The 57,671-nt window shown below is 36.7% G+C and carries 47 protein-coding genes (1 of these 47 only partly in view); 27 read left to right on the top strand and 20 right to left on the bottom strand.

Going from position 1 to position 57,671, the window contains the following annotated elements; genetic code table 11:
• The 6 genes from NTX65_10955 to NTX65_10930 all read left to right on the top strand — a co-directional run.
• Positions 1-425: the final stretch of an amidase gene (locus NTX65_10955; GenBank protein ID MCX6169851.1), read on the top strand. It extends 1,240 nt beyond the left edge of the window; 425 of the gene's 1,665 nt are visible here — the last part of the coding sequence; its start codon lies beyond the left edge, outside the window; its stop codon occupies positions 423-425.
• Between the two features lie 169 nt (positions 426-594).
• On the top strand, positions 595-1,344 hold the full coding sequence (locus NTX65_10950; protein MCX6169850.1) for a cytidylate kinase-like family protein: 750 nt from the start codon (positions 595-597) through the stop codon (positions 1,342-1,344).
• Positions 1,345-1,447: 103 nt separating this feature from the next.
• Entirely contained in the window at positions 1,448-1,912 is a 465-nt protein-coding gene (locus NTX65_10945) for a YbhB/YbcL family Raf kinase inhibitor-like protein (GenBank protein ID MCX6169849.1), read from the top strand.
• Between the two features lie 108 nt (positions 1,913-2,020).
• Positions 2,021-3,520: a serine hydrolase gene (locus NTX65_10940; protein ID MCX6169848.1), complete on the top strand. Its 1,500-nt coding sequence runs from the start codon at positions 2,021-2,023 to the stop codon at positions 3,518-3,520.
• A gap of 119 nt (positions 3,521-3,639) precedes the next feature.
• Positions 3,640-5,418 (top strand): PDZ domain-containing protein, encoded by a 1,779-nt coding sequence (locus NTX65_10935; GenBank protein ID MCX6169847.1) that lies wholly within the window; start codon positions 3,640-3,642, stop codon positions 5,416-5,418.
• Positions 5,419-5,550: 132 nt separating this feature from the next.
• Entirely contained in the window at positions 5,551-6,633 is a 1,083-nt protein-coding gene (locus NTX65_10930) for a serine protease (GenBank protein ID MCX6169846.1), read from the top strand.
• Between the two features lie 17 nt (positions 6,634-6,650).
• Here the strand turns inward: NTX65_10930 and NTX65_10925 are convergent, their stop codons facing one another.
• Positions 6,651-7,961, bottom strand: a complete 1,311-nt coding sequence (locus NTX65_10925) for an aminotransferase class V-fold PLP-dependent enzyme (protein ID MCX6169845.1) — start codon at positions 7,959-7,961, stop codon at positions 6,651-6,653.
• 208 nt (positions 7,962-8,169) lie between these two features.
• Here NTX65_10925 and NTX65_10920 point away from each other — a divergent pair, with 208 nt between their 5' ends.
• From NTX65_10920 to NTX65_10910, 3 genes are read left to right on the top strand one after another with little or no spacing between them, the layout of a single operon-like run.
• Positions 8,170-8,643, top strand: a complete 474-nt coding sequence (locus NTX65_10920; protein MCX6169844.1) for a methylglyoxal synthase — start codon at positions 8,170-8,172, stop codon at positions 8,641-8,643.
• Complete coding sequence (locus tag NTX65_10915) at positions 8,640-9,152, top strand: DinB family protein (GenBank protein ID MCX6169843.1); 513 nt, start codon at positions 8,640-8,642, stop codon at positions 9,150-9,152. The genes NTX65_10920 and NTX65_10915 overlap by 4 nt, the downstream gene beginning before the upstream one ends.
• Position 9,153: 1 nt before the next feature.
• Positions 9,154-9,675: a 2'-5' RNA ligase family protein gene (locus NTX65_10910; GenBank protein MCX6169842.1), complete on the top strand. Its 522-nt coding sequence runs from the start codon at positions 9,154-9,156 to the stop codon at positions 9,673-9,675.
• 51 nt (positions 9,676-9,726) lie between these two features.
• Here the strand turns inward: NTX65_10910 and NTX65_10905 are convergent, their stop codons facing one another.
• From NTX65_10905 to NTX65_10895, 3 genes are all read right to left on the bottom strand, one after another.
• Entirely contained in the window at positions 9,727-10,137 is a 411-nt protein-coding gene (locus tag NTX65_10905) for a cytochrome c (GenBank protein ID MCX6169841.1), read from the bottom strand.
• A 79-nt stretch (positions 10,138-10,216) separates the two neighbouring features.
• Positions 10,217-11,821 (bottom strand): N-acetylmuramoyl-L-alanine amidase, encoded by a 1,605-nt coding sequence (locus tag NTX65_10900; protein ID MCX6169840.1) that lies wholly within the window; start codon positions 11,819-11,821, stop codon positions 10,217-10,219.
• A gap of 6 nt (positions 11,822-11,827) precedes the next feature.
• Positions 11,828-12,424, bottom strand: a complete 597-nt coding sequence (locus NTX65_10895; GenBank protein ID MCX6169839.1) for an isoprenylcysteine carboxylmethyltransferase family protein — start codon at positions 12,422-12,424, stop codon at positions 11,828-11,830.
• Positions 12,425-12,635: 211 nt separating this feature from the next.
• On the opposite strand from NTX65_10895, the gene NTX65_10890 reads away from it, so the two are divergent.
• The 3 genes from NTX65_10890 to NTX65_10880 are packed head-to-tail and all read left to right on the top strand — an operon-like array spanning position 12,636 to position 15,067.
• Positions 12,636-13,163, top strand: coding sequence for a hypothetical protein (locus NTX65_10890; GenBank protein ID MCX6169838.1), 528 nt, complete (start codon positions 12,636-12,638; stop codon positions 13,161-13,163).
• Positions 13,164-13,172: 9 nt separating this feature from the next.
• Positions 13,173-13,814: a hypothetical protein gene (locus tag NTX65_10885; GenBank protein MCX6169837.1), complete on the top strand. Its 642-nt coding sequence runs from the start codon at positions 13,173-13,175 to the stop codon at positions 13,812-13,814.
• Positions 13,815-13,825: 11 nt separating this feature from the next.
• Entirely contained in the window at positions 13,826-15,067 is a 1,242-nt protein-coding gene (locus tag NTX65_10880; GenBank protein MCX6169836.1) for a DUF4900 domain-containing protein, read from the top strand.
• Position 15,068: 1 nt separating this feature from the next.
• Here NTX65_10880 and NTX65_10875 read toward each other — a convergent pair whose 3' ends face one another.
• On the bottom strand, positions 15,069-15,980 hold the full coding sequence (locus tag NTX65_10875; GenBank protein MCX6169835.1) for a TIGR01777 family oxidoreductase: 912 nt from the start codon (positions 15,978-15,980) through the stop codon (positions 15,069-15,071).
• Between the two features lie 183 nt (positions 15,981-16,163).
• On the opposite strand from NTX65_10875, the gene NTX65_10870 reads away from it, so the two are divergent.
• Positions 16,164-18,602: a DUF5686 family protein gene (locus NTX65_10870; protein MCX6169834.1), complete on the top strand. Its 2,439-nt coding sequence runs from the start codon at positions 16,164-16,166 to the stop codon at positions 18,600-18,602.
• A 15-nt stretch (positions 18,603-18,617) separates the two neighbouring features.
• Entirely contained in the window at positions 18,618-20,453 is a 1,836-nt protein-coding gene (locus NTX65_10865; protein ID MCX6169833.1) for an alpha-amylase family glycosyl hydrolase, read from the top strand.
• Between the two features lie 54 nt (positions 20,454-20,507).
• On the opposite strand, the gene NTX65_10860 is transcribed toward NTX65_10865, so the two are convergent.
• The gene (locus tag NTX65_10860; protein ID MCX6169832.1) at positions 20,508-21,416 is read right to left on the bottom strand and encodes a DUF1684 domain-containing protein; all 909 of its coding nucleotides are present in this window, start codon (positions 21,414-21,416) and stop codon (positions 20,508-20,510) included.
• A gap of 110 nt (positions 21,417-21,526) precedes the next feature.
• Between NTX65_10860 and NTX65_10855 the strand changes: the two genes are divergently transcribed.
• From NTX65_10855 to NTX65_10810, 10 genes are all read left to right on the top strand, one after another.
• On the top strand, positions 21,527-22,966 hold the full coding sequence (locus NTX65_10855; protein MCX6169831.1) for an aminotransferase class I/II-fold pyridoxal phosphate-dependent enzyme: 1,440 nt from the start codon (positions 21,527-21,529) through the stop codon (positions 22,964-22,966).
• Between the two features lie 7 nt (positions 22,967-22,973).
• Positions 22,974-23,900: an ion channel gene (locus NTX65_10850; GenBank protein ID MCX6169830.1), complete on the top strand. Its 927-nt coding sequence runs from the start codon at positions 22,974-22,976 to the stop codon at positions 23,898-23,900.
• 133 nt (positions 23,901-24,033) lie between these two features.
• On the top strand, positions 24,034-26,484 hold the full coding sequence (locus NTX65_10845) for a PAS domain S-box protein (GenBank protein ID MCX6169829.1): 2,451 nt from the start codon (positions 24,034-24,036) through the stop codon (positions 26,482-26,484).
• 108 nt (positions 26,485-26,592) lie between these two features.
• Positions 26,593-29,022, top strand: coding sequence for a PAS domain S-box protein (locus tag NTX65_10840; protein ID MCX6169828.1), 2,430 nt, complete (start codon positions 26,593-26,595; stop codon positions 29,020-29,022).
• A gap of 142 nt (positions 29,023-29,164) precedes the next feature.
• Positions 29,165-29,797: a response regulator transcription factor gene (locus NTX65_10835; GenBank protein MCX6169827.1), complete on the top strand. Its 633-nt coding sequence runs from the start codon at positions 29,165-29,167 to the stop codon at positions 29,795-29,797.
• Between the two features lie 97 nt (positions 29,798-29,894).
• Complete coding sequence (locus NTX65_10830; protein MCX6169826.1) at positions 29,895-30,257, top strand: response regulator; 363 nt, start codon at positions 29,895-29,897, stop codon at positions 30,255-30,257.
• A 134-nt stretch (positions 30,258-30,391) separates the two neighbouring features.
• Positions 30,392-30,787, top strand: coding sequence for a hypothetical protein (locus NTX65_10825; GenBank protein ID MCX6169825.1), 396 nt, complete (start codon positions 30,392-30,394; stop codon positions 30,785-30,787).
• Between the two features lie 19 nt (positions 30,788-30,806).
• The gene (locus tag NTX65_10820) at positions 30,807-31,223 is read left to right on the top strand and encodes a response regulator transcription factor (GenBank protein ID MCX6169824.1); all 417 of its coding nucleotides are present in this window, start codon (positions 30,807-30,809) and stop codon (positions 31,221-31,223) included.
• A gap of 7 nt (positions 31,224-31,230) precedes the next feature.
• Complete coding sequence (locus NTX65_10815) at positions 31,231-33,096, top strand: PAS domain S-box protein (GenBank protein ID MCX6169823.1); 1,866 nt, start codon at positions 31,231-31,233, stop codon at positions 33,094-33,096.
• Between the two features lie 151 nt (positions 33,097-33,247).
• Entirely contained in the window at positions 33,248-36,379 is a 3,132-nt protein-coding gene (locus NTX65_10810) for a PAS domain S-box protein (protein ID MCX6169822.1), read from the top strand.
• A gap of 57 nt (positions 36,380-36,436) precedes the next feature.
• Here NTX65_10810 and NTX65_10805 read toward each other — a convergent pair whose 3' ends face one another.
• Both NTX65_10805 and NTX65_10800 read right to left on the bottom strand, forming a co-directional pair.
• Positions 36,437-38,125 (bottom strand): hypothetical protein, encoded by a 1,689-nt coding sequence (locus NTX65_10805; GenBank protein ID MCX6169821.1) that lies wholly within the window; start codon positions 38,123-38,125, stop codon positions 36,437-36,439.
• A gap of 8 nt (positions 38,126-38,133) precedes the next feature.
• Positions 38,134-39,438 (bottom strand): MFS transporter, encoded by a 1,305-nt coding sequence (locus NTX65_10800; GenBank protein ID MCX6169820.1) that lies wholly within the window; start codon positions 39,436-39,438, stop codon positions 38,134-38,136.
• A 441-nt stretch (positions 39,439-39,879) separates the two neighbouring features.
• On the opposite strand from NTX65_10800, the gene NTX65_10795 reads away from it, so the two are divergent.
• On the top strand, positions 39,880-41,490 hold the full coding sequence (locus tag NTX65_10795; protein MCX6169819.1) for a peptide chain release factor 3: 1,611 nt from the start codon (positions 39,880-39,882) through the stop codon (positions 41,488-41,490).
• Between the two features lie 47 nt (positions 41,491-41,537).
• Here the strand turns inward: NTX65_10795 and arsM are convergent, their stop codons facing one another.
• The 3 genes from arsM to NTX65_10780 all read right to left on the bottom strand — a co-directional run bounded on the left by arsM (position 41,538) and on the right by NTX65_10780 (position 44,492).
• Positions 41,538-42,416: an arsenite methyltransferase gene (gene arsM, locus NTX65_10790; GenBank protein ID MCX6169818.1), complete on the bottom strand. Its 879-nt coding sequence runs from the start codon at positions 42,414-42,416 to the stop codon at positions 41,538-41,540.
• Entirely contained in the window at positions 42,395-42,736 is a 342-nt protein-coding gene (locus NTX65_10785; protein MCX6169817.1) for a metalloregulator ArsR/SmtB family transcription factor, read from the bottom strand. Before NTX65_10785 ends, arsM begins: the two co-directional genes overlap by 22 nt.
• Positions 42,737-42,902: 166 nt before the next feature.
• Complete coding sequence (locus NTX65_10780) at positions 42,903-44,492, bottom strand: M20/M25/M40 family metallo-hydrolase (GenBank protein ID MCX6169816.1); 1,590 nt, start codon at positions 44,490-44,492, stop codon at positions 42,903-42,905.
• Between the two features lie 326 nt (positions 44,493-44,818).
• Between NTX65_10780 and NTX65_10775 the strand changes: the two genes are divergently transcribed.
• The gene (locus NTX65_10775) at positions 44,819-48,100 is read left to right on the top strand and encodes a PDZ domain-containing protein (GenBank protein MCX6169815.1); all 3,282 of its coding nucleotides are present in this window, start codon (positions 44,819-44,821) and stop codon (positions 48,098-48,100) included.
• A gap of 48 nt (positions 48,101-48,148) precedes the next feature.
• Here NTX65_10775 and NTX65_10770 read toward each other — a convergent pair whose 3' ends face one another.
• From NTX65_10770 to NTX65_10755, 4 genes are all read right to left on the bottom strand, one after another.
• On the bottom strand, positions 48,149-49,204 hold the full coding sequence (locus tag NTX65_10770; GenBank protein ID MCX6169814.1) for a hypothetical protein: 1,056 nt from the start codon (positions 49,202-49,204) through the stop codon (positions 48,149-48,151).
• Between the two features lie 89 nt (positions 49,205-49,293).
• Positions 49,294-49,731, bottom strand: coding sequence for a HEAT repeat domain-containing protein (locus NTX65_10765; protein MCX6169813.1), 438 nt, complete (start codon positions 49,729-49,731; stop codon positions 49,294-49,296).
• Positions 49,732-49,886: 155 nt separating this feature from the next.
• Positions 49,887-50,564, bottom strand: coding sequence for a response regulator transcription factor (locus NTX65_10760; GenBank protein ID MCX6169812.1), 678 nt, complete (start codon positions 50,562-50,564; stop codon positions 49,887-49,889).
• Between the two features lie 9 nt (positions 50,565-50,573).
• On the bottom strand, positions 50,574-52,121 hold the full coding sequence (locus NTX65_10755) for an ATP-binding protein (protein MCX6169811.1): 1,548 nt from the start codon (positions 52,119-52,121) through the stop codon (positions 50,574-50,576).
• 119 nt (positions 52,122-52,240) lie between these two features.
• Between NTX65_10755 and NTX65_10750 the strand changes: the two genes are divergently transcribed.
• The gene (locus tag NTX65_10750) at positions 52,241-55,543 is read left to right on the top strand and encodes a glycosyl hydrolase (protein ID MCX6169810.1); all 3,303 of its coding nucleotides are present in this window, start codon (positions 52,241-52,243) and stop codon (positions 55,541-55,543) included.
• Between the two features lie 69 nt (positions 55,544-55,612).
• Here the strand turns inward: NTX65_10750 and NTX65_10745 are convergent, their stop codons facing one another.
• The 5 genes from NTX65_10745 to NTX65_10725 form a co-directional block, all read right to left on the bottom strand.
• Positions 55,613-55,942, bottom strand: coding sequence for a thioredoxin family protein (locus tag NTX65_10745; GenBank protein ID MCX6169809.1), 330 nt, complete (start codon positions 55,940-55,942; stop codon positions 55,613-55,615).
• Entirely contained in the window at positions 55,932-56,462 is a 531-nt protein-coding gene (locus tag NTX65_10740) for a hypothetical protein (GenBank protein ID MCX6169808.1), read from the bottom strand. Before NTX65_10740 ends, NTX65_10745 begins: the two co-directional genes overlap by 11 nt.
• Positions 56,463-56,472: 10 nt before the next feature.
• Positions 56,473-56,667 carry a hypothetical protein gene (locus NTX65_10735; protein ID MCX6169807.1) on the bottom strand — a complete coding sequence of 65 codons (195 nt, stop codon included), beginning with the start codon at positions 56,665-56,667 and terminating at the stop codon, positions 56,473-56,475.
• A gap of 91 nt (positions 56,668-56,758) precedes the next feature.
• Positions 56,759-57,187: a nuclear transport factor 2 family protein gene (locus NTX65_10730; GenBank protein ID MCX6169806.1), complete on the bottom strand. Its 429-nt coding sequence runs from the start codon at positions 57,185-57,187 to the stop codon at positions 56,759-56,761.
• On the bottom strand, positions 57,184-57,642 hold the full coding sequence (locus NTX65_10725; protein ID MCX6169805.1) for a hypothetical protein: 459 nt from the start codon (positions 57,640-57,642) through the stop codon (positions 57,184-57,186). The genes NTX65_10730 and NTX65_10725 overlap by 4 nt, the downstream gene beginning before the upstream one ends.
• Positions 57,643-57,671: the final 29 nt, after the last annotated feature.

The raw sequence follows: 57,671 nt of genomic DNA, 5'->3' as shown, positions 1-57,671 counted from the left end.
TAGCAATAATTTTAACTGCGGAAGCCGGTGCCGCATTCGATGAACTGACACGAACTAATAAAGATGACATGCTCGCCCGTCAATTTAAAGGAGCGTGGCCTAATATTTTTCGCGCTTCACGCTTCATTCCCGCAGTAGAATACATTAACGCAAATAGAATTCGTTACATGCTCATTCAGGAAATGCAAAAAATGATGAAGAAAGTTGATCTCTATATTGCTCCTTCCTGGGAAGGAAATAATTTGCTGCTAACTAATCTGACAGGCAATCCTTGTGTAGTTGTTCCAACCGGATTTACCGACAAAGGAATATTAACCAGCATTACATTTATGGGAAGACTTTTTGATGAAGGTAAAATAATCGCATTCGCAAAAATGTTTCAAGACGCAACGGATTTTCATAAGAAACATCCTAAGATGGATTAAAAAATAATTTCAATTTTTTTGAGTTGTTTTTAACGTTTCGTCAAATTAGAGCGGAAGGATTAATTAGATCCTCCCGCTCTTTTAGTTTTATTCACACTTAGCCGAAATTTCATTAAATTTCTGGTGGAAATTTCCTCTCCTCCATTTATAACTTACCCGGAGGTGTAAAATGAAAGTCCTTGGTACTTACGAAAAAGCCCGCATCTACATTGACAGACACTATCAAGAAACAAGTGAAGCTAAAATTCACAAACGCAAGCTGAATCCCGGTCCGGTTATTACAATTTCCCGGGAAACCGGAATTGGCGCGGTGGTTATTTGCGAAAAACTGACAGAGTATTTTAATAGGTACGCGATTGATGATTACAACGACTGGACATTATTTGACCGCGCTCTTATCGAAAAAATTATGGAAGATCATCATCTTCCCGATCATTTCAGAAAATTTTTAGTTGAGGAAAAGCCGTCAAAGGTTGATTCATGGTTCGGAGAAATTCTCGGAATCTCTCCTTCAAAAATTTATCTGCTGCATAAAACCACACATACAATAATGAAGCTTGCAGAATTCGGTAATGCAATTATTGTCGGAAGAGCTGCAAATATCATTTTATCAAAAAAGGCGAACGCTTTTCATCTCCGGCTGGTTGCGCCGTTAAATTTCAGAATTGAAAACGCAATGCGGCTCTACAATGTTGATCACAAAGCAGCGAGCGAGTTTATTAAACGGGAAGACGAAGAGAGAAAAAATTATCATTGGAAATATTTCCATAAAGATATCGACGATCCTCTTCTCTACCATTCTGTTATAAACACTAATCTTCTGGAATCCGAAGATATTGCCGAGATGATTGGGCATTGTGTAATTAAAAAATTTCCGCAATTTTTTAAAGAATCCGTTAAAGAAGAAGTAAATGAGTGATTGAACGATAATGAGCGGGTTATCGTATTATTATTTTTTAATGGTTGTTCTTTTGCAGATTGCGAACATAAATCTCTTTCACAAAAATATGAATGAGGTTAAAATGGATTTTAAATTGTTCAGTCCTTCATTCAAGGATGGAGAGTTAATCCCCCCTAAATATACATGCGACGGTGCGAATATTTCTCCTCCGCTTTCATGGACAACCCCGCCTGAAAAAACCAAATCATTCGCTATCATAGTCGACGATCCCGACGCACCAGTTGGCGCTTGGGTTCATTGGATTCTTTTTAATATTCCCTCAGATGCAAGGGAGTTGATAGAAGAATCTTCCTCAAAACATAATCTACCTAAAGGCACGATTGAAGGAACAAATGATTTCCGCAAAAACAACTATGGCGGTCCGTGCCCTCCCTCCGGTACACACAGATACTTTTTCAAACTGTATGCCCTTGATCTTTTGCTTCCATTAAAAGAAAGTACAACCAAAAAACAATTGCTCGATGCTATGAAAGGGCATATTTTAGCCGAAGCAATTTTGATTGGAAAGTATAATCGGCAGAGATAAAATCTGACGATGAAGAATAAGATTAAGAACAAGATCATGAGCAGGAAGCGATACTTCTGCGGTTGATCTTAACTGCTATTTCTCAGAACATTCATCCGGAGCAAAAACATGAAATCAAAAAAACTTCTTTTCTATTCGTTTCTTTTACTCTTTGGATTCATCTTCACAAATTCCCCGGCACAGCAAGATAAAATTAAGAGGATTGATTCATTAATAACTAAGGCAATGACAGATTGGAAGATGCCAGGCTTTTCAGTTGCCATAGTAAAAAACGATTCGGTGATCTTTGCAAAAGGATACGGCGTTAAAGACATTGCAAAAAATGAACCTGTCGACGAGAACACTCTTTTTGTAATTGCATCTTGCAGCAAAGCATTCACAACGGCATCGCTTGCAACTTTGGTCGATGAAGGAAAATTAAAGTGGGATGACCCTGTGACAAAATACCTTCCGGATTTTCAAATGTACGATCCCTGGGTTACTAAGGAGATGGTGGTTCGAGATCTCATTACACATAGAAGCGGTCTTGCAACATTCAGCGGTGATTTTCTCTGGTTAAGTTCAATATATGACCGCAAAGAGGTTATCCGCCGTGCACGGTTTTTAAAACCAACATCAAGTTTCCGTAGCCGGTACGGATATCAAAACATTATGTTCATAACTGCGGCAGAAATTATCAAATCTGTAACTGATACCGCGTGGGCCGATTACGTTCGTGCCCATATATTAAATCCGCTGGGAATGAATCATACAAATACCAGTTATGCTTTGTTCAATAATGACGGCAATGCCGCAAAAGCTCATTATGAAAAAGACGGCTCGATGAAAATTTACAGCGACGTTCAGCAAGATAACGCACACGGCGCCCTCGGTCTGAATTCGAGCGCGATTGAAATGGCACAATGGATCCGGCTGCAATTAGGCAAAGGAACTTACAACAAACAAAAGATTTTCAGTGAACGTCAATCAATGGAAATGTGGTCTAACCAGACTGCAGTTGGAAGTGGAAATTACGGATTAGGGTGGGGAATAAATTATAGGAACGGCAAAAAAACTTTGAGCCACGGCGGAGGAATGCCGGGAATGGTCTCTCAGGTAACACTTGTACCAGAAGATAATTTTGGATTTGTACTGCTAAGCAATTTAGAAGTCGGGATGGTCGGCGCGGTTAGTAATTATATTTTAGATGTGATATCAAACGTTGAACCGAAAGATTATGAAAAAATGTCGCTTGACGGTTATGCAAGGCGCAAAGCTGCATTTGAGAAAGAGATTAACCGCCGTGAAGAGATTCGGGTAAAGGATTCCAAACCTTCTCTGCCATTAGAAAAATATTGCGGTACTTACGAAGATAAAATGTACGGCGATGCAACTGTTTCCATGAAAGACGGTAAATTATTTTTACAATTCGTTCCAACACCCACTTTCCGCGGAGAATTGAAACACTATCAATATGATATGTTCCAGATCGATTGGGAAGACGAATTTTTAACACGCGGCTACGTCAAATTCGATATGAACTTCAAAGGTGAGGCAAAGCAAATGACGTTTGAAGTACCAAACTCACCCGATTTTATTTTTACGGAATTGTTGTTTGAAAAAAAATAAATGTAATACATCAAATATTGCAAATCTTGGGGCGTATTTTTTACCGGGGTAAATGCAGAACTCTTTTGATAACAGACCGTCTCAATGGACAGTCATTTTAAATGAAAGGAACGGTTATAATGAAAAGTATATTTCGTCTCTCTGCATTTGTTCTTGTTATCCTTATTACACAATTCTATTCAGTTTTTGCACAGCAAAAATTCTTCATCAATCTAAACGACAGGGCTGACGATCTTTTCAAAGTAACATTGCTACCTGAAAAACTTTCGGAACAGAATAAAATTTATCAATTTGCGTCTACCGCACCCGGAACCTACCAGACAATGGATGTGGGAAGATATGTCCGTTCATTCAAAGCTTTTGATTCGAGCGGAGCGGAGCTCGGTGCTAAGCAAATTTCAACAAATCAGTGGGAATTAGAAGAGCCGTTAAAAACTGCAAAAGTAATCTACACTGTTGCAGATACTTGGGATCATCCGGTAAAAGAAAATTCGATTTATCCTATGTGCGGAACTACTATTGAAAAAGACAATGTATTAATCAATGGTCAATGCGTATTCGGATATTTTCACGGGATGCAAAGAACTCCGATAAAGATAAAATTAGAATATCCTAATGAATGGCTTGTTGGTACTGCAATGAATAAAGATAATGATGGCTTCTATAACGCTACCGATTATGATTACGTTGTTGATTCTCCTATCCTTCTCGGCAATCTAACAAAGACATCTACTAAAATTGAGAACACAACCGTTGATGTTTTTACATATTCAAAAACCGGGAAAATAAATTCCGATCAGATTTTACTTTTGTTAGAAGATCTGCTGAGCGCAACAAGCCAGTTTACAGATGGTTTGCCGGTTAACAAGTATACATTCCTTTTCCATTTTGAAAATTTTTCCGCCGGTGCATGGGAACACAATTTCAGTTCGGAATATATTTTTACAGAAAATGCGCTTGAAGGAAATTTTGCAAAAGAGATCCGTTCTACAGCCGCGCATGAATTTTATCATGTAATTACACCGCTCAATATTCACAGCGAACTTGTTGGCAATTTCAATTTTGAAAAGCCGACGATGTCCCAACACATTTGGCTATATGAAGGTGTTACAGAGTGGGCTGCCGATATTATTCAGTTGAGAGATTACCTAATGTCGTTGAACGAATATTTAGGTGAGATGACTCAAAAACTTTTGCAAAATGATAATTATGATCCCAATATTTCGCTTGTGGATTTGTCGCTCCATTCAACAGAACGCCAGGACCAGTATCCAAACATTTACATGAAAGGTGCTCTTGTAGGAACTCTATTGGATATACGAATTCTTGACCTTTCTCACGGAACAAAGGGATTACGAGAAGTTCTAAATCAACTTTACAAAGATTACGGAATGAATAAAGCATTCAGCGAAAAAGAATTTTTCACTGAATTTGTAAATAGAACTTATCCTGAAATTGCAGATTTTATTAATAAATACATTAAGGGGGCAGAGAAACTTCCGGTTGCAGAATACTTTGGCAAACTTGGAATTGAATACACTGAAATTGCCGGTGTGGATAGTTCAAAAATTTCTTTGGGTTTTGGAATAAGCGTGAAGGATAACAAGTTCATTATAACAAAAGTTGATAATCAAACAAGTGACGGAGTTGCGCCCGGCGATTTTATAGCTAAATTAAACGGCGAAGAAGTTACTCTTCAAAATGCTCAAACGAAATTCAGTTTTATGAGTAAGATGAAAGTTGGCGATACATTTGTGCTTACTGTTGATAGAAGCGGCAAACAACTTGATGTAAAAGTTGCTATGCAGCCAAGAGCATTGAAACACCAATTCAAAGTTTTGGAAGATGCTACCGACGAGCAGCTTTCGCTTCGGAGTGCTTGGATGAAAAATTTATAGTATTAGTTAACAAGCTATATTGATCTATAAAATTGATAAATCATTATTAGAAAGGAATAAACGTTTACCCCTTTCCTTATCGTTATTTTTCAATTAGATTTACTACAGACAAACAACCGCTAAGGTGATTATATGATCAAAAAGATCTGCTTCACAATATTATCTGCGGTTATATTTTTATTTACAACTCTTTCATGTTCATCATCGGCGCTATACGACAGCATTTATCCTACATTACGCGACGGTCAATACGATAGTGAATTTCCTTACAAAAATTCTTCCAAACAGCTTGAAGAAATCAGCGGTTCAATCCGGCTTGTCAACAGCATAGCGTTTTATACAAGCTATGTATTCAATGAGACAAGTAAATTTAGAGCGAGTGATGTAGGTCAAATAAATTTTAGTAAGGCGGCAATTGAACAGATTAATTTTAACCGAACGGCATCCGGAACCTCAACCGTAATTTTCGAAGATCAAGGAACAGTTGCGTTATTATCAGTCGCTCACATTATTTCCTTCCCGGATACCATTATTTCTCATTTTATAAATCCCGACGGATCATTTTCGCAATTCATACAAAGTGTTTCAATCAAAACAAAACAAACTATTTACATTCCAGACTTTCCTGATAACGGGGAAGTTGACATTATTCTAATCGACAAGGTTAAAGATGTTGCATTACTTGGAAGGCATTTTTCATTCGATAAAACAATTTCGATGCCGGTTTTTAAATATCCATGGGGAAAATCGAGTGAACTCGAATGGGGAAGTTTTGTTTATGTTTTCGGTTTTCCAATGAATTACAAAATGATTTCGAAAGCTATCGTCAGCAGTCCGGGAAAAGAAAATCATACGTTTTTAATAGACGCAGTCTTCAACCGTGGCTACAGCGGTGGAATTGTTCTCGCAATTCGAGATGGCGTTCCTAATTTTGAACTTGTCGGTTTAGTCCGTTCAGTTCCCTCCGAATATCAGTATACAATCCGCCCGTTGGCGAAGGAACAAGATTTTGATTTTAATCCAATGCTGCCGTTCAAAGGAGATGTTTATGTTGATCGGGAACAAGTATTGCGGACTGGAATTACAAAAGTAATAGGGATAGAAATTGTAAAAGATTTTATAGTGGCTCATAAAGAAGAATTAATTGAGAAAGGATATCTTTTAAAAGATCTGTTTAATGTGCCGGATAAACTGAAGCTTAAAATCAATAATTAGAAATAAAATACTACCAACTACTTCATCACCTCTTTCACTTCTCCCTTAACAACTTTTTCTAAAACATCGGCAAAAAGATCCATTTCGGAAACAAGAGTATAAACATTTGGCGTAACTCGTATTCCATTATACTCCTCAAATACAATTGCTACAGTAAAGATTCTATGGCTATTGAACAGATAGCTTGTAAGTTTCCCAACATCAACGCCTTCAATAGTAAAATTTACAATACCCGCCCAATTGGATTCATCATCAATATTAAGCATGAACTTTACATTATCATATTTTTGGAGTCGTTTAATCCAGCGCTTATGAAGATACCTAAGCCGTTCTGCTTTCCTTTCTATTCCGATAATCTCATTAAATGCCAGCGCCTCTGCAATTGCATTATGATTTGCAGCCGGATGGGTTCCAATTTCTTCAAACTTACGAATATTTTCATCCATCTCTTTTGGTGCTGCCATTAGCGGCCAAACTTCTTTGATGAGATTTTTTTTTACATATAACATCCCGGTCCCGACCGGCGCATAAGTCCATTTATGAAGAGATGTACCAAAGAAATCACATTCAAGATCGGAAAGTTTATACGGAAAATGATTGAATGAATGAGCGCCGTCAACAATTACTCGAATTCCCTTTTCATGTGCTATGCGGCATACATCGCGCACCGGAAGAATTTGACCGGTAAGAAAACAAACGTGACTGATTAAAATAATTTTTGTGCTTGATGTGATTCCATTTGCGAGCGCGTTAACGTAATCATTTTTATCTACTAGCGGTACCGGATATTTGACTTTTGTAACTTTTACACCAAACCTGCGTTCCAATTGGTTAAATGTTGTGAGCATACGGGGATAATCTTGAGTTGTAGTCAAAATTTCATCGCCTGGTTTGTAATTTAATCCTTGTTGAATATTTTGAAGCGACTCGCTGGCGTTTCGTGTTATCGCAATCTCTTCAATATCGCAACCGAAGACGAGTGAAAGTTTTTCGCGCACAGTTTCAATTTTAGGTTCAACATGCTGCCACATAAAATATGACGGCGCTTGATTTGAATAATCAAGATTGCGTTTCATAGCGTTCATTACATCTGTGGGTGAAGGTGATACGCCGCCGTTATTCAAATTGATAAGTGTGCGGTCAACATCAAAAGCAGATTGAATTCCAGCCCAGAAATTTTCATCCCCCGCAGCTGCGGATGAGCTTAATGACTTATCTAAATTTCCGACGGCTTGCGTTACTCTTGCCAGTGCATCTGTTTTCATAATAATAAAAGCACCGCCTGTTGAAACGATAAATCGATTTAAGAATTGACGACGTGAATACATAATTATTCCCGTTCTAATTTAGCTGCAATTTTTGCATTTCAATGGTCAAAAGCAACGAGAAACTTCCAAAGTAGAGTCTATCTTTTGTTGATAAATTTGGTTAGATAATCACATCTATCTTTCATAAATTTTACATAAACTAAATAATGGGATTGGTAATTTTGAGAGGTGAATGGCAAATTAGTCCTAAAAAAATCTGCGAATCAAAATGAAAAAATTTGTTAACATAGAGATGCAAAGCAAGAAACGAATTGCCCTGGTTGCTCACGACAACAAGAAACAAGATTTAATAGAGTGGGCAAAATATAACCGTGGAAATCTTGGCGATCATGAAATTTATGCAACTGGCACCACCGGCAAAATGCTCGAAAAAGATTTGGGATTAAAAGTAAATAAACTCAAGAGCGGTCCGCTTGGCGGAGATCAGCAAGTCGGTGCAAAAATTTCTGAAAATGAAATTGATATATTAATTTTCTTCTGGGATCCGCTGGAACCGCAGCCGCACGATCCGGATGTAAAAGCATTATTGCGCATTGCCGTTGTATGGAATATTCCAATAGCATGTAACCGTGCATCTGCCGATTTTATTTTTTCATCTCACCTTATGAAAGAAGAATATCTGCGCATTATTTTAGATTATAATGATTATCAAAACAGAGACATATCAAAAGGAGAATTATGAAACGGCCGAACAAAGACGAGTACGCGGCATATTATCATACTTACGTTGATAAAGTGCCCGAAGGAGAAGTCATTAAAATATTGAAGAAGCAAACCGGTTCAATTCAAAAAATTTTAAAGAATGTTTCTAAGAAAAAATCTCTCTTCCGCTACGAACCGGATAAATGGAGCGTGAGAGAACTGGTAGGACACATAATTGATACAGAGCGGGTGTTTGCATACAGGACTTTACGATTTGCGAGAAACGATAAAAACGATCTTCCAGGGTTTGATGAAAACGAGTATATACGGCAATCAAACTATAACGATGTCAAACTGAAAGAATTAGTCGAAGAATTCTGCGCACTTCGTAAATCAAACATTCTTATGTTTAAAAAATTTTCGGATGAGGTTGGACTAAGAAAAGGAACGGCAAATGGAAATTCGTTTACAGTCCGTGCCATGGCATACATTATGGCAGGCCACGTAAATCATCATATGCACGTTTTGAAAGAACGATATCTGAAATAAAATGTCTCTATTGGTTCTGGCTTACCCTCATCTCGAAAAAAAGGATTATGATTGGATCCAATCCTTTAGATCTAATTATGATGAAAGATATTACAATCTGGTTGAACCTCATTTCACTCTAGTTTTTCCGACTTTAGATATACCAGAAAAACAATTTATTTCTCACATTGCTAAGACTGCAAAGAAATTCAAAGAGTTTTATTTTGTTTTGCGATGTGCACAGATCGTTAAAGATTCATTCAGCGATTACACCGATTTATTTCTCATTCCGGAAGAGGGATACAGAATATTTGTTAAATTTCATGATGCATTGTACACGGGAATTCTTGAAAAAGAGCTGCGCCTTGATATTGCATTTATACCTCATATTGGAATTGCCAACAATGTTGATGCGGGCAAGTGTAAAAAGTTAGCAGATGAAATTAATGCCACGAATCCTGAAATTTTTGGCTCGATAAACAAACTTCATGTAATTTCTTTTGATAACAGCAGAATTAAAACTCTAAAGGAAATAATTCTTTAAAAAACAAAACCCCGCATAAACGGGGTTTTAGATTAAATCTTATTTTAAAATCTATCTTGTTAAAAGATAATCTGCAATCTTACCAAGTTCTTTAACATCAATATTCCCATAGGAAGGCATCATCACATTTTTATATTTAGCCCGGTAATCATCAAATCGTATATCACGGCTATATGACTGTGGATTACGCAAGTAATTGATTAATGCGTCACGGGTCCAGAACTGTTTAAGATTTACTAGTTCGGGGGCTAGCTGGGTTCCTTTAAGATTCTCGCCATGGCAAGAAATGCAGCCGATCTGTTTAATCATCGTTAATCCGTCAACATTTCCGGAGGATTGGGTTGGCTGTTCACCCATCTGCTGGGGAATTTGCATTTCTTCTTTACGGGTGAATCTCCCTAGCAGAAATAGAACAAGGAATAAACCAAGAAAAGAAGCAACCCATTTTTGAGCATTAGTCATTTAAAAACCTTTCTATTAAAATTTTGTGGTGTAAAGTTAGCGCCATGATAACTGAATAACAAATTATATGGCCGAAAAGCTAATTTCCAAATTCTTTTTCGTAATTCTCTTTATATTTTTTTACTGAGCCGAAAATTGCCTGTGCAATTTCCGCTTGCCCTTCAGCGCTCGCCAGGAAAGCTTCGTCTTTTCGGTTAGATAGAAATCCCGTCTCTATTAAAACTCCCGGCATTGATGCCCCGACCAACACATAAAAACCGGCTTGTTTTATTCCAAGCGAAGGTATTTTAACAACATGTTTCCATTCCTGGTTAAGAATATCCGAAAACGATTCTGAATACCGCATATATTGTGAATGTGCCATGCTGACTAAAATAAAATTTTCATCTGTAAGTTTTTGATAACGCTGGGGATTATCTTCATACTTGATAACACTATTTTCAAACTCTGCTATAGCAATCGCCTTTTGAGTCCTTCCTGGTCGCAATAGATATACTTCAAATCCGCGGTAACTTATGTCTTTCTGCTCAGTGGAATTACAGTGAATTGAAAGAAAAAGTTTGCCTTCGTTTTCATTTGCAATTTTTCCACGTTTATACAATTCAATGAACTCATCTTTGTTTCTTGTGTAAATAACACGAATGCCGGGAAGATTATTAGAAATTAATTTTCCAAGTTTAAGCGCAATGGCAAGATTCACATCTTTTTCTCTGACACCGGTAACTCCAATTGCACCCGGGTCTTTACCGCCGTGTCCCGCATCAATTACAACCGAATCAAAAACCCATTTTGATTTTGCATCATCAAGATTTGGAGACGCTTGCGTAAATAACTTGTTATGAATCGTAATTAGAATGTCGTTGCTTTCAACATCTTGGAATGCTTCGGTGGTTGAATATCCATCTTCAAGAGCAAACTCAAGTTGAATATTTTTTGATGATGCAACTGTTCGTTTTATTCTCTTAACTAGTCCGGCAGGTTTCACTTGATTTACAATATCCGGTGCAATGCTGACGCCTGAAAAGAAGACAAATAGATTTCCGTTTCCGATAGAATAACGGGGAATAGAAATCTTTCTGGCGGCTTTAAGTCGAATCAGAGTTCCATTTGATTTCTCTTCAACAGCAATGGAACTGATATCATATTTGCCGCCTTCATCTTTTCCGATTGTTCGTTCCGGCTCAGCCGGTTTATCTTCTTTGGCAATTGTTTCTTTTGGAAACACAAAATTTTCCGACGTAACGGATTCATCCGTTATCTTTAAATTCTTTGTGCGGTCATCAAATGAAATTCTCTTACCGTATGCAAGATTGAAATAGTCCAAACAAAATATCAGCGGAATGAAAATATCATCTTTTATAAGAATTGTAGAAATTGGAATTTGAAATATTTTCTGCGCACCGTCGGATTTTCGATTGAGAATAACAAATTGATTTCTTGCAGTGAACTTGAGAGTATAATCTTTAAACTTTATATCGATTTTTGCCACTTCGGAATTGTAAAATTGATTTGCCGATAACAGTGCTGCAATTTCTTTTGCAGAAGCAAAATCAATTCCACTCCGGGCAATGTATGAAAGCGTTTCTTCCCTTCCTTCAATTTGAACAGTGATTTTATATAAGCGTTGTGCGGTCGAGATCGAAAAGAATATAATAAAGAAGATAAAAACGAATTTGATTTTCATAACCGCTTACCCGATGAACGGAATTATAAAACCGCTTCGTTTTTTGTATGAGGAATATTCCTCGCCAAAATGTTTTTGCAAAAGTTTATCTTCTAAAACTGCCCGCATAATAAATAGTGGAAGTTCTATTAGAACAACAACCGGAACAACAATAAAACTTAATAATGCAAGTCCGGCACCTAGATCGCTGAGAAGTTGACTTATATATTGAGGGTGGCGTATGAATTTATAAATTCCGCTTGTAATTAATTTATGGTCTTTCATTATTACAACTTCCTGGGCATACGAGTTTTTCAAGGACTTATATGAAACCACTTGCAGCCATGAAAAGACAAAAAACATTATCAAACCGGCAATCCGTAAAGTGTAAAATTTAGTTTCATATTCTGCTGGCAAAGTTCCAATATCAAAAATTGAAAGAATAGTCAGAACTAAAACCAAAGCCGCAACATTCGGCGGAAATGCTTGGAGAAATGTGACAGGTCGCTCAATAACCTTTGTTATAGAAATTTTTAATCCTTTCCGTGCGCCGGAAAAGTTCGCGCTCATCGAAACAAGCAAATTTATTGCCACTAGTATATTAATTGCGTTCTGTGAATCCATATTTTAAATATTTCTTAATCTTTTGCTTAAATATACAACATTGGTAGAAATTTTGAGAATCCCGTCATATGCATTTGTACGAGTAACTTTTACAACCATGTAAGGAAAATTTATATTATGATTGAAAACACAGTCCAATTTTAAGCACGATATTTGATTAGTAATAGTCTTAGATTTTTCATATTTTTTTACAGAATCAAACTGGTGAAAAATGGGTACTGGTCAAATGTTACTTACGCTTGCCGCAATAATGCTATTAGGCACAGTGATATTGACCGTCAATACCGGTTTAATGCAGGTTAATACCACGATGAATAACAGCCGTGTTGATATAATGGCTATTTCATTGGGTAATTCGATTATGGAAGATGCTACAAGCCTTGCATTCGATGAAAGTACCTCTTCCGGTGCTATAACTACAACTACTCCTCTTACAGCTATTGCATCATTAGGAGTAGACGGAACTGAAAGCCGTAGTAATCCGGCAGGATTTGACGATTTTGACGACTATAATTGTTATAGAACAATTGCAAAAGTTGATGTAGTACCTGTTCCAGGTACAAATAGGTCTTTTACTTTTAACACATATTGCTCAGTTGATTATGTTGATCCAAATAACCCGGACAATGTTTCTGCTATTAAAACTTTTCACAAAAGAATTAAGTTGCGGGTATTCACTCCGGGAATGAGCGATACTATCAAAATTTCTACAGTTTACAGTTACTGGTATTTTAGGTGAGAAAAGAAAATGGGATTTAGTACACTTTTAGACATAATAGGTTCTGTATTAGGCGGTGGTTTTTTGCTCGTTATTCTTATGAGAATGAACGCGACGGCGATCCAAAATAATTATGAATATAGCGGTGAAAGAATAGTTCAGCAAAATCTTGTTGAAGTTGTAACTCTTATCGAAAACGACTTTCGCAAAATTGGTTATTGGAATTATCAACCGAATATTACAAATCCTATCCCGGATCCGGCAGTTGCAATTATTCAAGCCGATTCAACCAGTATAACTTTTTTAACCGATATCGTTACACCTAATAACCCTTACGGAGATGGAACTGTTGATAATATTAAATATTACGTGGGACCTACTTCTGATTTGCTGGCGACTCCAAATCCAAACGATAGAATGCTTTATAGAGTAATTAATAATAGTACGCCGGCTGGGTCTAATTTGGGTGTTACTCAATTCAAGTTAACTTATTTTGATGCATCCGGAGTTCAAATTACTAATATGCCGTCAACTCCTCCTTTTGGAATTAATACTATTCAGATTGATGTTGCTGTTGAAAATCCCGCGGCTTATGGAAATAATTATAGTACTGATAATAGAGCTATCTGGAGACAAGTACGATTAGCATCAAGAAATTTTACGCTAAGATGATGGAGTAATTTATGGGCGGTAAAGCAATTTTATTTTTAGTAATCGGGTTTAGTTTAATCTTTATGATTGCTGGAAAAAATTTCAACGACATGGGATTAGCAACCTACGACAACGTCTCAAATTACTATGTTCAGGCAAAAGCACATTACATTGCTAATAGCGGCGTTAATTTAGTTGTAAGCAGGTTATTCCAGGATGCAACCATTGGAGATCAGACATTTACATGGAATTTTGATGGAGGGACAATCTCTGCTGTACTTACAACTACAGACGCAGTTAGAAATATCAAACAGCTCCTTTCTACCGGCACATACGTTACCGCGTCTTTAACAGTAACCAATACTATCAAAATAATTCTTCAGCCTAGTTTGTTTTCTAAATTTGCTTACTTCTCCGATGCAGAAGCGCCATCAGGAACAACAATTTATTGGACTACCAAGGATACTGTTTGGGGACCTTTTCATACAAATGATAATCTTAATGTTCAAAATAATCCGGTGTTTTTTGGAAAAGTAACGATTGCAAAAAATGTAGTCAAAAATCCATCCAGCTCACAGCCTAAATTTTTGGGAGGGTTTCAAAAAGGGGTTCAGATTGCAATTCCACCGACCGGAGTTTCATCTGTTGCAACTTCGGCAACAACTGGAGGAGCTGTTATCTCCGGTCATAGTCTGGTTTATTTCGAATTTAGAGGCGATAGTGTCAGATACAAATTTAGCAGTAGCGGCGCTTATACTTATAAACTTGCATCTACATTCGCTCCAAACGGAGCAATAAATTTTGTGAACGCCGAAGTTCGTTTGAAAGGAACAGTTAAAGGGAGGTATACAATTTCGACATCCGGTTCGAGCGGAAATCAAGGGAGTGTTTTTCTTGATGATAATATTGTTTATAATACAAATCCGCGGACTAATCCAAGTTCAACAGATATGCTGGGAATTGTGGCCGAACAAGATGTAATGGTTACAAATAATACTGCAAACAATACTAATGGAATTACCATCAACGCTTCTATCTATTGTCAAAACGGTTCTTTCGGTGCAGAGGATTACGACAGCAGACCTAGTGCCGGATTTATTGATCTATTAGGCGGTATTACACAAAAGATTAGAGGAGCCGTCGGAACAATAAGTGGCAGTACAATAAATCATGGATTCAGCAAACGGTATCGTTACGATGACAGGCTTCTTACTTCTTACCCGCCTGCGTATCCTGGCTGCGGTTCATTTGAAATTATATCTTGGTTCGAATAATTTATTTTTTCAACAAATTTTTTAATGCATCTTCTGCTTTTACAAAATTAAAGATGTAACCAAGTTCAATGGTTCTTTTCGGTATCACTTTCGCACCACCTAATAGAACTTCTGCAGCTTCTCCAAAAATTATTTTCAATACAAACGCCGGCACTTTGAATAAAGAGGGTCTATGCATTACACCGCCAAGTGTTTTGCAAAATTCGTTCATTCGCAATGGATTTGGAGAAACGGCATTTAGAACTCCGCGAACATTTTCATTATCGAGAGCAAATAAAAAGATCCCCGCGACATCATTAATGTGAATCCACGGAAACCATTGCCTACCGGATCCAAGAGGTCCGCCGATAAAAAATTTATACGGTGTGATCATCCTTGCCAGAGCACCTTCGTGTTTATCAAGTACAATTCCAATGCGGATATTCACTTTGCGAACTCTCAGTCTTTCAACTTCTTCCGTTTCCTTTTCCCAATCCCGGACAACATTAGCAAGAAAATCTTTGCCTGGATTTGATTTTTCCGTAACCGGCTCGTCAGAATTTCCATAATAACCAATAGCGGATGCAGATATAAAAACTTTTGGTTTATCCACCGTTTTCCCGATTGCTTCAATCAGAATTCGAGTTGAGTCGATGCGGCTATTATAAATATTTTTCTTGTGCTCATTGTTCCATCGCTTTGCCATTACACTTTCACCGGCAAGATGAATTACAGCATCCTTTCCTTCGAGTTTAACTTGCCAATCATCCCGTTCAAGATTCCATGCAACATATTCCGCAGCAATGGGAATAATCGTTTTGGCTTTATTAACAGAGCGGGTGAAAATTGTAACTTCATCTCCGCGCTGAATTAACTTAGCAGCAATACTTTTACCAATTAATCCAGTCGCGCCTGTCAATAGAACTTTTTTCATACTCTTCCTTTTAATCTTCTAAACAACTCAATTACAAAATAAGTTTTTGCGGTGAATGAAAATATGCTTCTTTTCTATCTTTTTTGAATGAAGTTTATGTTTTATCTTTGTCCAAGAAATGGAAAGCAAACAAAAGAAAGTTTTAATATTCGAATTTATTTGCACAACCACTCCGAGGTTCAATTGTACAAAAATGTTTTTTTTGCATTAATACTTTTCACTTTTTCTTCCCTAACTTTTTCACAGCAATTTATTCTTAAAGGGAAAGTAACAGATAAACCAACATCTTCACCGTTAAGTTTTGCAAGTTTACGAATAAGCGGAACAACTTCCGGAACTACTACAAACTTTGAGGGGAATTTTGAACTGCGTTTGAAACCTGGCAATTATAAATTGATTGCTTCCTTTATCGGCTACAAATCCGATACGATCGCAGTAATTCTAAACTCAAATAAAATTGTAAACTTCGCCCTCGAACCAATTCCAGTCCATCTTTCAGAGATCACTGTATTCCCTGGAGAAAACCCCGCACTCGAGATAATTCGTAGAGCAATCGAAGCAAAACACGAAAGGAATGCTAAACTGAATTCATATATTTTCGCGGCTTACACAAAAGGATTGGTTAAAACCACAAGAGATTTCTCTAGAACAAATAACAGCGTTGGATTTTCAATTGGCACTAAAGATACAGCAGATCTTAAGATCAGCGGAATTATAGAAAATGAAAGTAGAGGATATTTTAAAAAACCGAATCAATACAAAGATGAAATAATTGCGAGGAAACAAAGCGCAAACACACCTTCATCCGTAAACATCTTAACCGGAGGCAGGATAATTCAAAATTTTTATACGGACGACATTCAATTTATTGGCAGACCATTGCCCAGCCCCATCTCCGATGACGCATTAGATTATTACGATTACATTATAGAAGATACTTTGGCTTTGGATAAACAGAATGTTTTTCAAATTCATGTTGAACCGCTGAAAAAATCCGATCCGGGTTTTGTTGGTAAAATATTTATTGCGGATAATATCTACTCACTTGTAAAACTAGACGTCAATCTGAACAACGCTGCAAATCCGGGTAAAATATTCGACAGAATAAATATCATTCAACAGTTCGCGCCCTTTGAAGACAACATTTTCATGCCGATTGACTACCGCATTTTTGCAGAAGGTAATTTTCTTGGTATTGCAAAATTTGGATTTGAACTAAACACCATTTTTTACGATTATAAAATCAACGAGCCAATCAGTGATGATTTCTTCGGAATGGCAATAATAAAAGTTCTGTCCGATGCAGATAAAAAAGATTCCACTTATTGGAAATCAACGCAGACCATTCCCAATTCTATGGAAGAAATTAACGCATATAAAAGAATTGATAGTCTCGAAACCGTCCCAAAAACTTTTTGGGACCGGTTTTCATTTCTTTCTACCTCCGTCTATATAAATGATAATCTGTCGGTCACCGGACCCCTATCGATTTATTCATTTAATAAGGTTGAGGGGCACACTCTTAACTTCGGCGCGAATATATCTCAAGCAGATGATAAACGTCTCAATTCAAGCTTGGATTTTTCATACGGATTTTCAGATAAAATATTTAAAACAGATTTTTCTTCAACATATTATTTAGGCGAATACAGAACTCATTCCATTTCCATTACTGCATATGATAAGATCATTGACCTCTTCAAGGAATCAATAAGATTTAACAAACTTACTTCAACTCTCACAAATCTTTTAGGTAAGTACGATTTTAGAGATTACTACTATACAAAAGGATTTTCTGTAAAACTGTGGAGTGAAGTTTTTCCAATTCTACGTCTCAGCGCCGGATTTTTTAATAGAACCGATAATAACGCTTATAACAATTCCGACTTTTCTATTCTCAACACAGGCAAATCGTATGAGAAGAACCGGATGATTTATGAAACCAAGACAAATGCATTTACTACTGGATTTCAATTAGATTTCCGCAAATATATAGAAGACGGATATTTTAGAAGAAGAATGGGGCAACAAAACAAATTTAATTTTCTTCTTTCCGGAGACGCATTACTAAGCGACGCAAGCACACTTAAGAGCGGTCTTGATTTTCAACTGTACCGGTTTTCTCTTAACGGCTACTTACCAACATTTAAATCAGCCAGTATGAATTTTGTTTTGAACGGAGTCTATTCAGACGGACCTGTTCCTTTTCAAATGATGTATGCTTTGCCCGGCAACATTGAAAGTTCAAGTCAATCGTTTACACTGCGTACAATTAGAACCGGAGAAGTTTTTGGAGACCGTGTTTTGATTTTCTCTCTAGAGAACAATTTTAATGATGAGATATTCAGATTGTTCGGTTTAACATTTATCACTGATCTTCAATTAAATTTAAGCCTCCATTTCAACGCGGTTCTATCAACGATTTCTCCAAAAAGCAAGCAGATCTTCCCGGATCCGTTAAGCACTATTCCGCAATTCTTTACTGAATATAAAAGTCCGTTTTACGAAATTGGTTTTGGAATTGGTCATGCGCTGTTTCCGTTCCGCCTGGAATTTACATGGAAACTTAATTATCTAGGCAGAGAGAATTTCTCGTTTGGAATAAACACACCTATACTTTAATTATTTGAGACAAAAATGAAAACTGTTTTTTCAATCCTACTCATTTTATTTTTTTCTATAACACTCTATTGTCAAAAGATAAATGTTAACAAAATTGAACCGCCGAATTGGTGGGCCGGTATGAAATTGAACAAAATTCAATTAATGGTTTACGGTGAGAACCTTAAAGACGTTTCTGCAAAATTCAACGATGCTAGAGTGAAAGTTGTAAGAGTAAATAAAACTACAAATCCATCTTATGCCTTTATTGATATTGAAATTCCCGGCAACATTAAACCTGATAATTACCGTCTTACATTAACAAGAGGCACAGAAAAAACTGATGTAACATTTCCGATTCTCAAAAGGGAAAACCTCATAAATCGTTTTCAAGGTTTCTCGGGTAAAGATATTATTTATTTGATTATGCCGGATCGCTTTTGCAACGGCGATACTTCAAACGATTCAATCCCTGGATATTCAGATTATATGAATAAGATTCCGGGACAAAACCGTGCCGGCGGCGATATACAAGGAATGATTAACAAACTTGATTACATCAAAGACTTGGGAATCACGGCTATTTGGTCTACACCGCTTACCGAGAACAACACTTTCCGGTCTTACCACGGTTATGCAACAACCGATTTCTATAATGTCGATCCTCGGCTTGGTACGAATGCACTCTATAAGAAATTTGTTGATGAGGCGCATAAGCGTAATCTTAAAATTATTCTTGATCACGTTTCAAATCATTTCAGCGACGATCATCCGTGGCTGAAAAATCCGCCAACACCTAATTGGACAAACGGGACGAAAGAAAATCACCTTGATGCGGACCATAACAAAATGGTTTTTACAGATCCGCATGCAGACAGTTCAACAATAAAACATATTGAACGCGGCTGGTTTGTAAATTCAATGCCGGACATCAACCAGGAAAATCCATTTGTAGCTAATTATATAATTCAAAATACAATTTGGTGGATGGAGTATGCCGGTATCGACGCGATCCGGGAAGATACTTATCCTTACAACAATCAAAAATTTATGGCTCGCTGGGCCAAAACCGTAACGGATGAATATCCAACAACAAATATTGTCGGCGAGGTATGGAGCGGTACTCCGGCATTTTTAGCCGGATATCAAAAGAATACTTTTTTGCCGCGCGACTTTAACACCAACCTTCCGGCAATAACCGATTTCGGTTTGCGTGATGTTCTAATTAAATATTTAACCGGCGATAATAATCTTTACAAAATTTTTGAAGTTCTCTCGGAAGATTACTTATATAAAAACCCAAATAACTTAGTAACATTTGCAGATAATCACGATCTACCACGTGTAATGTACTTTGCAAAAGGCAATGTTGATAAAGCTAAGATCATCTATACACTTTTGTTGACCACACGAGGAATTCCGCAAATCTTTTACGGTTCCGAAATTGGAATTGTCGGAACCGACGATCATGGTAAAATACGCGAGCCGTTTCCCGGCGGATTCCCGAATGATAAACGCGATGCTTTCACGCAAGGTGGAAGAACCATGGAAGAAAATGATATTTTTAATTTTCTACGAAACTTGCTTCATATCAGAAATAATTATCCGGCACTTTCTACTGGAAAACTAACCCACTTTCCACCCGAGCATGATGTATATATTTATTTTAGAACGCTTGAAAAGGAAAAGATGATGGTTGTTGTGAACAACAATAAATCCAATAGTTACGCAGATCTGAAGATGATGAAAGATTTTATTTCCGAGAAATCTAAATTGATCAATGTAATAACTCAAAAAGAAGTTCAACTCGATTCTGATATGAAGCTCGCGATTGATGGCTCGCGAGCGGAAATTTTTAAGATCATCAATTAATAATGTTGTTCTTTACCGGAAGATATTCATAACGGAGAGGTATCAAAAAAGCGTTTAATGCTCTTCGCCATGAAACATTTTTTCTCCGGCTGTAATTTTCAATTGCAGATGATTTTGTTTAGGCGGTAATGGACAAGTAGCATATTTTGTGAAAGCACACGGCGGATTATATGCTTTATTGAAATCAATATATATTTTTCCGGTAGAATCCGCTTTATCAACATATAAAAATCTTCCCGCGCCATAAGTTTCGCCGCCGCTTGTTTCATCGGCAAAAATTACAAAGTATTGTTTCCCTTCATCTATTGGATCGAGTTTATATACAACTCCGTCTTTTTCAAATACAAGCGCTGCGGCAACTAGTGAAGTATCAACCATACCAAGAACATTCGGTACAGCAACTTTTTGGGGTGGATTATATGATTCCAATTTTGCTTCGAGCTTCCAGTCTGAATTTATCGGGTAAGTTTCAATTCCTTGAAAAGTTTTCAGTAGTTCACTTTCTAAATCTCGCAAGCGTACACCATATTTATCACCGCGTTTGATAATAAACCATCTTAAAGAACCAAGAGCTAAAACTGTTTCGCCCTGAGTATCATTTTTCAATTCAAGTTTTGCAACTCTTTCGCCGTTATTTTTTACTTCTACACCCTCATTCACTTTTAATGTCACAATTGAATCTTTAAGAAACAGAGAGCCAATAAAAGCGGGTGCTCTTCCTTTAGGGAAAATGACATCGTTTGTTTTGTCGGTTCCGAATTTGTTCTCCCCGGGTTTCAGCCAATAAAGACCGGCGAGATTTAACCACCCGTTTTCTTTCTTAAGATTACTTACCCGTTTTGCATGCCATTCATTTATTCCAGAAATATATTTGGCGCTTCCCTTTTCTTTAAGATCTGAGCTGCAGCTAATAAATATTGCCGCAAAAAGAATAAATAAAAAACTGATAAAGTATTTTTTCATATGACAATTCTTTCCAATTAATCGTTTATATAGTAAAACAAAGATTTGTAATTTGTCATTCATAAATTACATAAATACTAAAACAGTCACCTTAATTATATGGAAACAATATGAGTTCAAAACTTAATGATGCCTTCAGCTCCGAACTGTTTAGAAATGAGGGTCACAAGCTTATTGACCAAATAGCGGATTATCTTTCTAATTGTTACAGCCGGAAAATTGACAAAGCGATTCCATGGAAAAATCCGGATGAAATGCTTCGATTCTGGCAAGAAAAAATGTCTGCCGAAAACTTAAGTTTTGAGGAAATAATTGCGGAAACGTTGAACAATTCGGTCCATCTTCATCATCCTCGTTATATCGGCCATCAGGTAGCGGTTCCGATACCATATACTATACTAAGTGAAATGGTTTCTGCATTGTTAAATGCCGGAATGGTTATTTATGAAACCGGAGAGACTTCAACCGCGATGGAAAAAATTGTAACCGATTGGCTTTGTAAAAAGATCGGTTATGGAGAAAAGAGCGGCGGTGTATTAACATCTGGCGGTTCTCTTGGCAACTTGACTGCATTGCTTGCGGCACGTCAAAAAATTATTGACTATGATGTTTGGGAAGAAGGATTAAAAAACGGTCAAGATTTCATAATTCTTGTTTCCGAAGAAGCGCATTACAGTATTTCAAGAGCCGGCAAAATACTGGGCTTAGGAAACGGTGTGGTAAAGGTTCCCGCTGATAAAGATTTTCAGATGGATATGACCGAACTGAATAACCTTTACAACAAATTTATTAATGAAAACAAAAAGGTTATTGCTGTTGTCGCAAGCGCCTGCACAACTTCAACCGGAACTTATGATAAGATAAATGAGATTGCGAACTTCTGCATCGAAAAAAAATTATGGTTTCATATCGATGCGGCTCATGGCGGCGGAGTGATGCTAAGCAATAAATACAAACATTTGATCGCCGGTGTAGAAAAAGCGGACTCGGTAGTAATTGATTTTCACAAAATGCTTCTTTCGCCCGGATTAGTCACCGGAGTCAGTTTCAAAAACAATAATGATTCTTACGAATCCTTTGCGCAAAAAGCCTCTTACTTATGGAATAAAGATACCGAGCAAGAATGGTTCAACATTGGAAAACGAACAATAGAATGCACGAAAAAAATGATGAGTTTGAAAATATTTGTTCAACTGAAAATACATGGCGAAGAACTTCTTAGAGAATATATCGAATCCCGTTATGACGCAGCTAAAGAATTCGCAGATCTCATAAAAATCAACAACGACTTTGAACTTCTAACTGAACCTCAGAGTAATATTGTTTGTTTTAGATTTAACAACGGCGAAACGAATGATGAAAAATTGGACGATATTAACCGAGAGATAAGGCAAAGCATGCTCGAAGATGGAAAATTTTATATCGTTCAAACAATTGCAAAAGGACGTGTCTATTTAAGAACAACAATTATGAATCCTTTTACAGACAAAAGTGATTTTGCCGGCTTGCTCGATGAGATCAAAATTCATTTCAAAAAATTAAGAAAGTAAATTATCCATGAATCATAAATCTATGGACCCGGGGCTTGGTGAAAAATATTTAAGCAATGCCGGACGATTAATAAATCATGACGGCACGTTCAATATGAAGCGTACAGGTGCCGGTTTTCATCACAAGGACATTTATCAAAAATTAATCAATCTTTCATGGCCAAGATTCTTTTTATTAATTCTTCTTTTCTATCTCTCGATGAATTTGGTTTTTGCTCTTATCTATTATTTCATTGGACCGGGTCAAATACAAGGAACGCATGGAAGATTAGGTGTAGATTCTTTTTTTGACACATTTTTCTTCAGTGTGCAAACATTTACAACCGTTGGATACGGCGGAATTATTCCAATCGGCTTTACAACAAATATTATTGCTGCACTTGAGGCAATGACAGGTTTACTTGCATTTGCAATAATAACCGGTTTGCTCTATGGAAGATTTTCGAAACCTTCGGCAAGAATACTTTACAGCAAGAATATAATCGTTGCTCCTTATCAGAAGATAAATGCATTGATGTTTCGGATTGCAAATCAGCGTAATACTAATTTGATGGAAATTGAAGCTAAAATTCTTTTTTCATATGTAGATTTTAATGCAAAGGATCAGCCGCGGCGTTATCTTGATCTTAAACTTGAGCGCACATCTGTCTATTTTTTCCCCCTTAATTGGACGGTTGTACATGCTATTGACGAAAACAGTCCTCTTTTTGGCAAAACCCAAACAGAGTTAGAATCAATGCATGCGGAGTTCTTGATTCTCGTAAAAGGTTTTGATGATACATTTAGCCAGGTTGTTCATTCTCGCTATTCTTACCGTTATAACGAAATCGTTTGGGGTGCACGATTTATAAAAGCGTATTCAACTGATGAACAGGGAAAGATTATTTTCAATCTTCAGCACACTCATGAATATGAACATGTTAAACTCGATTAAGGAGAAAATTAAAGGTTTACTTTTATTATAAGTTGAACTTGTTAAGAACAAAAATGCAATATAAAGTTTAATCGAGAATTCCTTATATTTATATCCGTATGTGAGTGTTAGATATAAACTACGACTGCGGACTATGACTGAGAAAACAAAAGCTGAATTAATAAAAGAAGTTAAGCGCCTCACCAAAGAAAACTCACTTCTAAATAAAGAGTTTGAAAAACTTCCTACAAAAGAAATACTTGAAGATAATGAAGCAAATTTAAATGCCATCTTTGAGAATGTCGACGTTGGAATTATCCTTTTATCCAACGGTAAGATGATGCATGTTAACTCCACTCTTCAAAAAATGCTGGGATACTCTGAAAAAGAATTTATGAAATTGTCGCTGGAACAAATTGTTCATCCGCATGATTTAAAATCCGACGCCAAATTCATTAAAGAGCTAGCCCAAGGAAAAAGAAACCGTTACCAAATTGAAAAAAGATATCTTCACAAAGATGGCAGAATTATTCATGGACGACTTACGGTCTCAAGTTATGGCGATAAGAAAAAAGATGAAAAACTTATCGCTTTCATTGAAGATATAACCGAGCAGAAGCAAACTTTAGATACCTTGGCGGCAGAGCAGAGAATGTTTAAGGTATTTTTAGATATGGCGCCGGATTATATCTATTTCAAAGACTTGAATAGCAGATTCGTCAAAGTAAACAAAGCTCTTGCATTAAAACATGGATTCGCCTCTCCGGAATTGACTGTTGGAAAGACCGACTCAGACTCCTTTGGCAAAGAACATTCTACCGAGTCGTATCTGGATGAACAAATTATTATTAAAACCGGAATTCCAATAATCGGGAAAGAAGAAAAAGAAGATTGGCCGGATGGAAGGACAACTTGGGCTTTAACATCTAAAATGCCATTGTATGATAATAATGGAAAAGTATACGGAATTTTCGGAATCACTCGCGATATAACAGAAAGTAAGCTGGTCCATGATAAAATTAAAGAGAGTGAAAGAGTCTACCGGTCACTTTTTGAAAGTTCCGACGACGGAATATTTTTAACCTCTGAAGGAATAATCATTGACTGTAATCCGGCTGTACTACAAATTTTTAAATGCAACCGCGAGTATGTAATTGGCCGTTCACCAGCCGACTTCTCACCCCAAGTTCAACCGGATGGCAGTGATTCTTTTAGTTTGGCAAATGAAAAAATAAATTTAGCATATGATGGATCGCACCAAAAATTCGAATGGCAGCACAAAAGACCAGACGGAGTATTGATTGATTGTGAAATGTCACTTAAGTCAATTACAATTGAGGGGAAAAAACTTATACAAGCTACAATGCGGGATATAACCAATAGAAAAAAATCGGAGAAAATTAGAGAAGTCCTTTTTGAAATATCTGAAGCAGCCTACACAGCTTCTGATATGACAACATTATACAAAAAAATTCATGAGGTAGTTGGCAATTTAATGATTGCCAAGAATTTCTATATAGCTCTTTACGATGAAAAAACCGAAATGATTTCCTTTCCATACATGATTGATGAATACGATCCTCCATACGAACCTAAAAAATTTGGAAAAGGTTTAACTGAATATGTCTTAAGAAAAGGAGAGTCAACTTTAATTACGGCTGAAATTGACTTGGAATTGAGAAGAACTGGTGAAGTTGAATTGATTGGAACACCAACTTCAATTTGGCTCGGTGTTCCACTTAAAGTCGGCGGTAAAGCTATCGGCGTTATAGTTGTCCAGGATTATGAGAATGAACGGGCTTACGGTGAAGAAGAAATGCAAGTATTGAATTTCGTTTCCGAACAGATTGCGCAGGTTATCGAACGGAAAAGAAATTCCGATGCTGTAAAGAAATACACAGAGGAGCTAAAACAACTTAATGCAACAAAAGATAAATTTTTTTCAATCATAGCGCATGACCTTAAAAACCCTTTTATAACACTTCTAGGATTTTCCGATTTGCTCATTTCGGATTTTGGAGAGTTTACAGACGAAGAGAAAATCTATTACATCACCGAGATGAAAAAAACTGCAGAGGTATCTCATAGTCTTTTGCAGAATTTATTACATTGGTCACGATCACAAACTGGCCGCATCGAATTTAATCCGCAAAAACTTGACTTGCACGATGTTATTTCGAGTAATGTTGAACTCCTAAAGGCATCTGCTGAAAGGAAAAGAATCAAGATTTTGTGCACTATTCCTCATCCGACTTATGTTTCTGCTGATGAAGATATGTTAAATACCATCATAAGAAACCTTCTTACAAATTCGTTAAAGTTCACAAACAAAGATGGCAAAATTGAAATTTATTGCACTCAACAAGACGATAGCCTTCAAATTTATATTTCAGATGACGGCGTAGGTATGAGTGAAAAAGTAAAAGCCAATCTTTTCCGGTTAGATACCACTCAATCAACTTTCGGTACAGAGAACGAGGCCGGGACAGGAGTAGGATTGATATTGTGCAAAGAATTTGTAGAAAAACATGGCGGCACAATTTCTGTTGAGAGCGAAGTTGGAAAAGGAAGTAAATTCTGCATTACCCTTCCAAGATCCAGCTAATTAATAAAAATATTTTCTTAGTCTATTAATTGTAAAACAAAAAACATTTTTTTCGTTTCAATTCTACCGCCGGCATCTTAATCATCCTATTATTTATTGAGGTAAATTGTGAATAAGATTACAATTTCATCGCTAAGCCATCTCCGTTCGAATAAAGCTTTAAGAATTATTTTAATCTATTCTATTATTAGCCTTCTCTGGATTTTCTTTTCCGATGAATTAGTATTTAGGATCCTTTCGAATGTTGCAGCACAAAGATTAATTTCAATTTTTAAAGGATCCCTATTTGTTATTGTGACGGCTCTTCTTTTATACAAATTGATAAAAAATGCTATAACGGAAGTAATGAGCACTCAGCAAAAGTTGCGCGAGAGTGATAACCGGCTGCGTTTTGCTTTAGAGAGTACAAATGATGGTTTGTGGGATGTTCAAATGAAAACCGGTGAAGTATATATTAGTCCGCGCGGTTGTGAAATTCTTGGATATCGTCCCGATGAATTGTCGGAAGTCGTGAAAGTATGGAATGAACTTGTGCATCCTGACGATATTTTAATTACAACTGAACGGCTCAATGATCATCTGGAAGGACGTTCGGATATATTTGACGTTGAGCAGCGTTTGAAAATGAAATCCGGTGATTGGCTGTGGATTCTTACACGCGGAAAAGTAGTTGCTCGCGATGACAAAGGAAATCCACTGCGGATGACTGGAACGCATACAGATATTTCTAAACGTAAACGTGCCGAAGAAACCATCAAAGAGTCCGAAGCCAATCTGAATTCACTTATTAACAATAGGGAAGAATCAATTTGGTCAATAGACAATGAATATAATTACGTCACATTCAATAATTTTTTTAGTAAGGCATATTATGATGTATTTAAAATAGTATTAAAAAAGGGGATGAATGCCATTGAACTATTAACACCGGAATTACGGGATTTATGGAAACCAAAATATGAGACTGTGCTCTCCGGTCAACGAATCATTTTTGAATTTTCCGCTCGAGTAGGAGACAAAATTCATTTTTATGAAGTTTTTCTGAACCCGATAATTTCTGATGGCAAAATAACCGGTGCTACTGCTTTGAGTGTTGATATTACAATCCGTAAAGAGGTGGAGGATGCTCTTCGAGTCAGTGAAGAAAGATACCGTACAATTTTTGAAAGCGCGCGCGATGTTATCTACACGATCTCTACCGAAGGAATAATAACCTCAATTAATCCTGCGTTTGAAACTTTATCAGGATGGTCGATTGATGAATGGATAAATAAACCATTTGGAAGTCTTGTGCATCCAGAAGATTTACCCAAAGCGTACGGTGCTTTTCAGAAAGTGATCGCCGGCGAAAAAATTGAAGCATATGAGATACGAATTCTCTCCAAATCTGGAAAGTACTTGATCGGCGAATTTACACCATCGCCTTTAATCATAGGTAATAAAGCTGTGGCAACACTCGGAATTGCCCGTGATATTACCGAACGCAAGCGTACCGAGGAAGCACTAAGAGAAAGCGAAGAAAAGTTTCGCACACTTGCAGAAACGACTTCCGCGGCCATCTTTATCTTTAAGGGAGAATTATTCGGTTACATGAATACATGTGCGGAAAAAATCACAGGATATAAAAAAGAAGAACTTCTTAATACAAAATTCTGGGAAATTGTACACCCGGAATATCGCGATCTTATAATAGAACGCGGACTCTCCCGGATTCGTGAAGAATTAGTTCCACCTCGTTATGAATTTAAGATCTTGGCTAAATCAGGCGAAGAGAGGTGGCTTGATTTTACCGCAGGTCTAATTAATTTTGAGGGAGTGCCCTCCGGAATTGGGACGGCAATTGATATCACAGAACGAAAGAAAACAGAAGCACAATTAATAGCATCCACCGAGCAAATGAGATCGCTTGCAGCACATCTTCAAACCGTAAGAGAGGAAGAGAGAGCTTCAATTGCAAGGGAGATGCACGACGAACTCGGCCAAATTCTTACATCTTTAAAAATGAACATTACTTTTGCAAAAAGAGAATTAGAGGAAAGTGACTCGAATGAAAAAAAACTTTTGGTTGAACTCGCATCGATGAACCAGACGGTTGATAAAGCCGTAACTCAAGTTAGAAAGTTGATAACACAACTTCGCCCCGAGTTAATTGATAAACTTGGTTTAATAGCAGCTTTGGAATGGTATTCTGACGAGTATGAAAAAACGACTAAAATTAAATGTAGGTTCGAGAGCAATCAAGAAGAACTCTCATTAAATCAGGAGACTGATCTTGCAATTTTTAGAATTGTTCAAGAAACATTAACAAATGCAGCCAAGCATTCGGGGGCAAAGTCAGTCAAAATTTTTCTTGAAAAAACAGAGAGTCAACTTTCATTAGAAATCACCGATGATGGCAAGGGAATTTTAGATGAGGAATTGGAAGGGAAAAAATCATTCGGATTGATGGGGATGCGGGAACGAGCTTCTTTAATTGGGGGCAGTCTTGAAATTTACCGTGGTAAAGAAAAAGGAACGATTGTAAGGTTAGTTTTATAGAAAAAGTGATCTATACCACATTCTCATGTTAAAAATCAGTATAGAATTGATTTAAAAAAGTTTCCATTCATTTTTACATATAATCAGTTACTGACAGGCAATAAAAATAATTGTATATTGAAACTCATTGTAGAGTACTGTTATGATAAATATCTTTATTGCCGACGATCACGGACTTATCCGTGAGGGTATAAAGAAACTACTAAGCAATATTAGCGATATAACATTAGTTGGCGAAACCGCTGATCCCCGCGAAATTTCCGGACAACTTAAAAAAGTGAAGTGTGATATTTTGATTCTCGATCTTTCCATGCCAGGAAAGGATGGGCTCGATGTCCTTAAAGAAATAAAAAGCTTTTTCCCGGAAACAAAAATTTTGATAATGACGATGATGCCGGAAAACCAATTTGCCAAACGGACTCTTAAAGCCGGCGCTTCCGGTTTTCTAACTAAAGAAAGCGCTCCTGATGAATTAATTATTGCAATTAGAAGAATTGCGTCGGGAAGAAAATATGTAAGCCAAAATTTGGCCGAAAAACTTGCTCAGGATCTTGACGATACTTTAGATAAACCAGTTCAAGATCTTCTTTCGGATAGAGAATTTCAAATTTTAAAAATGCTTGGTTCAGGTAAATCACAAACTGATATTGCCGAAGAACTTTCTATCAGTGCCAGTACTGTGAATACTTACCGAAGCAGAATTTTAGAGAAGTTAGACCTTCAAACCACGGCAGACTTGATCCATTTTGCCTACCAGAATAAATTAATTATGTAACCACGTTATGTAGTATAACCGCTACAAAAATTTACGGTTGACTGCTACATGCATTTTCCATTTCGATTCATACTTTTACTTAACAAATGATAGCACTTTGAAGAAAATATTGCTTGTTGATGATTCTAGTTTGCTTCGAAATAATCTTAAAAAGATTCTTGTTTCGATCCCGACATTGCAGCTTGTTGGAGAAGCGGTTGATTCCGATTCAGCCATTAGATTGAATATCGAACAAAAACCGGATATTATTATTCTTGATATTGACCTTTTGAAAGGAAGCGGAATTAATGTCTTAACCAGCATTAAAAATGAGGCCCATTTGCCTACAATAATAATGTTTACAAATTATGCCGATAATGCATTTAGAAAGGCAACTGCAAAACTTGGTGCTAGCTATTTTTTTGACAAGAGCGATGATATAAATGATCTTATTGAAGTATTGAAAAATCTTTCTGCTTAATAATAACATCACAACAAGTGGTAAATAACACTACCGTAAAATCTGCTGTTTACTACAAGATAATCATCTCTAATACTATACTCATAATTCAATTACAAAATTATATTGTCTCTAGAAATTTTGAGGACGAAAGAATGGACGTATTAATTTATAGCAAATTAACTGAATCAAGATTTTTAATTAAAAAAAGTATTACTCAACTTAGCGAGTCTATAAACATTGTTTCCGTTGATAATATTTCTCAAGCTTTCTTTACTCTTGGAGCATATTCGTTCGATTTAATAATTATTGATGTTGGTCAATTTGAAGGCGGATTCAATAAATTAATTATCCGGGCAAAAAATTTATCTCCCGATGCTTCGATTCTTTTCTTAACATTAGTAAACAATAATGGCGTTGAAGTAAATTTATTAAGGGATGGAATTGATTATAGCTTTGGCAGATATTTTCTCTTTGAAGAATTTATAGACACAATTAAGAAAGTCGCTAACCAGTTTTTAGAAGACTCCTATCAATATTCAACAATATAAAAAAATGATAAATAATTTTATGATTACTGAAAATGCAAATATAAACCGTAAAAAACTTTTGATCGTTGACGACTCAGTTGAAATACGGGAAGGATTAAAGAGATTTGTTGCCGGGCTAAATTCTATTGAACTTGTCGGTGAAGCGGGAGACGGGATAAGTGCATTAGAAATGGTTGATAGACTAAAGCCGGATTTTGTCACACTTGATATAAAGATGCCCGGCATGAGCGGGCTATTAATTTTGCATAAAATCAAAAAAAAATATCCGTTAATAACTGTTGTAATGCTGACAAATTTTCCTTTTGAACACTACAGACAAGTATGCCTTAACGCTGGAGCAAGTTACTTTTTCGATAAATCAAATGAATTTGAGCAGATGATTGATACACTTAAATCTCTTACAGCCGATTCAATTTCCATCAATAATACAATTTAGAAAGTATATGCAAGAAATAATCGAAGTGTTACTGATAGAAGAGAATGCTAACGATGCCAATCTTACCAAAGATTATCTCGCAAAGATTAACGAGATTTCTGTAAGCGTATCGGTAGTGGAATATGTTGAAGATGTTAAAGATTTTCTTTCAAAAAATTCTGCTACCATAATTTTTCTCGCGGTAAATTTTCAAAGTTCCGCCGGATTGGATTATATAAGAAAGATGATTGACATTGCACCCTCGCTGCCGATTGTAGTCTTAACCGATTCGAATGCAAACGGTTTTGCAGTTCAATCAATAAAGACAGGTGCGCAAGATTATCTCCTGAAAGATAAAATGAACAGCGAGACAATTAGAAGATCTATGCTTTATTCTATCGAACGGAAAAAGAATGAATCGGCTTTACGTGAAAGTGAAAAAAGATTTAAGGAATTGGCTAATCTTTTACCCCAAGTAGTTTTCGAAACAGATCTAAACGGAATTATAACTTTTGCAAATGATTTAGCATTTCAAGCTTTTGGCTACTCACAAGAAGATTATTCAAATGGTTTGCCTGCTTTGGAAATGATAATTCCAAGCGAACGACAGATTGGAGCCGAGAATATTTATAGAGTTCTGAATAGTGAAAACTCGACTTCTCATGAATACACGGCACTCAGAAAAGACGGAACTACATTTCCTGTAATGATCTTTTCTAGCCCAATTGTTAATGTAGGAAAAACCATTGGTTTGAGGGGCGTAATAATTGATATAACTCAAAGAAAGACTTCGGAAGAAAAACTTATAAAGCTTTCCCGCGCGGTTGAACAAAGCCCCGCTTCCGTGATTATTACTGATTTAAACGGCAATATCGAATATGTTAACCCCAAGTTCGTTTCACTCACCGGTTTTTCATTAGATGAAGTGAAAGGAAAAAATCCAAGAATACTTAAATCCGGTTTTACCATAAACGAAGAATATGCAAATCTTTGGTCAACAATAAAATCCGGAAATGAATGGAAAGGCGAATTTCATAACAAGAAAAAAAATGGAGAACTCTATTGGGAAGCGGCTTCCATATCGCCAATCATAGACAACAATGGAACAATTATAAACTATCTTGCAGTAAAAGAAGATATTACTGAAAGAAAACGTTCCGAAAAAGAATTGATCATTGCAAAAGAAAAAGCTGAACAAGCAGATAAACTTAAATCAGAATTTTTGGCTCAAATGTCGCACGAAATTAGAACACCTCTTCATGCAATGTTAAGTTTTTCTAGGATAATTCGCGATAAAATTTATGGAGAAGAAAGTCTAAACACTGATATTGATAACAGCTTTGAAGGAATTGATATCTCCGGAAAAAGAATAATTCGTACTATAGATTTGATTGTAAACATCTCTCAATTACAAACCGGCTCTTACGATTATAAGCCGCAAGAAGTTGATCTATACAATGAGATTCTTTCTAAAGTCTATAATGAGTATCTGGGCATCGCTAAAAAATCAAATTTAGATTTCAATCTTTCAAAGGAAGAATGCAATACTCAAATTTTAATAGATAGATATTCTGTCCAGCAGATTATTGAAAACCTCATTGATAACGCCATCAGGTTTACCGATAAAGGATTCGTGAATATTTCGCTCGGCATGAACAATGAAAAGAAATTGTATATTCAAATCAGCGACACAGGGATAGGAATGTCAAAGGAATATTTACAAAAAATCTTTACTCCGTTTTCACAGGAAGAACAGGGCTACACGCGTCCGTTCGACGGAAATGGATTAGGTCTGGCTCTAATAAAAAAATATTGCGATTTGAATAATATTGCACTTGAAGTAAAAAGTGAAAAGGGTGTTGGAACAACTTTCACTCTAACTTTTTCGAAATAAATTCTGATTTTTATTTATAAAGCTGATATATGTTTAATTTGTTTTTTATAAAAACCGTAAATACTTTTTTATTTACCATCAATTGTAAACAATACTCGGTCATTATCTATAACCGCTATAAAGTTAATCTTAGAGATCTGAAAGAATTATTATGAGAGATGAAGCAAAAACGAAATCCTTATTAATTAAAGAATTACAAGACTTACGTAAAAAAGTTAGTTCACAAGAATCAACTTTCAATAGACATAAATCCGCCGCTAAAAAATTGCAAGCACAAAATGAAACCGCGGAACATTACAAACTTGTATCCGAAAACAGCGGAGATGTAATTTGGCTTTTTAATCTTGAAAAAGAGAAGTTTAGTTATGTTAGTCCTTCGGTAAAAAAACTGCGCGGTTATACACCGGAAGAAATTATCGAACAAACGATGAAAGACGCTCTAACAAATGAATCTTTCAATTTTGTATCGAGTTTATTGCCTAATCGAATAAAAGCTTTTGAAAACGGTGATGATTCGGCGAGAGAATTAATCAGCGAAGTTGACCAGCCGCATAAAGATGGTCACATTATTCATACGGAAGTAGTTACAACTTTATTAAAAAATAACGAAGGGCGTGTTTGTCAAATATTAGGGGTCACAAGAGATATTACAGAACGGAAAAAAACTGATGCAGCATTGCAAAAAAACGAGGAGCGTTTTCGAAGACTTTTTGAAGAGGATCTTGCAGCCAACTTTATTTCCACAGTTGACGGTAATCTTATTATGTGCAATTCTGCCTTTGTCAAAATGTTCAAATACAATTCAATTGAAGAAGCACTGAAGATTAACTGTTCGGATCTATATTTAGATCCGGCAGATAGAATTGGATTTTTGCAATTATTAAAGACTAAGAGAAGAATTATAAATAATGAAATAGCCTTACGCCGACATGACGGTAAAATGATTCACGTAATTGAAAATGTTGTTGGTCATTTTAATGAAAATGACGAGCTCTATGAGATATCGGGATATATGATTGATCAAACCGAGCCGAAACGCGTTGAAGAATTGGTAAAATTATCTGAAGAAAAATTTAATAAATCGTTTCATTCTTCTCCTATTGCAATGACAATTCAATCAGACGATGATTTATTTATGGATGTAAACGATTCTTTTCTTAAAATGATCGAATACCAGCGCGAGGATATTATCGGGTATCGCGGTCATGACCTAAACTTGTGGGCTGATGATAATGAGCGGGAGAATGCACAAATAAAATTTCAAGCGGATGGAGTTATACGAAATTTTGAATTTAGTTTTAGGACAAAGTTCGGTAAAATCGGCACTGGAATTATTTGGGCTGAGCCAATCTTAATTTCCGGAGAAACATGCGTTTTAACAACTGCATTTAATATTACCGACCGGAAACGTGTTGAAGCTGCACTAAAAGAAAGTGAAGAAAAATATCGTAATATTTATAATCAAGCTCCCGTAGGTATCTACCAATCAACAGTTGAAGGTAAAATGATTAGCGCCAACGATAGATTGGTACAAATTCTCGGATATAATTCTAAAAATGAATTGATGGAATGCGATCTTGAAAAAGATATTTATTTCAATAGAGAAGACCGCATCAAGAGCATTTTTAATTATGAAACTCATGGAAGAGTTGCAGATCTTGATTTGTGCTGGAAAAAAAAGGACGGTACGCCAATTTGGATTCAACTTACTGCTCAAGCGATTAAAGATTCATCCGGGAGTACTCTTTACTACGAAGGATTTGTACGAGACGTATCGGAAAGAATTGAAGCCGAGACTAAATTACGGGAAAATCAGAAACTGCTAAGTACCGTAATAGAAACAATGCCAGTTGGAATTTGGCTGATTGACCGCAACGGCAAAATTATGCATGGGAACAAAGCCGCTCGGATGATTTGGGAAGGAATTAAATATGTAGGCATAGATGATTACGGTGAATATGTCGGTTGGTTTACAAATACAGGCAAAAGAATTGAAGCCCGTGAATGGGGTGCGGCACGTGCACTAACGAACGGGGAAATTATAATCAATGAGGAAATTGAAATCGAATGTTTTAATAAAGAGCATAAATTTATTTACCACTCTGCCGTTCCAATACGTAATTCAAAAAAAGAAATAACCGGTGTTGTGGTTTTAAATCAAGATATAACTGAACAAAAAGCAAAAGAATTACAGATCAGAATGCTCTCAAGCGCTGTAGAACAAAGCACCGTATCGGTTTTTATCACGGATTTGAAAGGTCACATTCAATACGTAAACAGAAAGTTTTTGGAATCAACCGGCTATAGCCGCAAAGAAGTATTGGGTAAAAATCCTTCCATTTTAAAATCCGGCTTAACAACAAAAGATGAATATAGAAATATGTGGGAGACTATTGCAGCTGGTAATGAATGGCGGGGTGAACTTCTAAATAAAACCAAAGACGGTAAATTGTTCTGGGAACTTGAAATAATCTCTTCAATTAGAAATAATTCCGGGGTTATTACTAACTATCTTGCAGTAAAAGAAGATATCTCGAACCAAAAGAAACTAACCGAAGAATTAATTGCCGCAAAAGAGCATGCCGAACATTCGGATAATCTGAAGACTGAATTTATTGCTCAGATGTCGCATGAAATCCGTACGCCGTTAAATATACTTCTTAGTTTTTCCAATTTTATTAAAGAGGAACTTGAAGATAAAAAACAGATTACCGATGAACTGGAAGAATATTTTTCCAAAGTTAATAATGCTGGAACAAGAATAATCAGGACTATTGAGCTAATATTAAACATGTCCGAAATTCAAACCGGAAGTTATACGAATGATCCTAAACCGACCGATATATTAAATGATATTCTAAATCATACCTATCATAAATTTCATCAGCTGGTTGATGATGAGAAATTGCAGTTCGAATTAATACGAAACGCTGTTCCAACACAATCAATTATTGATCACTATTCGGTTGAACAAATTTTTAATCATCTTCTTGAAAATGCCATTAAATTTACGGATGAAGGTTATATAAAAATTTATGTTGATAAGAACGAATTAGATAAGCCGGTAATAAAAATTGAAGATTCAGGGATAGGAATTGGAGAAGACTACTTAAAAAATCTTTATTCTCCATTCTCGCAAGAAGACAGGGGTTACTCACGTTCATATGAAGGCAACGGACTTGGATTAGCTCTAGTAAAAAAATACTGTGATTTGAACAAAATTCAGATTGATGTACAAAGCAAAAAGGGAGTGGGTTCGGTTTTTACTTTAGTTTTCCCGTAAAAAATAATAACGGCGCACATCTCTTAATTATTTATTAACTCGTTGTCTACTTGATCATTATAATTCAAACATCATCTGCAGATATGCATAGCTTGAATTATCCGGAATATCACGCGTAATATTTTTCTTTATAATCTTCCGTAGAATAAAATCGAATATTATCTTTCGTACAGGCTCATATCTTAAATCGAGCGTAAAAGTATTTGTATTAATCCTTTCTCCGTCAAGGAATTCAATACGCACCGGGTCAAGATCGTCGCGATGCGCAACAAATGGGTCACCCCCGGCATTAAATGAGAGGTTTCCTTGTGAATCATAAATATTTTGTCCATGACGCACATATTGATACTCAAAATTGAAACGGATCCATTCATTTAGATTGTATGATAAACGTGTAAATATTTCATCCGAATTGGGTCCAATTTGATGACCAAGGATTTGATTCCATGCTGTATAAGTATTTTTAGGATTCGTATGTGAGTAAACGTACGGGCGAATTCGGGTGTACTCTAATACTACAGATAAATCATTTATTGAAAAAGGTGAATACCAATACAATCCAAATTGATATCCGGTTTTGTTTATGTAGTTAGATAAATCTTGTAAGTTGCCAAGCGGATCATCATCTAAAAAAAATGTTCCCTGGAATTCAAGGTTTTTTATGAAGTGGGTCTGAAAATCCAGCCATAGTGCGCCATTATCTCTATCCTGTAATGACATCTCTTCGAATTTGTAAAAGGCAAATGGATTTAAATATGCAAGATCAATTCCTCTTCCAGAATAAATTATGCTTTCACCAAGTCCAAACTCAATTATATTATCGAAATGAAGTTTAAAACGATTCATTGATATGAACTTGGTGTAGTTTAGATCCCGGTCAATATTATAAACACCCACAGTTGATGCATGCAAAGAAGTAAAATTAAAGACACCGTAATTAAAATCGATTTTCAAGAAATCCAACATCGGGTGATCGCCGGATAAAACTAATTTGCTTCCGTATCCATAGCCAAATTTAATTTTCTCACGCCCTAGCTGAAAGGAAAGTGACATATCTTTCGCCGGCTCTGAGTAATACCGCAGGTATCCCTCGGTAAAATCATAGTTGCCAATGTTTTCGATGTTCTCAACATATTTAAAATTATAAGTTAAGCGCGGATCAAGAGTTGCCGCAAAACTCGAAGAACCGCTTACACCGCCTTTTTGAACAGAAAGACTGTAACCAAGTTTTTCAAAAAGCGTTCCTCTAAAACGAAAACCGATATCATACAGCCAAGCATTGTTAACAAATGGTTTGAAATTCTGACCATATATAGCCCGACCTGTTACATTCAAAAAATAATTAACGCTTTCTCCACGGTAAGCATAAACATATCGTAATTTATTTGATAAAAAATCACTTCCATTTTTAGAGAATCCGTCACCATTACCAAAAAGCTGATAAGTGTTTGTGCTGTCAGCTGCATAATCGTAAAACTCATCTTGAAATTTTTTGAGTAATTTTTTTTCTGTAACACTTAGTTCGTCACTTCGTTTCGTAATAAATTCAAGAGCACGTGTAACTTCTGCTCTAGACATGCCCGGATTATCATCGTGTATATAACCAACAATATTTTTTACACTCATCTCCTTAATGAATGTGTAAACTTGGTTATCAATTGGGACATTTTCCTGCTGGGCAGTTAAGCTAGAAGCAAGAAGTAAGAAGTAAGAAGTGAATAGTATTTTGGAGAATATTTTATTCATAAGTTTATTTACGCTTCCACATTTTTCGGTGCTAAAAATTTATTAAATAGAAGCAAGCCAACAATGGTTGCTACGCCAATCATACTAAAAATAATCCAGAGCATGGTTGGGTTTTTTAATTGATCTACAAAGTGAACGTATAAATTTGCACCAAGCACGCCGCCTATTCCGCTGCCGATTACACCGTATAAAAATGAATACCCTAGATAGAGCGCTTTCTTATCTTCCGGTGCAATTAATCCTACATAACTTATAAATTTTGGATGAGCCGTCATTTCGCCAATTGAGAACACTATCATACCGGCAATAAAAACAAATGGATGGCTCGATATTGCTAATATTCCAATTCCGATTGTTCCTAATGAAATTCCGAAAATCATTGTCGGCAGTGCTTTTTTATTTTTAACAATATTTGAAACAAATAATTGAAGAAGAATTATAGTTCCTCCGTTAATAACAGTAACATGTTCAACATCGAATTTCCAATCTGGATTAGATACAAAAATGGAAAGAATTGAATTCACAAAATTATTTACAGGAGTTTTATCAACGTAATCTTTCATGTACCAAAGGACTGTATCAAATTGCTGAAAGTATAAAACCCAGAATCCGGAATAGATAACAATCATCAGAACAAAGCGGAAATCCTTCAAAACAAAAACAGCTTCTTTCAATACTTGCGGAATAGATTTTGTGTTAACCGGTTTTGGCGGTTCCTTATAAACAAAAAAGTTTAGAATAAGAAGCCAGCCCGTTCCAATAGCTGCCATTATAAAAATATAAGACCACGACATTGATTTGAGCCACGGAATCAGAATCAGAGGAAAAATAAAAGCACCTAGATTAATTGACCAATAGTAAATTCCAAACGCTAATGTTGAGTTTGTCTTATCCGTACTACGAGCAATCGTTCCGGAAATAACAGGTTTAAAAAAACCCGCACCAACAACCATAAATATTAAACTGGCAAATACCAGTGAGTATGCCGTTGCCATACTTGTTAGAAAATAACCAAAACTCATCACAGCGAACGCGAACATGAGAGTTTTGCGGTAGCCAAATCGGTCGGCTAATGCACCGGAAAGAATTGGAAGAAAATATAAAAGAGGCGTTATTGTACTTTTGATGACACCAACGCTTTGTTTGGAAAATCCAAGCCCGCCTTCGCTTGTGCTCATTACCAAATAAACCGAGAGTACAGACATAACACCGTAATACGAACCCCGTTCAAAAAATTCCATTACAATTACTGTCCAGAAATTTTTTGAGAAAGAGCGGAAAATCGATTTTTTAATTTCAGCAGGCTGGTTCATATTAACCCATTGTTTTTGTGAATTGACTGAATTTTGGCTTTGGCAAAGTTAAAATTATATTTTGATAGTTGCTGAGCCGAAAAAAAATAGAATACAGTCACTTAAGATTAGTTGTTTCCTTTGAGATAAATTTTAATTATGCGGATCAATGACATAGATTAAGTCTGCTTTAACTATGATTTGGGAGTTATTAGGAATTAGAGCCTTCTTCATTGATTGGCTCTTACCATGTCTCTGTTGTAGAGCTGCAAATCTTATTATCCGCTGACGACAGATTATTTTCTTCCTTATTTCAAACTGATTTCGCAATACCTTATATTTGACCCATGAATTTTGAGCACCTTCATATTTACAATCCGATTTGAGAGTATCCGGCTGATCTGAAGCCCTCGCCGTGGATTATCCAAAAATTTAATCATCAAAAATATTACCGGAAATTAAATGAGTGTTTTAAAAAATATTCAAAAACGTAAAACCTTTGCAATCATAAGTCACCCTGATGCAGGTAAAACGACATTAACTGAAAAGCTGCTGCTTTATAGCGGCGCAATTCAAATTGCGGGTGCTGTAAAATCGAATAAGATTAAGAAAACGGCAGCTTCCGATTTTCTTGAAATTGAAAAGCAGAGAGGAATCTCAGTAGCAACTTCGGTTCTATCTTTTGAATACAAAAATGCAATTGTAAATCTTTTAGATACACCTGGTCATAAGGATTTTGCGGAAGATACTTACCGCACGCTTACCGCGGTTGACAGCGTTATTCTTGTAATTGATTGTGTTAAGGGAGTTGAAGAACAAACCGAAAAACTGATGCAAGTTTGCAGAATGAGAAATACTCCCGTTATAGTTTTTATTAATAAACTTGATAGAGAAGGAAAAGATCCAATTGCGCTTCTTGATGAACTCGAAAATAAATTATCAATCAACTTACGCCCCTTAAGCTGGCCGTTAGGAATCGGAGCTTCATTCAAAGGCGTCTACAATATTTATAAAAATAGTTTTACATTTTTCCAATCCAACAAACAGCAGATCGAAGACGAGAGCAGAGTTTTCAATTCAATTGAAGACCCGGAATTATTGAATACTTTTGGCGATGGCGCTGTAAAACTGAAAAATGATATTGATCTTGTAGATGGAATTTATGAGGATTTTGATATTGACAAATACAAAGCCGGGCAACAAGCGCCCGTATTTTTCGGAAGCGCTCTAAACAATTTTGGTGTTAAAGAATTATTAGATACATTTATTGAGATTGCCCCGTCTCCAATACCGCGCGAATCAACTAACGGAACTATTCATTTAGAAAACAATGGATTTAGCGGCTTTGTTTTTAAGATTCACGCAAACTTAGATCCGAAACACCGCGACAGAATAGCGTTCTTAAGAATCTGTTCCGGCAAGTTTGAACGCAATAAATTTTACCATCATGTGCGGCTTAAAAGACAAATAAAATTTCCTAACCCCGCTAGTTTTATGGGGCAATCCAAAAGTGTTATTGATGATGCGTATGCCGGTGATGTTATCGGGTTATACGATTCGGGATCATTTAAAATCGGCGACACTTTGACTGATGGCGATGCTTTCATGTTTAAAGGAATCCCAAGTTTTTCTTCAGAGATATTTAGAGAGCTAAGAAACACCGATCCGTTTAAAACGAAACAGCTTGAGAAAGGAATTAGTCAATTAACAGATGAGGGGTTAGCTCAATTGTTTACACAGAATTACGGAAACAGAAAAGTCATTGGGGTTGTTGGTCCGCTCCAATTTGATGTAATCAAATTTAGGCTTCTTCATGAATTCGGCGCGAACTGTGAGTTCATAAATTACCCGTCTTACAAAGCATGCTGGGTTAAATATGAGAACAAAAATGATATCTCAAGCTTGACGAGCTTATGGTCGAACAATCTGTTTTTTGATAAGAACAAAAATTTAGTTTACATAGCGGAGTCTAAGTATTCGCTTGATAGGGCAAAGGAGAAAAATCCAAAAGCTCAATTCCTTTTCAGCATAGAGCATAACGATCTTACACTTGAAATGGAGCAGGTTGCGTAATTAATAATTGCCGGCATCTCAGTTTAATGAAATGCCGGCTAACTAATTTACTTTTTATCAGCAGTGACAGTTATACTAAAAATTCCAATATTATTTTTTCTGAACGATGCAATTTCCGAATCGCTCAAATAATCTCTCAGAACTTCATCCGGCAAGTCAATCACTTTTGTTTTCTTAACTTCAACATTTTTAAACCCGGATTCTGAAATGATGTTTAAATAGTCGTCGTATTGAACAGCTCCAGCAACACATCCGGCATACATTTCAGCAGATTTTTTCAAATTAGCAGGAAGCTCACCTTTAATTACAATATCTGATACACAAAAATGACCTTCCGGTTTAAGAATTCTATAAATCTCTGAGAATGCTTTTTCTTTACTAGGGACAAGATTTAATACACAATTACTTACAACAACATCTGCGTAAGAATCATAGATCGGCAATGCCTCAATTTCACCTAGGTAAAACTCAACATTTTCAAAACCAAGTTTTTTCTTGTTTCTTTTTGCCAAGTCGATCATCTCTTGTGTCATATCAATGCCGATTACATTTCCCTCATCACCCACAAGAGCGCGCGCAACGAAAACATCATTGCCGGCTCCTGAGCCTAAATCCACAACAGTATTCCCTTTTTTAATTCCCGCAAATTCGGTTGGAAGCCCGCAACCTAATCCAAGATCGGCATCTTTCACATAGCCGTCAAGATTGTCGTACTCGTCTTTCATAACAGTATAGCCCACAATTTTGTTTTCCGATCCGCAGCATGAAGGTCCGCAACCACATCCCGAACCATCTACTGCAATCTGACCATACTTTTCTTTTACCATTTCTTTTATTTCTTCTTCTTTCAGTAATTCTTTTTCATCACTGCAACATGTTGGTCCGCAACATGATGATTTTTCTTTTATTTCTTTTTCGTTTTGCATGATAGATCTCCTTCAAAATGTTTGAATAGTTTTTGAATTTTTATAAATGCGTTCAAAAGCATGTCTTGATCGACGCAATAGCATACTTTTGGTCCCTCTATTTCACCTTGAACCAGGCCAACGCGTTTAAGTTCTTTTAGGTGTTGGGAAACCGTTGCTTGCGCAAGCGGAAGCAGATTGACAATATCACCGCACATACAAATGTTTTTTTCCGCGAGTATCTTCAATATTTTTATTCGTGCCGGATGAGAAAGTGCTTTTGAAATATCCGCAAGCTCAATCTCTTCAGCAGTGAATTCTTCCGGTTTCATCTTCGACATTCTAGGCTCCTTTATCGTTCATCGTAAATATACGATAAAGAAATCACGAAACGCAAGAAAATAATTTAATTATTGAATTGTTTGTTTAAATAAATTGGTGTGAGTGGCGTGGGCAACTCAAAGCAGAGACACGGTGATTTGTGTCTCTACTTTCTAAAATACAAAGTCAATTTCTTGACGGCATCTCGCCGGCTTTTTTATCTACAATAACTTTATGATCAAGGTTTGCAGTATGCAATGCAATATTTGAAGAGAGAATTAAAGTCTTAAGAATTTTTTCAAAATTAATTTTCTCTACATCATCGGTCGGTCTGTGGTAATCGGCGCTCATATCATCAAAGAAAAAGACTACCGGAATTCCTTTTTTAGCAAAGTTATAATGATCGCTCCGGTAATAAAATCTGTTTGGATCATTGGGTTCGTCAAATTTATAATTTAAAACAAAATTTACAGTTTTGGAATTCTCCTCTTTCACGATTTCAGCAAATTCAGAACTCAGTTTATCTGATCCGATACAATACAACGAATCAATACTTTCCCGACCAACCATATCCATATTAATATCGGCAACAACATCTTTCATAAAACTACCGTTCTCGGTTGCATACCTAGAACCGAGCAATCCTTTTTCCTCGCCTGTATTAAAAAGAACTATGATCGATCTTTTGTTTTGATTTGCAGATTCCAAAAGCCGAGCCGACTCAAGTACTGCAACTGTTCCGGAACCGTCATCATCGGCACCATTATTTACAACCGATCCTCTTGTTCCAAGATGATCATAGTGGGCGCTTAATACAACAAATTCATTTTTAAGTATTGGATCGGTTCCCTCTATTAACCCTATTACATTTCTCGCATTTACAATTTTTGAAAATGGCTTAATATTATACTTCAGTTTTTTATTGAATTCAAAAGATTGAAAAGTGCTTTTCGTTTTTAAAATTTCATTGATTTTTTCATAAGAATATTTTTCACCGGCAAGCATCTTTTCTGCAGCTACTTCGCCTATTATAAATACCGGGATGTTCTTAGTAAATTCTTGCGGTTCTTTGGATATGAATGAAATTGACGGCTGAGTTGCAAACTCTTTAAACCGATTCCAAAAAGATTTCATTCTCTCATCAACGATAATAAAAACTCCAATGGCACCTTTTTCTTTAGCGAGTTTTACTTTGGATTCTGAGTTAGAATAGGAAGTTGGTTTTTCTCCACTAAAAAAATCATCTTTCTCGCTATATGGCTCTCCGGATAAAATCAATACTGTTTTCCCCTTAACATCAATATTTGCGTAGTCGTCATAATTAAATTCCTTCGCAGTAATTCCATAACCCGCAAATACAATTCCGGTTGTTTGTTCTGCAAAAGAAGAATCTGCCAATCCGCGCCCCGATCTAATAAAATCATCGCCCATAGAAAAATTAGAAATTAGTGCGCCTGAATTATCAACCAGAGTGATTTTTGAATCAAGCCCATAGCCTGAAGAGAGCAGATTAAAGTTTTGGAAGTAAGTCCCGTTATCGCCCATAGGTTGCACATTATATTTTCCCAGCTCGGATGCTATAAAAAGAGAAGCAAGTTTCTCTCCATGTGTTGTTGTCTCTCTTCCTTCAAATTCATCCGATGCCAGGACTTGAAGATTATTTATCAAATATGTGAGACTAGTTTTTTCATCTAATTTAATTTGTGAAAAAATAAATGTTGTATTTAGCAGACAGACAAAAGCAATAATTAGCAACTTGATAAGTTTTGTTTTCATTTCACCCTTCTGATGTTTTGACAATTTTTCGAACACTGAAATTTGATTTAAAGTGGGGGGAAATTAAGAAAATATTTTTACGAATACACATCATTAACAATATTTAACGTGTAATTGAACTTTTGATTAACAATTCAAATTGTTATGTTGTATTTGGAGACATGGTTTAAGAGACCAAAGCGGCGGACTTAGCTGGACACTGCTGTCTCCGTTATTTTCCGCATCGTTAAATTATTTGCACTTTTTTACACTGAAAGGAATTATAATTTTACTCCATTAATATAAAATCCGCATAAAAAAAATTTAACCACTATATATGAGGTAATATGAAAAAAGTATCGGTTCTACTTTGCTCATTATTTTTCGTGCTAAACTTTCTAAATCTCTTTGCCCAAGTTGACGCACGCATGGTACAAAACCCGGATGTTTCAAAAACGAGTATTGTGTTTACTTATGCTGGCGATCTCTGGATTGTTGCCAAAGAAGGAGGCACAGCATTTAAACTAAGTTCGCCTAAAGGGCAGGAGCTTACTCCAAAATTTTCTCCCGATGGCTCCCAGATTGCTTTCAGCGGAATTTACAACAACAATTATGATGTATACGTAATTCCTTCTATGGGCGGAATACCAACAAGAGTTACTCATCATGGTATGGAAGATAGAATTATTGACTGGTATCCGGATGGGAAAAATCTATTATATGTTTCATCAATGAATAGCGGCAAACAACGATTTGACCAATTTTACAAAGTTGGCAAGAGTGGCGGAGCTCCGGAAATACTGCCGATTCCTTACGGTGAAATGGCATCTCTTTCCCCGGATGGAAAAAAGATTGCTTACACTCCTCTTAGCCAGGCTTACAGAACCTGGAAACGGTACCGGGGCGGCTGGCATGCAAATATTTGGATCTTCGACCTTGAAAAGAAAACCGCAGAAAATATCTCGAACAGTCTGACAAATGATGAATTCCCTATGTGGTCTGGAAATAAAATTTATTATCTGTCAGATCGAGGTAAAGATTTGCGGGCAAATATTTGGTCTTACAATATTGACACAAAAGAAAATAAGCAATTAACAAATTTCACCGAATACGATATTCATTTTCCCTCTATCGGTCCATCCGATATTGTTTTTGAAAACGGCGGTAAACTTTATCTGTTAAACCTCGCAGATGAAAAATACAAAGAAGTAAACGTTAACATTGTAACAGACGAATTGACACTGATGCCTAAGACTGAAAATGTATCAAAACTAATTCAGAATGGATGGCTTTCTCCCGATGGAAAACGTGCGCTCATTGAAGCCCGTGGAGATATTTTTTCTGTTCCTGCAGAAAACGGTCCGATATTTAATTTAACCAAAAGTTCCGGTGTTGCGGAAAGATTTCCTGCATGGTCACCCGATGGTAAATATGCAGCTTATTGGAGTGATAAATCTGGCGAGTACGAACTAACGGTTCGAAATTTAAAAAATCCAAATGATGAGAAGAAGTTGACTTCATACGGACCCGGTTACCGGTATCAATTATTTTGGTCGCCGGATAGTAAGATGCTGGCTTTCATTGATAAATCAATGGCAATACAAATTTATGATATGGAAAAGGACAAAACCTATGATGTTGACAAGGCGCTCTACTTCTATCAAGGGAATTTGCAAAACTTCAGTGTAAGCTGGTCTGCAGATAGTAAATGGTTGGCTTACTCACGTGATCTTGATAATCAAAAATCAGCCCTCTTCTTATTTGATGTGAAAGAAGAAAAAACGCATCAGGTCACTTCAGGCTATTACGGCGATTCAAGTCCAGCTTTCGATCCGGACGGAAAATATTTGTATTTCGCAACCAATAGAACTCTTAACCCGGTTTACAGCGACATTGACAATACATTCATTTACCCGAATACTACAAATATTGCAGCCGTTACATTAAATGAAGATATTCTTTCTCCTCTTGCACCAAAGAACGATACAACTTCTATAAAGAAAGAAGAGAAGAAAGACGAGGCGAAAAAAGATGGAAAAGATGAAAAGAAAGAAGGATCCAAAGATGAAAAGAAAACCGATATAAAAGAAAAACCGAAGGAAGTTAAAATCACTCTTGATAATTTTGAGGACAGAATTGTTCTCCTTCCTGCGGCACCCGGCAATTACGGAAATATTGCCGCCGTTTCCGGTAAAGTAATTTATCACAGAATGCCAAACAGCGGTGCGGCTAATAAAAACAAAGCAGTTGTTTATTTTGATCTCGAAGCCCGCGAGGAAAAAACTATTATTGATGACGCAGACGGATTTCAAGTAAGCGCAGATGGAAAAAAGATTCTTCTAGTCAAAGGCAGCAACTTTTCTGTTGTTGATATTGCACCAACACAAAAGATGGAAAAGATGATGCCGACCTCTCAACTTGAAATGACAATTAATCCGAAGGCAGAGTGGAAACAAATCTTTAATGACGTTTGGAGATTTGAACGCGATTTCTTTTATGATCCGAACATGCACGGAGTTGATTGGAACGAAATGCGAACTAATTACGGAAAATTAATTGATAATTGCGTTACTCGCTGGGATGTGAATTTTGTTATCGGTGAATTGATTGCAGAATTGAATTCGTCTCACACTTATAGAGGCGGCGGAGATCTTGAAGAAGCTCCAATGAGAAATGTCGGTTATCTTGGTATCGATTGGGAAATTGCAAACAATGCATACAAAATTAAAAAAATAATTAACGGCGCTCCTTGGGATTCCGAAGTTCGTTCTCCTTTAATGATGCCGGGATTAAAAGTTAAAGAGGGAGATTACATTCTTGAAGTAAATGGCTCACCGTTGGATGTTACACAAGATCCGTGGGCAGCTTTTGGAGGATTGTCAGGTAAAACAATTGAACTAACGATCAACAGCAAGCCAAACATGGAAGGTGCACGTAAAATTTCGGTTGCAACAATTCCGGACGAAACACGATTGAGAAATCTTGCGTGGATTGAATCGAACAGAAAACGGGTTGAAGAAGCAACTAATGGAAAAATCGGTTACATATATGTTCCAAGCACCGGTATTGACGGACAGAATGAATTGATAAGACAATTTGCGGCTCAATTTAAAAAAGAAGGATTGATCATTGATGAACGGTTTAACAACGGCGGACAAATACCCGATCGGTTTATTGAAATACTTGACCGGAAGCCGCTTGCATTTTGGGCAGTACGAGATGGTGAAACGTGGCAATGGCCCCCATTTGCTAATTTCGGTCCCAAAGTAATGTTGATAAACGGATGGAGCGGTTCAGGAGGAGATGCATTCCCCGATTATTTTAGAAAAGCAAAATTGGGTCCTCTTGTTGGAACAAGAACATGGGGCGGATTAATTGGCATAAGCGGCGCACCTGGTCTGATAGATGGAGGAAGTGTAACTGTTCCAACATTCAGAATGTACGACCCTGATGGAAAATGGTTTAAAGAAGGTCACGGTGTAGATCCGGATATTGAAGTAATTGATGACCCGGCGCAACTTTCAAAAGGAATTGATCCCCAGCTCGAAAGAGCAATTCAAGAAGAGATGAAACTTTTAGAAATGAATCCGCCGGTTAATCCAAAACAACCGCCATACGAAAAAAGATAGTTGGCACTAATTATATGTCTCCCTTCTCTTTTGGGAGGGAGACTTTTTTTATTCAAAGAACCAATCCCAAAAATTTTTTTTCTGTTTCGGTGGTTTGTAATCATGCCAGAATTTTGTGTACTTGCTCTGTTCGATTAGACCAATGGGACCTTGATAAATACCCCCGTCTTTAAAACCGTCATAAACCCGAACAGCTATTACATTTTCTTGGTTAAGTTGTAACAAATCTTGAGGAATGAAATATCCACGGAATATCTGATATTCATTTCTTGTATTATAACGTATCGGCTGTCTGTTCATATTTCCAGTAGAGCCGATTAATTTCCCGTTCAGATATACTTCATCAAGATCATCAATTTTTCCCAGCACAAGAACAAATTTTTTGTTTTGGAATTTATCATCTATTTTGAATGATAACCGGTACCATGCGAAGCCATCATAGTCTTGATAGCCTTGGTTTTCCCAAAAGCCTGGAACAAAAATTTTGTCCCAACTCTTTTCATTTAGTTTTACTTCCTTCCAATTATTATCGTCACCGGTTTTAAATTCCCAAACACCGCTTAGATCCAGATCTAATTTCATCAAATCTTTATTTTCATAAAGTCCGATATCTCCTTCAATAATTCCGCCTTCTAATTGAGAATCATACACTCGGATAGCAATTACATTCTCTTTATCTTTAAGAAAATATTTTTCCGGGATATGATATTCGCGCCACGCATTGTAAGCTGTTTTATAATCTGGCGGGAATGACCCGGAAAATCCGATTAGATTGCCATTAAGATAGACTTCATCAACATCATCTATTCTGCCGAGTTTTAATATTACGTTATTGGCCTGTGATGGATAAATAAATACAAAATGTTTTCTGTACCATGCATAACCGTCGTACCCGTGAAATCCTTGATTCTCCCATGAAGAAGGAACTTGAATCGTTTCCCATGAATTGTCATCATAGTTCTGTGCGGCCCAATTCTTATCATCGCCGATAGAAAATTTCCAATTGCCTTTTAGATTTAAAAGGCGTTCCATATTCTGCGAATAAGAAAAGCCGCACATTATTAAGATGAAACCGGTTATAACGAAACCAACTTTAGTTTTCATTGTTCCTTTCCAATTGCTCTGTAAAATTTAGCATTTACTGATGTTAGTTATGCAATTACCATGTAATTTGATGTAAAATATTGTCACAACTACTGACCGGCATGCAGAGTAACCACGGTCTTACTTGTATTGTATTCGTTAACAATTGCATTGCAAATTCTTTTTACTTTTGAATCGCTGTCATTTACCGCTGCAGCATAAATGGCGTCCATTCCTTTTTCGTCACCAATTTTGTAAAGAGCCAATGCAATCAGAACACGCATTTTTGGATCCGTTTCTCTCTTGAATTGATCAACTAAAGTTTCGACTACTTCTGTAATTTCGTATTTCCCTGCAAGGTAGATAGCGCTTTCTCTCAGACCGTTATTTTCCGATTGGATACCGACAATCAAATTTTTAATTGCATTTTCTTTGAACAATGGATTAGCACTTTTTGTACTCTGCCCCATGGTTACCGATGCAAGAACCAGAACCGTCAATACAGTTAATACGGCTTTTTTAATGAATGTGTTGTTTGTACTTTTCATTTCAACCTCCTATGGTTGTTAAGCTTTTTTTAATCTCACCTCTTTAGTCGAAAGGTTTCATAGGGGAGTTGTCAAAGTTGCATCAAGAATTGTAATCGATTGTCACGAAGTAGAACCGGTTTCAATTTGGAATAGGAAGTATAAAACTTGTATTTCTATGCGATTAATTTGTAGCCAATGCCATGGACGGTAATAATTATTTTAGGATTGTTGGGATCGAGTTCTATTTTTTGTCGCAGCTTAACAATGAAATTATCAATAGTACGTGATGTTATATAGACATCTCCCCAAACATTTTTTAGAAGATCATCACGGCTGACGGTTTGGCTCCGTCGTTCATATAAATATTTCAGAAGTTCAAATTCTTTGTGGGATAATTGCACGGAGTTTTCGTCTTCAAATGCATTGTAGCTTGCAAAATGGATTTCAAGTTTACCAATCATTACTATTTCGTTTATTGCTTCCGGTCTTTCCGAACGTCGTAATATTGCCTTGATACGTGCAAGTAATTCTCGCAAGCTGAATGGTTTTGTAACGTAATCGTCAGCACCAAGTTCAAGTCCGACTATTTTATCCACCTCCTCACCTTTTGCCGTAAGAAGGATGATCGGCGTAGAATTTTTCTGTTCACGCGCTCTTCTGCAAACATCAAATCCTGAAAGTTTGGGAAGCATCACGTCAAGTAATACAAGATCAAATTTGTTTTCAAGAATTTTTTTCAAACCGTCTTCACCGTTATCGGAAAAGTCAACTTCGTAGCCTTCGAATTCCAGATTATCTTTCAAACCAAGACGCATATTCGGTTCATCTTCAACGATAAGTAAGCGAGGCATAACTACTCCCTATTTTGTCTGATCTATCGGGAAGATTAATCTGAATGAGCTTCCCTTTCCTATTTCACTTTTTAATTTTATTTCACCCTTGTGGGCGTCAACCATATGTTTAACAAGTGTAAGCCCAAGTCCTGTCCCCTTTGTATTATGTAGATCTACATTGCCTGCGCGGTAAAATTTATCAAATATTTTTTTCTGCTCCTCATTCGAAATACCGACGCCCGAATCTTCGACTTCAATAAATGCTTTGGCGCCTACAAGTCCGGTTCTTAATATAACGCGTTTATTATTGTTGCTATATTTTATTGCGTTGTCTAACAAATTAATAACAGATTCAGAAAGAGCTTCGGGGTCGAGATTGATCTCTATACTGCTGCCGGCAGGTTCAAATAGAAACTCAAAACCTTTCTGTTGTAAATGAAATTTGTAATTGTCGTAAATTTTCCCGGCGATTAGATTTAAATCTGTTTTAGAGAAATTAAATTGCCATTTACCCGCTTCAATTTTGGAGAAAGTTAAAATCTTGTTAACTATTCTACTTAATCTTTCCGTTTCTTGTTGTATGATACCGTAATATTCGTTCCGTTTCTCTTCTGTTGTTATTCGTCCCATAGAGAGTGTTTCTGCAAACATGTTGATTAGCGCAAGCGGTGTTCGCAATTCATGAGAAACATTTGAAACAAAATCACTTTTAATCTGCGCCAACTCAACTTCATGTTTGATGTTTCTATAACCGAACCAGGCAACAATCAGCATTAGAACGGATAGAGCAACAATCATAACTAAATTTGTGTATGTTCTATTCCGTGCCAGACTTTCAATGGTCGTTCCTTTCAGTGCTATTCCAAGCGAATAATTTGGAATGAGCCAAAGGTTATTGCTTCTCTGAATTTTTTGATCGGAAGAATAATCGATCGAGTAAATATTTCTGTTTTTTACCGAATCAAAAACTACGAAAGTAAATTCACTCCTTGCCGCACTCTGAATTTTTGACGCAAGGTTCTGCGTCACAAAATTCAGTTTATTTATTGCCAGCCCGCATAATCTTCCGTCGCTAAGAATGAAAATTAACAATTGAGTTTCATCATCTGATCCTTTTTGAAGAGGTTCAATCTTAAAAAAATTGCTTGCTCTATAGCGGTAAAGACGGGAAATTATTTGCAGATTTTGTTTTAGTATAGCTTGAACCGTTGTATCGTTTTCTTTAAAGGATGATCGATTCAACAAACCGTTTTTTATTAATGTACTGTCGGAAAGAAATATATATACCACCGGGGAGTTGTCATCAAAAAATCGTTTTAAACGATTTGACATCTTAAGTTTAGATCCGTCGCTTTGATCAACGGCAGCTTGAATTTTTGTAGTCCAACTTCGAACTATGTCTTCCGAATATTGATTTACGGAGAACAAAATCGATTCAAGCTGATTTTTATAGATATCTCCTATGATTTTTTCGTTCGCATTTAACGAAATAATTTCTCTAAACGCGAAAAAAATAATTGGAAGACCAATAATTAATATTAGAAAGAGACCGATTTTTTTTATAGGTTTGACCATAGTTCAATCAAGAAAGACTTACGATTGCTTTTGCAAAATATTAAAAACTCTCATCAAAAACTTTCGTCTAATGACGGTCAGTTTCAAACTAATTCGCACAATAAAAATATGGAGTTGTTATGAAATTTTTACGTCTCTTGCTCATCTTTTCAATTGCAATTTCTTCTGTGATTGCGCAAAATAAGGATGAAGCAAAGGAAGGGAAAAAGGAAAAAGACAAACTAAACAGCGGTACATTCAGCGGTTTAAAATTCCGCGGTATTGGTCCCGCTTTTACAAGCGGAAGGATTGCCGACTTTGCGGTTAACCCAAACAATCATAGTGAATATTATGTAGCGACAGCTAGCGGCGGTGTGTGGAAAACAATCAATAACGGAACAACATGGCAGGCGCTTGCAGATACTGTTCAAGCTTATTCAATGGGAGTTGTTGTTATCGATCCGACAAATTCAAATATTGTTTGGCTTGGAACCGGCGAAAATAATCATCAACGTGCGCTTGGTTACGGCTGTGGAGTTTACAAATCATCCGATGGCGGACAAACCTGGAAATTTATGGGTCTAAAGGAATCGCGCCAGATCGGCGGAATTGTTGTTGATCCAAAAAATCCAAATACGGTTTACGTTGCGGCAGAAGGATCTGTTTGGGGACCCGGAGGCGATCGTGGTCTTTATAAAACAATTGACGGCGGAAAAACATGGAGCAAAGTTTTAAACATTAGCGAAAATACAGGCGTTAATAATGTTGTTATGGATCCGCGCGATCCTAATGTTTTATACGCTACATCAGAACAAAGACGCAGACATATCTATACAAAAATCGGCGGCGGTCCTGAAACCGCGGTTTATAAATCAACCGATGCCGGCACTACATGGGAAAAAATTATGAACGGTTTGCCTAAATCCGATATGGGTGGAACCGGAATTGCTATTTCGCCTGCCAATCCCGATGTAGTTTACATTATTGTTGAAGCTGCAGAAGGAGGAGGATTTTACCGTTCTGAAAACCGCGGCGCTTCATGGCAGAAAATGAGCGATCATTTTGCACAAGGGCAATATTATAACGAGATCTATTGCGATCCGAAAAATGTTGATAAAGTTTTTTCTGTGGAAACTGTTACTCAATACACAGAAGACGGAGGCAAAACTTGGAAACCATTTGGCAATAACGACCGCCACGTTGATGACCACGCGTTATGGATCGACCCGACCAGCACAGATCATATAATGATCGGCGGTGACGGCGGCGTTTATGAAACTTTCGATATGGGAAAGAATTTTATTTATAAAAGCAATCTACCTGTTACTCAATTCTACCGTGTGAACACGGATAACGATCTGCCGTTTTATAATATCTATGCAGGAACTCAAGATAATAATAGCTTCGGCGGACCGTCACGTTCAATCCGGGGAATTGGCGTTATAAGTGATGATTGGGTTGTAACAAACGGAGGAGACGGATTCTGGACTGCAATTGATCCTAAGAATCCGGATATCGTTTATGCAGAATCACAATATGGCGGAATGGTTCGTTTTGACCGGAAGAGCGGTGAAGCAATTGACATCAGACCGGAACCTGCCGAAGGTGAAAAAACATTTAAATGGTATTGGGATACTCCGCTCATTCTCAGTCCTCATTCAAACACACGGCTTTACACCGCAGCGGAAAAAGTTTTCAGGAGTGATGACCGGGGTGATTCATGGACAGAAATTAGTGATGACCTTACAACAAAAACAGACCGTAATACATTTCCGGTTATGGGAAAATATTGGAGCATAGATGCCGATGGAAAAGATGTTAGTACTTCTCAATTTGGATTGATTGTTTCTCTAGTTGAATCTGCAAAGAAAGAAAATCTTTTATATGCCGGAACAGATGACGGCTTAATTCAAGTTACGGAAGACGCCAAGACATGGCACAAGATTTCAGATTTTCCCGGCGTTCCAACATATACTTTGGTAAGTGATATTTGTCCTTCCCGTTTTGATGAAAATGTTGTTTACGCTTCTTTCAATAATCACAAACGAGATGATTTTAAACCGTATTTAATTAAGAGTGAAGACAAAGGTAAAACATGGAAATCGATAGCGTCGAATCTTCCTGCTAACGGTGCCGTCAATACAATAGTTGAAGATCCCGTCAATCCGAAATTATTATTTGTCGGAACTGAATGGGGCGTTTTCTTCACAATTGACAGCGGCGAAAAGTGGATTCAATTAAAAGCCGGAATTCCGTTAGTGAAAATCCCCGATATCACAATTCAAGAAAGAGAAAAAGATTTAGTAGTTGCAACATTCGGTCGCGGATTTTATGTACTTGATGATTACTCTCCACTCCGAACCGTTAGCAAAGAATTATTTGAAAAAGACGCTTACATTTTCCCGGTTAAAGATGCTTTGATGTATATCCCTAGCGGTGGACACAGTGCGCAAGGTTCAACTTATTTTAGAGCACCAAATCCGGATTACGGCGCAACCTTTACTTATTACATTAAAGACGTTGCTAAAACAATGAAAGCGGAACGCAAAGAAAAAGAGAAGCCGTTATTCAAAGACGGCAAGCCAATACCTCAACCTTCACTCGAAGTATTACACGAAGAAGAATTAGAAATTGCTCCTTATCTAATTTTCAAGATTACTGATGATGCGGGAAATGTTGTTAGAAAAATAACAAAGTCCGCAAGCGCGGGAATCAATCGTGTTAACTGGGATCTTCGTTATGAAGGAACATCTCCAGTAACAACCGAAAAATTTGAACCGGTTGCTGCGACTGGTGCCGGAGGAAGAAGAGGCGGCGGTTTTGGCGGTGGAGGAATTTTATCCATGCCGGGTAAATACAAAGTATCATTGTATTTAGTTGCGAAGGGTCAAGAGAAAGAACTTGTTCCTCCAACAGAATTCAACGTTGTACCATTGAACAACACAACATTACCCGCAAAAGACAGAGGCGAGTTAGTTGCATTTCAGAAGAAAGCGGCTGAACTTGCACGCACTGCATACGGCGCTCAACATGTTGCAGAAGATCTTGTTAAGAGAACTGAAGCTATCAAACAAGCATTGAACAATACTCCTTCTGCGTCATTTGCTTTATTTAACAGGGCAATGGATATTTCCAAAAACCTGGATAATATTTTAATTGCAATCCGTGGAAGAGAAGGACGCGGAGCCAGTGCCGAAGAAAATCCGCCGGCACCAGTTACTTTGAGTTCAAGACTGCAGACAATGCTTTTCACTTCAATGAGAACAACTACAAATCTCACACAGAATCAAGAAGTTGCTTACAAAACTTTGCATGATGAGATTCAACCGATTATTGAACAGTTGAAAAAAATCAGCGAAGTTGATTTGAAAGCACTCGAAACCGAAATGGAAAAAATTAACGTACCTTGGACACCGGGCAGAATGCCGGAGTTGAAAAAGTAGAATATTTAGTATCCAATAAAATGTTGTAGTTTGAAAAAGAGGCGGTTAATTTGAGCCGCCTCTTTGTTTTTAAAAGATCATCGAGTAAATTCTATCGAGTTCATTCTTCAGTTCATCCAGATTCACATAACGCGCTTTCCGTATAAATTCTTTTCCTTCAAAGAAGAATAAAATTGTTGGAACGGAAAAGATATTTTGTTGAGCTGCCAGCTCTTTTGCCTCTTCGCAATTTACATACGCGAAATTCATTAAAGGAAAATTTTGAACCAGCATTTCAATCAGTTTCGGCTTAAGAACTTTACACACGTTGCAGTCCGGTGTGCTGAAATAAATTGCCGCCGCTTTATTAGATGAAATGAATGAATTGAATTCGGCGGAAGTGAAAAGATCAGTCTGCATTTATTGATGCCGGGATTTCGGCAAGAGCTAAACATTCTCCGGTAAGTAAAATTGATTTACCCAGATTAATTTGATGTAATTTACCATCAAGAGAATCTGCATCAGCAACGAGCGATAGATTATCTATCCTTGTAATTTTTGCAGTGATGTAGGCAGAATTTGATTTAGTCCGCTTATATAAATCCGCTATTTCTTTACTACACTTCAACTCTGCAAAATATTTTATACTGCTTTTAAAATTAACCTTCGCTCTCAAAAAATAATTTCCTTCTTTTTGAGAAACTCCTATAAGAGTTGAATCGAGTAGAACCGGGCATGAGTAGATATTGTTGGAAGCCATATCAAAGTCTTCAGCAGCATATTCAAAGCGCAGGAGATTGGCAATCTCTTTTTTTGAGGAATTAAGTTGATCGCTTGTGGAAAAGTTATTCTTCTCGGCACAATTAGTCAAAGTGCTCAATGAGACCGTGATGTAAGCGAGTAACAAACAGCCCGAAAATATTTTACCGGACAATTTCATAAAGCTTTTTTCAGCTTTTGCCTTTCTTTTCAAATTCTTCTTTACTTACAATTCTTTTTTCGCAAATCCGGTATTCATGAATGTCAAAATATTTTTTCAACCCGTTTGAATATTTTTCAATATTCGGGACTCTCACATAACCATCTTTTAATTCGCCCGTCTTACGGTTCTTAAATTTGATGTTTACTAAAAGATCTTCCGGCATGAATAAATCCTTGAATTTCTGACATGCAAAAATAGGTCTGAAATTTGGATTTTTCAAATTGGAAAAGCTTTTAATGCTTGCGAATTTTTGTTTAGGACGAATGATCGGTTGTGATGAACCACTCGCCGTTGATTTTTTTCCAGATAAGGGTGAAATATCCCCCGGCTTTTTCTTTTCGATCGAGATCCCACTTCCCTATCATGAAAACGCTGTTTTTGTTCAATGATTCAAGGGAAATCACTTTAAATATTAGTGTGCCCATTACTTCTTTGTTCGGATAACCTTTTTTATAAGATTCGAATGTGGCGTTCCATCCGTAATTAATTCCGCTTTTTCCAATAAATCTGGTTGAATCGGATTTCCAATAACCTCTCATATATCCGGCTAAGTCTCCGTTATTCCAGCAAATGCGCTGTTGTTCAAGAACATTTAAGATAGCGGTTCTATCAATATCGGAAAGAATTTGTGCTTTTAATGACATAACCGAAATAAGTATGGCTAATAGAAAATATTTTTTCATGATGATTCCGAAATTTTAAATCGAATTCTCAACACACCATTATCAAAATTAGTCGAGATTATCTTAAATCCACCTATAGCTTTTGTTGAGGTAATGTGTGAACCGCTACATAAACATTTATCATAATCGCCGATACGAATCACTCGTAATGAATCTCCGGCTTCTTCAGGCAAACGGGAAAGATTAAAAGCTTTTTCGGCTTCTTCACGTTTTATAAATTCCTCGGTTACGGGAAGATCTTCCGAAATTACAGAATTAATTTTTTCCTCTATAGATTGGATTTCTTGAGGCGTTAAATCACGGTCAAAATGATAATCGCATTTTGATTTTTTCTTTTCAATATGCGCACTAAAAGAACGTCCCCATCCAAACATTTTATCCATTGTCCCGTTGAGAAGATGCTCTGCTGTATGCATCGGCGGGTAATATTCTTTCGGGTTTTCGTTGTATTCCATAAATAATACTCGATTCTAGATAGATGTTT

Source organism: Ignavibacteriales bacterium, assembly GCA_026390795.1.
In the GTDB taxonomy this organism is placed as follows: domain Bacteria; phylum Bacteroidota; class Ignavibacteria; order Ignavibacteriales; family Melioribacteraceae; genus Fen-1258.
The sequence above is the reverse complement of the archived record's forward strand: the minus strand, read 5'-3'. Positions and strand labels throughout refer to the sequence as shown.

Bases quoted from the DNA above. Each gene is read 5' to 3' on its own strand.
- NTX65_10950 (MCX6169850.1), top strand. From the start codon at position 595: ATGAAAGTCCTTGGTACTTACGAAAAAGCCCGCATCTACATTGACAGA.
- NTX65_10945 (MCX6169849.1), top strand. From the start codon at position 1,448: ATGGATTTTAAATTGTTCAGTCCTTCATTCAAGGATGGAGAGTTAATC.
- NTX65_10940 (MCX6169848.1), top strand. From the start codon at position 2,021: ATGAAATCAAAAAAACTTCTTTTCTATTCGTTTCTTTTACTCTTTGGA.
- NTX65_10935 (MCX6169847.1), top strand. From the start codon at position 3,640: ATGAAAAGTATATTTCGTCTCTCTGCATTTGTTCTTGTTATCCTTATT.
- NTX65_10930 (MCX6169846.1), top strand. From the start codon at position 5,551: ATGATCAAAAAGATCTGCTTCACAATATTATCTGCGGTTATATTTTTA.
- NTX65_10925 (MCX6169845.1), bottom strand. From the start codon at position 7,961: ATGTATTCACGTCGTCAATTCTTAAATCGATTTATCGTTTCAACAGGC.
- NTX65_10920 (MCX6169844.1), top strand. From the start codon at position 8,170: ATGAAAAAATTTGTTAACATAGAGATGCAAAGCAAGAAACGAATTGCC.
- NTX65_10915 (MCX6169843.1), top strand. From the start codon at position 8,640: ATGAAACGGCCGAACAAAGACGAGTACGCGGCATATTATCATACTTAC.
- NTX65_10910 (MCX6169842.1), top strand. From the start codon at position 9,154: ATGTCTCTATTGGTTCTGGCTTACCCTCATCTCGAAAAAAAGGATTAT.
- NTX65_10905 (MCX6169841.1), bottom strand. From the start codon at position 10,137: ATGACTAATGCTCAAAAATGGGTTGCTTCTTTTCTTGGTTTATTCCTT.
- NTX65_10900 (MCX6169840.1), bottom strand. From the start codon at position 11,821: ATGAAAATCAAATTCGTTTTTATCTTCTTTATTATATTCTTTTCGATC.
- NTX65_10895 (MCX6169839.1), bottom strand. From the start codon at position 12,424: ATGGATTCACAGAACGCAATTAATATACTAGTGGCAATAAATTTGCTT.
- NTX65_10890 (MCX6169838.1), top strand. From the start codon at position 12,636: ATGGGTACTGGTCAAATGTTACTTACGCTTGCCGCAATAATGCTATTA.
- NTX65_10885 (MCX6169837.1), top strand. From the start codon at position 13,173: ATGGGATTTAGTACACTTTTAGACATAATAGGTTCTGTATTAGGCGGT.
- NTX65_10880 (MCX6169836.1), top strand. From the start codon at position 13,826: ATGGGCGGTAAAGCAATTTTATTTTTAGTAATCGGGTTTAGTTTAATC.
- NTX65_10875 (MCX6169835.1), bottom strand. From the start codon at position 15,980: ATGAAAAAAGTTCTATTGACAGGCGCGACTGGATTAATTGGTAAAAGT.
- NTX65_10865 (MCX6169833.1), top strand. From the start codon at position 18,618: ATGAAAACTGTTTTTTCAATCCTACTCATTTTATTTTTTTCTATAACA.
- NTX65_10860 (MCX6169832.1), bottom strand. From the start codon at position 21,416: ATGAAAAAATACTTTATCAGTTTTTTATTTATTCTTTTTGCGGCAATA.
- NTX65_10855 (MCX6169831.1), top strand. From the start codon at position 21,527: ATGAGTTCAAAACTTAATGATGCCTTCAGCTCCGAACTGTTTAGAAAT.
- NTX65_10850 (MCX6169830.1), top strand. From the start codon at position 22,974: ATGAATCATAAATCTATGGACCCGGGGCTTGGTGAAAAATATTTAAGC.
- NTX65_10845 (MCX6169829.1), top strand. From the start codon at position 24,034: ATGACTGAGAAAACAAAAGCTGAATTAATAAAAGAAGTTAAGCGCCTC.
- NTX65_10835 (MCX6169827.1), top strand. From the start codon at position 29,165: ATGATAAATATCTTTATTGCCGACGATCACGGACTTATCCGTGAGGGT.
- NTX65_10825 (MCX6169825.1), top strand. From the start codon at position 30,392: ATGGACGTATTAATTTATAGCAAATTAACTGAATCAAGATTTTTAATT.
- NTX65_10820 (MCX6169824.1), top strand. From the start codon at position 30,807: ATGATTACTGAAAATGCAAATATAAACCGTAAAAAACTTTTGATCGTT.
- NTX65_10815 (MCX6169823.1), top strand. From the start codon at position 31,231: ATGCAAGAAATAATCGAAGTGTTACTGATAGAAGAGAATGCTAACGAT.
- NTX65_10810 (MCX6169822.1), top strand. From the start codon at position 33,248: ATGAGAGATGAAGCAAAAACGAAATCCTTATTAATTAAAGAATTACAA.
- NTX65_10805 (MCX6169821.1), bottom strand. From the start codon at position 38,125: ATGAATAAAATATTCTCCAAAATACTATTCACTTCTTACTTCTTACTT.
- NTX65_10800 (MCX6169820.1), bottom strand. From the start codon at position 39,438: ATGAACCAGCCTGCTGAAATTAAAAAATCGATTTTCCGCTCTTTCTCA.
- NTX65_10795 (MCX6169819.1), top strand. From the start codon at position 39,880: ATGAGTGTTTTAAAAAATATTCAAAAACGTAAAACCTTTGCAATCATA.
- arsM (MCX6169818.1), bottom strand. From the start codon at position 42,416: ATGCAAAACGAAAAAGAAATAAAAGAAAAATCATCATGTTGCGGACCA.
- NTX65_10785 (MCX6169817.1), bottom strand. From the start codon at position 42,736: ATGTCGAAGATGAAACCGGAAGAATTCACTGCTGAAGAGATTGAGCTT.
- NTX65_10780 (MCX6169816.1), bottom strand. From the start codon at position 44,492: ATGAAAACAAAACTTATCAAGTTGCTAATTATTGCTTTTGTCTGTCTG.
- NTX65_10775 (MCX6169815.1), top strand. From the start codon at position 44,819: ATGAAAAAAGTATCGGTTCTACTTTGCTCATTATTTTTCGTGCTAAAC.
- NTX65_10770 (MCX6169814.1), bottom strand. From the start codon at position 49,204: ATGAAAACTAAAGTTGGTTTCGTTATAACCGGTTTCATCTTAATAATG.
- NTX65_10765 (MCX6169813.1), bottom strand. From the start codon at position 49,731: ATGAAAAGTACAAACAACACATTCATTAAAAAAGCCGTATTAACTGTA.
- NTX65_10760 (MCX6169812.1), bottom strand. From the start codon at position 50,564: ATGCCTCGCTTACTTATCGTTGAAGATGAACCGAATATGCGTCTTGGT.
- NTX65_10755 (MCX6169811.1), bottom strand. From the start codon at position 52,121: ATGGTCAAACCTATAAAAAAAATCGGTCTCTTTCTAATATTAATTATT.
- NTX65_10750 (MCX6169810.1), top strand. From the start codon at position 52,241: ATGAAATTTTTACGTCTCTTGCTCATCTTTTCAATTGCAATTTCTTCT.
- NTX65_10745 (MCX6169809.1), bottom strand. From the start codon at position 55,942: ATGCAGACTGATCTTTTCACTTCCGCCGAATTCAATTCATTCATTTCA.
- NTX65_10740 (MCX6169808.1), bottom strand. From the start codon at position 56,462: ATGAAATTGTCCGGTAAAATATTTTCGGGCTGTTTGTTACTCGCTTAC.
- NTX65_10735 (MCX6169807.1), bottom strand. From the start codon at position 56,667: ATGCCGGAAGATCTTTTAGTAAACATCAAATTTAAGAACCGTAAGACG.
- NTX65_10730 (MCX6169806.1), bottom strand. From the start codon at position 57,187: ATGAAAAAATATTTTCTATTAGCCATACTTATTTCGGTTATGTCATTA.
- NTX65_10725 (MCX6169805.1), bottom strand. From the start codon at position 57,642: ATGGAATACAACGAAAACCCGAAAGAATATTACCCGCCGATGCATACA.